Origin of the sequence: Liquorilactobacillus sucicola DSM 21376 = JCM 15457 (assembly GCF_000612445.1) — a bacterium.
Classification (GTDB): Bacteria; Bacillota; Bacilli; order Lactobacillales; family Lactobacillaceae; genus Liquorilactobacillus; species Liquorilactobacillus sucicola.
Window position 1 is genome coordinate 288,358 of the sequence record NZ_BALC01000001.1, and the last position, 57,671, is coordinate 346,028.

Genomic DNA, 57,671 nt, shown 5'->3' on the forward strand with positions numbered 1-57,671 from the left:
ATATTTATTTTGCAATGTTGAAAGAAGCTGAAGAAAAGTATCATATAGAGTATCATGACCAGTTGAACGATTATGTGGGTGAAAGTGCGGCGTATAAACATGAACATCCATTTCATGCGACCATTCTTGCCGTAACACAAGCTGGGTTAAAAAATCTTTTTAAATTAGCATCTTTATCAATGGTCAAATATTTTTACCGTATCCCGCGTATTCCGCGTTCAGAGTTAACTAAGTACCGTGAGGGTCTAATCATCGGGTCCGCGTGTTCCAGTGGTGAGGTTTTTACTGCAATGATGCAAAAGGGCTATAGTGAAGCTAAAGAAAAAGCGATGTTTTACGATTATCTTGAAATACAACCTAAACCATTGTATGCGCCTTTACTAGAACAGGAACTAGTCAAAGATTCACAGAATTTGGAAGAGATCATCAAAAACATGGTAGATTTAGGTAAAGAATTGAAAAAGCCGGTGGTTGCAACCGGAGATGTTCATTTTATGAATAAGGAAGATGCAATTTATCGCAAGATTCTGATTCACTCGCAGGGTGGAGCGAATCCGCTTAACCGGATCAAACAATTACCTGATGCTCATTTCAGAACAACCGATGAAATGCTGGCGGAGTTTTCCTTTTTAGGAGAAGAAGACGCAAAAAAAGTTGTTGTTACTGACCCTAACGCTGTAGTAGATATGGCGGATGAGATTACGCCAGTCAAGGATAAGCTATATACACCCAAGATGGATGGAGCGGAAGACCAGATCAAAGAGTTGACGATGGACAAGGCCCATGAGCTTTATGGCGATGAACTGCCAGAGATCGTACAAAAACGTTTAGACAAAGAACTCAAGAGTGTTATTGGAAATGGCTTTTCAGTTATATATCTAATTGCACAAAAGCTGGTGTTTAAGTCAAATAAAGATGGATATTTAGTTGGTTCGCGTGGTTCTGTCGGGTCAAGTCTGGTTGCTACAATGGCTGGAATTACTGAAGTAAATCCGCTCCCGCCGCATTACCGCTGTCCCAAGTGCAAATGGAGTCATTTTTATGAAAAAGGCGAATACGGTTCTGGATACGACTTACCTGAAAAAAAATGTCCTGAATGCAAAACAGAATTGGTGAAGGATGGTCATGATATCCCATTTGAAACCTTCCTTGGTTTTTATGGTAACAAAGTACCAGATATTGATTTGAACTTTTCGGGTGATTACCAGCCAATCGCGCATAATTATACGAAGGTCTTATTTGGAGAAAAGAATGTTTACCGTGCCGGAACAATCGGAACCGTTGCCGATAAAACAGCTTATGGGTATGTCAAAGCATATGAACGTGATACGGAACAGACACTCAGGAATGCAGAAATCGATCGTTTGGCGAAGGGTGCGACCGGAGTCAAGCGAACAACTGGGCAGCATCCTGCGGGGATTATCGTTGTACCTGATTACATGGATATTTATGATTTCACGCCAATCCAGTATCCGGCTGATGATTTATCCGCTGCATGGCAAACGACTCACTTTGATTTCCATTCAATCCACGATAATATTCTTAAACTAGATATTCTAGGTCATGATGATCCGACTATGATTAGAATGCTGCAAGATCTTTCTGGAATTGATCCTAAGACTATCCCTCCAACTGATCCTGGCATCATGCAGCTTTTCTCGGGCACTGAGATTTTAAATGTGACACCTGAACAGATCAACTCTAATACTGGAACGCTAGGTATTCCAGAATTTGGCACGCGCTTCGTGCGGGGAATGTTGGAAGAAACCGAACCTAAAACATTTTCTGAGTTGTTGAAGATTTCAGGATTGTCTCATGGGACTGATGTTTGGTTGGGAAATGCCGAGGAACTGATTAAAAATGGAACAGTTACAATGCCTGAGGTTATTGGTTGTCGTGATGATATTATGATGGATTTGATTCACATGGGTGTTGAAGCTGATCGTGCTTTCAAAATAATGGAGCATGTGCGAAAAGGCCGTGGAATACCGGACGATTGGCAAAAGGAAATGCGTGAGGCTAAGGTTCCTGAATGGTATATTGAGGCTTGTTTGAAGATCAAATACATGTTCCCTAAAGCTCATGCAGCAGCTTATGTCATGATGGCTCTGCGCATCGCCTACTTCAAAGTCTATTTTCCACTTCTTTATTACTCTGCATATTTCAGTGTTCGTGCGGATGATTTTGACTTGATAGCAATGTCACGTGGAAAAGATGGCGTTAAGGCTGCTATGAAGGAAATTACTGACAAGGGAATGGATGCCTCGACCAAAGAAAAAAATCTCTTGACAGTGCTGGAACTGGCCAATGAAATGCTGGAACGCGGTTTTAATTTTCAGATGGTCAACATTAAAAAATCTGAAGTTTCAACTTGGAAAATCGAGGGGAATAGTTTAATTGCACCGTTTGACGCTGTCCCAGGACTGGGAACTAATGTTGCCAAACAGGTCGTGGCAGCGCGGGAAGAGAAGCCGTTCTTGTCGAAAGAAGATCTTGCTAAAAGAGGAAAAGTTTCTAAAACATTAATTGATTTTATGACTGAAAACCATGTTTTAGATGATTTACCAGATGAGAATCAATTAAGCTTGTTTGATTCGATGTTCTAGTACTTCTTAAAAAGCGGACTTTTTCAGTAACCAGAGTTGTTTAAACAGTGTTTTTATGTTAATATTGAGGATGTAATTAGATAACTCGTTAAGAGTGAGCAGTGATGCTCGCTCTTTTTATTGCAACTACTGAAGTGAATAAGTAGAATCGGAAAAGTTATAGGGAGGTCAATGCGTGAGTACCGTAGTAAAGACAGTTACTGAGCTAGTTACACCTATTTTGGAAGCGAACAATTTCGAATTGGTCGATATTGAATTTGTGAAGGAAGGTAAAAGCTGGTATCTACGTGTTTTTATCGATAAAGAAAATGGGATTAACATAGAAGAATGTGCTTTGGTAAGTGATCAGCTAAGTGAAAAACTTGACTCTTGCGACCCTGATCCGATTCCCCAGGCATATTATCTTGAAGTTTCTTCGCCAGGGGCTGAACGTCCACTTAAAAAGCCACGTGACTTTGAGAGAGCACTGAATAAATATATTCATGTTTCGTTGTATCAACAGCTTGACGGAGAGAAAATCTATGAAGGAACATTGATTGCTTTGAGTGATGAGAATCTAACACTTGAATATATGGACAAGACACGTAAAAAAACAGTCAAATTAAAACGCAAACAGATTGCCCAAGCACGCTTGGCTATCAAATTCTAATTATTAATAAGGAGAAAAAGTAAGATGAGTAAGGAACTGTTGAATGCCTTAGATGCATTAGAGAAGGAAAAGGGCATAAAGAAACAAGTTGTGCTTGAAGCACTTGAAGCTGCATTGGTTTCGGCGTATAAGCGCAATTATGGACAGGCTCAGAATGTTGAAGTTGATTTTGACCAAAACGGCGGCGATATCCACGTTTATGCGGTTAAAGAAGTTGTTGACGAGGTGTTTGATTCGCGTCTGGAAGTCAGTCTAAAAGAGGCTCTTCAAATTAACAAGGCATACGAGGTCGGTGATACTATCCGTTTTGAAGTGACACCAAAGAACTTTGGACGGATTGCTGCGCAAACAGCTAAGCAGGTTATCATGCAACGGGTTCGTGAAGCGGAACGTGGAATTATTTATGATGAATATATCCAGTACGAGAATGAAATCGTTACTGGTGAAGTCGAACGACATGACCATCGTTATGTCTACGTAAACTTGGGACGTGTTGAAGCTGTGCTTTCGCATCAAGATCAGATTCCAGGTGAGGAGTATAAGCCACATGATCGAATTAAGGTTTATATCTATAAAGTCGAGAATACGTCAAAAGGTCCACAGGTTTTTGTAAGCCGCTCACATCCGGATCTGTTGAAGCGTCTCTTTGAACAGGAAATTCCAGAAATCTTCGATGGAACAGTTGAAATTGTGTCGATTGCCCGCGAAGCTGGAGACCGTGCTAAAGTTGCTGTACGTTCGAACAGTGAAGGGGTTGATCCCGTTGGAACCTGTGTGGGGCCACGCGGCGAACGTGTTCAGGTTATTGTTAACGAGTTAAAAGGCGAGAATATGGATATTGTTGAATGGCGTGATGACCCAGCCGAATTCATCAGCAATGCTTTAAATCCAGCTGAAGTGTTGAATGTGGTTTTTGATCCAGAAAATGAACGGGCCTGCACAGTAGTTGTGCCGGATGATCAACTTTCATTGGCTATCGGTAAAAAGGGACAGAATGCCCGCCTCGCTGCTAAATTAACCGGTTTTAAAATTGACATTAAATCTGAATCAGAATTTGACATAGTAGACAGCAATGAGGATGGTAGCGAGGAAATCGCGACAGATCAAGCGACAGACAATAACTGAGGAGGGTATGTAAATGGCTCGTAAGCGAAAGATACCAATGCGTAAAGATATTGTAACTGGTGAGATGAAACCTAAAAAAGAATTGGTACGTGTAGTAAAAAATAAGGAGAATGAAGTCAGCCTAGATCCAACTGGTAAAAAAGCTGGTCGAGGTGCTTATATCTGCTTGGATGTTGATATTGCTAAAAAGGCCCGCTCTGAGCGGACTTTCGATAAAGTTTTTGAGACTGAGATCCCTGCTGAATTTTATGATGAGTTAGTTGAATATGTTGACCATCAGGCGGCTCGACGCGAGTTGTTTGGAAATGAAAAATAAACAAAAAATACTCCAGTTATTAGGCCTTGCGCGACGTGCAAGCAAGCTTACAACTGGTGACGAAAATGTTTTAAAAAAAATTCGGACAAAAAAGACATACTTCGTTTTTGTAGCAAGCGATTGTTCAGATGCTACACTCAAAAAGTATACAGATAAATGTCAGAGTTATCAGATTACAATGGATAACAGCTTTACTCAAGCTGAACTCAGTAGTGCAATAGGAATGCAACGCAAGATTATTGCAGTCGATGATAGTGGCTTTAGTCGGAAATTTACTATACTATTAGAACGAGAGTAGAATTTGCGAGTTAACTTGTTATACTAAAATAACCAACTCTGAAAACGAATTTAATCAAGATTGGAGTGTGAATGTATGGGGAAAAAGCGGATTTATCAATTAGCTAAAGAATTAAAAGTCAACAGTAAGGCAGTGATTGAAATTGCACGAAAAAAAGGCTTTTCGGTCAGCAATCATATGTCAACTATAGGTGAAAATGAAGAACGACAATTGCGGGAAGCACTAACAAAGAAAGCACCGCAGGCTACGAACACTAATAAGGCGCATGCTAAAAACCAACAACAGTCAAAGCAATATAGCAGTGTTCCAAAAAAACCGGAAAATGTTCGACCAAATAATCATAAAAATGAGGTAAAGTCTATTTCTAAGAAAAACGATCAGACCCTAAAAAACAAAAAAACAGTAACGACTAATAATAAAAAGCAAGGCAACAATCAGCAAAATCGTACCAGTAATAGCAACAGCAGCAACCAACAGAATCGTAACAACAGTAGCAGTCAGAATCGGACTGCTACTAGCGGAGGTAATACACAAAGCCGCAGTAATAATAGTGGCCAACGCCAGACTCAGGGGAATCGTTCCAATAGTAACAATAGATTTGGAAATAACCGCTATAATCAATACGGTCAAAATAAATTCAGTAATAAAAAGAGACGTAAGAATAAAAAAGGTAACCGCCGTCAGGAAAACAAGAAACCAGCTGTTCCACCACGTAAGGATCGTCCGTTGCCAGAAACACTTGTTTACACAGTTGGGATGAACGTAGCAGATATCGCTAAGAAGATTCATCGCGAACCGGCTGAAATAATTAAGAAACTCTTCATGATGGGTGTTATGGTTAATCAGAATCAATCACTGGATAAAGATACGATCGAAATTTTAGCGGCTGATTACGGTATCAAGGCAGAAGAAAAAATAGAAGTTGATGTTGCTGATATCGATAAGTTCTTTGAAGAGGAACAGGAAAACAAAAAACATTTGGTACCACGTCCTCCAGTTGTTACGATCATGGGACATGTTGATCATGGTAAGACAACATTATTGGACAAGTTGCGCCATACACATGTTACTGAAGGAGAAGCCGGTGGAATTACACAGCATATTGGAGCATATCAGGTAAAACACGATAGCAAGACTATAACCTTCCTTGATACTCCTGGACATGCGGCATTTACGAATATGCGTGCACGTGGGGCTGATATCACTGATATTACTGTTTTAGTTGTAGCGGCTGATGATGGGGTTATGCCACAGACAATTGAAGCGATCAACCATGCCAAGGCGGCAGAAGTCCCAATAATTGTTGCAGTCAACAAGATTGATAAACCGGGTGCAAATCCGAACCATGTAATGGAACAGCTGGCTGAATATGAGCTGATCCCCGAAAACTGGGGCGGAGACACGATCTTTGTTGAAATTTCAGCTAAGTTCGGTAAAAATCTTGATGAGTTATTGGACATGATCCTACTGGAAGCTGAGGTTCTTGAACTTAGGGCCAATCCTAAGCAACACGGTGCGGGTTCTGTTATTGAAGCACGGCTTGATAAGGGTAAAGGAACAGTCGCATCATTATTAGTTCAGCAAGGAACTTTGCATGTTGGTGATCCAATCGTTGTTGGGAACGCCTTTGGACGTGTTCGGACAATGATCAATGATAAGGGACAACAAATCCAAAAGGCTTTGCCAGCAACACCAGTTGAAATTACCGGTTTGAACGATGTTCCAGATTCAGGTGATCGTTTTATTGTCTTTGAAGATGAAAAAACAGCGCGTGCTGCCGGTGAAGAGCGTGCAAAGCGGGCTTTGATGAAAGAACGTAGCAATACACACCATGTCACATTGGATAACTTGTTCGATTCTCTCAAAGAGGGCGAACTGAAAGAAGTTAATGTAATCATCAAGGCAGATGTTCAGGGCTCTGTTGAAGCTCTTGCAGGAAGTCTGAAAAAAATTGAAGTTGAAGGAGTGAGAGTGAATATCATTCATCAGGCAGCTGGTGCAATAAATGAAAGTGATGTTACTCTTGCTGAGGCTTCAAATGCGATTATTATAGGATTCAATGTACGACCAACACCACAGGCGAAATCGCAAGCAGATAGCGATAAAGTTGATATTCGTCTTCACCGCGTTATTTATCAAGCAATTGATGAGATTGAGACTGCTATGAAGGGAATGTTGGAACCTGTATACCAGGAAAAAGTTACTGGTCAGGTTGAGATTCGTGAGACCTACAAAGTATCCAAACTTGGTACTATTGGTGGCGGATATGTGACGGATGGCTATATTCAGCGTGATAGCGGCATTCGAATCATTCGTGATGGGATCGTTATCTACGAAGGCAAACTTGCAAGTTTGAAACGCTTTAAGGATGATGTTAAACAAGTCAAGCAGGGCTTTGAATGCGGTTTGATGATTGAAAAATATAATGACATAAAGGTCGGCGACCAAATTGAAGCTTTCATTATGGAAGAAGTTCCCGCTGATTAAAAACTTTGTCTTATAAGGGGGAAAACATAATGGCACAAAATTATCGTGTTGGGCGCTTGGCGCAAGAGATCCAAAAAGAAGTTAGTGATATTCTATTAAGACGAGTGCGCGATCCGCGTGTTCAAGGTGTTACGGTAACAGGGGTCGAAGTAACCGGTGATCTGCAGCAGGCAACGATTTACTACAGTATTTTATCTGAACTAGCATCTGATGGAGAAAAAACACAGATTGGTTTGGATAAAGCGACCGGGTTAATTCGTCGTGAATTAGGAGCTCGACTTAGCATTTATGTTACGCCTGAAATAAAATTTGAACGTGATGAATCGGTTCAGTATGGTGATAACATTGATCGCCTCTTAAATAAGCTTCGCCATTCAGAAGAATAAAGCTGTTTTGAGTGAACTGTGTCCCGTAATTTTGAATATGAAAAGGAGGGTGGATAGTTGATTCCACCTTCTTTTTTGTAGTAAATTTTGAATATTAATGTATTGTTTCTGGGAGGAAAAGTATGGACGGCATCTTACCACTGTATAAGGAACGTGGCATGACAAGCAATGATTGTGTTTTTAAATGCCGCAGAATTTTAAAAAGTAAACGTGTTGGGCATAGTGGCACGCTAGATCCAAATGTTGACGGAGTATTACCGATCTGTGTCGGAAAAGCTACCAAAGTCGTCAATTATCTGATGGACTCTGGAAAGATTTATATCGGCGAGATCACACTGGGTTTTGCCACTACGACCGAAGATCTTGAAGGCGATATCGTCGAAAAGAGGAAATTAGCACGCATGTTTACGGCCGAAGAGATCAACAAAGCAATGTTGGCATTAACAGGGAAACTAATTCAAATCCCACCGATGTATTCAGCGATCAAAGTCAAGGGACGACGACTATACGACTATGCACGAGCAGGTGAGACTGTTGAGCGTCCACAAAGAAAAATTGTTGTGGATTATTTTAAACAAGTCAATACTTCAACTTTTGATATGGAAAAAGGACAGCAGAAAATATATTTCGAGATTGGCTGCGGCAAAGGCACCTATGTTAGAACAATAGCGGTCGATCTAGGAAAGAAACTGGGAGTTCCTGCTGTCATGTCGGATCTTACTCGGCTAGCAAGCGGCGGTTTCACGATTGGTCAGGCCATTAAGCTGGACGATTTGAAAAAAGCAGCTGCAGATGGCAACCTTGAAGAGAAATTGTTTCCAGCAGATCATGCTTTAAAGAAGTTTCCCCACCATGTACTAACGGAAACACAGTGGAGAATAGTCCAAAATGGCGGCTTCTTACTTCCAAAGTATTTGCGTGGTGATGAGCGGCGACCTGTAATTGTGTTGATGTATAAAAATAAGGCTAGAGCGCTTTATCGGTTCAATCAAGAAAAGGAGCGTTATCAGCCTGAACAAATGATTGACCTAACTGAAGGAGAAAATTAACGTGCAAGTAATATACTTAGATGAGCCATTTAATAGAAAGATTGTTTATCCAGGTCCGATAGTGTTAGCATTAGGTTTCTTTGACGGCGTTCATCTAGGCCATCAGCGAGTAATAAAAAGAGCCAAGCAAGAAGCTGAAAAAAAGGGTGCAAAGCTGGCTGTAATGACTTTAGACCGCCATCCGTCAGTGGCATTCCAAGGCGTTTCACAAAGTAGTATCAGATATTTGACACCATTAAAGCGTAAGTTGGAACTTTTTGTCAGTTTAGGTGCTGACATAACTTATGTTGTCGCATTGAATAAAGAAATTGTGCCTATGGGTCCGCAGGAGTTTGTTGACAAATACATGGTCGGTTTGAATGCAATTACTGTAGTTGCTGGCGAGGATTACACTTATGGCAAGAAAGATATTGCTAATATGGAGACACTGGCCGAATACAGTAAAAAGAGGTTTGAAATTATTACCGTTCCGCATTTGAAGAAAGATGGTCACAAGGTTGGCTCGACAGCTATTCGTGAATATATTGATGAAGGAGATCTGAATAGTGCAAACTATCTGTTAGGCTATACTTACCAAACCAGCGGTACTGTTGTCCACGGGAAACAGCGCGGCCGAAAACTCGGGTTCCCCACGATCAATTTGGATATTCCTGATAATGAACGTATCCCAGGCGAAGGAATCTATGCAGTTGAAGTAATGATTGTTGGCAAAAAAGTTTTCGGTATGGCTTCAATTGGACGCAATGAAACCTTTGGCAAAGGGCAAAAACAGACTGTGGAAATAAATTTATTTGACTTTTCAAAAATGGTTTATGGTGAAAAAGTCACGGTGGCATGGTACTGCAAGTTACGCGAACAGCATAAATATCCTGATGCTACAAGCTTAATATCACAGTTAAAAAAAGACGAGCACAATACAAAGGAGTACTTTAAAAAAGTGTAAACTCGTATTTGTGCGTGATATTTGTTGACTATTCTTGACTTATTAGAAAACTTCTTGTATATTAATAATTGACTTAGCACTCAACAAGGCTAAGTGCTAAGTGGCAAACGAGGTGATTGTGATGCTAACAGAAAGGCAGTTATTAATTCTTGAAGCAATTATTCAAGATTACACCAATGTTGGTCGACCGATAGGCTCAAAGGCTTTAGAGCGTCAATTACCGATGCATGTCAGTTCAGCGACTATTCGAAATGAAATGTCAGTACTGGAGCGGCTCGGACTCGTTAACAAGGAACATTCATCCTCAGGCCGAGTTCCCTCGTTGAAGGGATACCGGTACTATGTTGATAATTTAGTCAAACCTGATGCAATCGATAAGCGGACGTTAGCAAGTATTCGAGCATCTTTTGGCAGTCAGTTTTTTAAAAGTGATGAGATCTTGGCTGAATCAGCTCAAATCTTATCTGAGATGACTAATTACACAGCAATTGCTTTCAAACCAGAAACGCAAGATGTTTTCCTTCAGGCTTTAAGATCATGCCAATGGGACAACAGCGGGTTATGGCAATTCTAGCTATGAGTGATGGAGCGGTTGAGAGTCAAATGTTCAACCTTCCTAAGCATATTAGTGGTGAAGAGCTTGAAGCGATGGTACGCGTTATCAATGATCAGGTTACTGGGGTGCCAATTACGCAAGTGGTCGATAAACTGCAGAAGAGCATTCCGTTGTTGTTGCACTATGTTCATCAGCCACGCGGCTTCTTGGATGTTTTCGGCAGAATTCTAGATAAGGCTGCGCAGGATCAATTTTTTATCGGCGGGAAGCTAAACTTGTTGAACTTTGTCGAGGATGGTGACATTGAACAGATCAAAACCTTGTATTCACTGATTGATCATTATGATGATATTAACGGATTGATCGGGAATTCTGGTGATAATATTCAAGTTAAGATCGGTAATGAGCTGATTAACAGTTCACTAGCAAATTATAGCTTGATCTCAGCAACTTATGATGTTGATCAGCATGGCAAGGGGTTAATTGCTTTACTAGGGCCGACTAATATGCCTTACTCGAAAATGATCGGATTGCTGGGTACATTACGCGAAGAATTAGCGAGCCGGTTGTTGGACTACTATAATTTATACGATGATTAAGGAAAAGGGGTGTTCACTTGTCCGAAAAGAATACGCAAGATTTTGAAAACTTGAGTAAAGAAACTTCAAAAGAAAAAGAGATAAAAGAAGAATCACCGAAGACTGGAAAAAACAAGCGATCGGACAAAGCTGCTTCTTCTTCAGAAAAGGTTGATCAAGAGACCAAAGCTTCTGAAGCAAAGTCCGAAGATCAAAGTGAAGACTTACTGAAAAAGGTAACAGAGTTGAAACAGAAGTACGACGAGGTAGAAGACAAGTATCTTCGTGCCGAAGCCGAGATGGCGAACATGAATACTCGGTTTAAGAAGGAGCAAGAGAAGTTGCTTAAGTATGACGGGCAGAATCTTGCTAAAGATGTCTTACCCGTAATTGACAACTTAGATCGCGCTTTGAAGATTGAAGTGGAAGATGAGGCTTCGAAGCAGATTAAGCGTGGAATTGAACTTGTTTACAAGGATATGGAGAAGGCTTTAAGTGCTAACCATATCATCAAAATCGAAGCACTGGGTCAAGCATTTGACCCAACAAAACATCAGGCTGTCAAGTCAGTTCAAGCTGAGAATGGACAGAAACCTGAAACTGTGGTTGAAGTGTTCCAAGATGGTTATATGCTAAAGGATCGCGTACTAAGGCCAGCGATGGTCGTAGTCGCTCAATAAAAAAATAAATTAAAAGAGGTTGAGATTATATGTCAAAGATTATTGGTATTGATTTGGGGACAACTAACTCTGCCGTCGCTGTTCTTGAAGGTAAGGAAGCCAAGATCATCACGAATCCTGAAGGAAACCGGACAACGCCTTCAGTTGTGTCATTCAAGAATGGGGAGACACAAGTAGGAGAAGTCGCAAAACGTCAGGCTATCACAAATCCTAACACGGTTGCTTCTATCAAACGTCATATGGGTGAAGCTGGCTATAAGGTAAAGGTTGAGGATAAAGAATATACACCTCAGGAAATTTCAGCTATGATATTGCAATATATCAAAGATTATGCTGAATCATATTTAGGTGAGTCAGTTTCTCAAGCCGTTATCACAGTCCCAGCTTATTTCAATGATGCACAGCGTCAAGCTACTAAGGATGCTGGTAAGATTGCTGGCTTGAAAGTCGAAAGAATTGTTAATGAACCAACGGCAGCTGCGTTAGCTTACGGATTGGATAAGACTGATAAGGATGAGAAGATTTTGGTCTTCGACCTTGGTGGTGGAACCTTTGATGTTTCGATCCTTGAATTAGGTGATGGAGTCTTTGAAGTACTTTCAACAAATGGTGATACACATCTTGGCGGTGATGACTTCGATAAGAAGATCATGAACTGGTTGATTGATGAGTTCAAGAAAGAAAACGGAATTGATCTTTCAAATGATAAGATGGCAATGCAACGTTTGAAGGATGCTGCTGAAAAAGCTAAGAAAGATCTTTCAGGTATTTCAAGTGCCCAGATCAGCTTGCCGTTTATTACTGCGGGCGAAAATGGACCTTTGCATTTAGAAAAGACGTTGACACGTGCCAAATTTGATGAATTAACATCAGATCTGGTTGAAAGAACTAAGATTCCTGTTCGTAATGCTTTGAAGGATGCAGACTTAGCAATGTCTGATATTGATGAAGTTATTTTAGTTGGTGGTTCAACGCGTATTCCGGCTGTTCAAGCGGCTGTTGAAGCTGAAACTAACCACAAGCCAAATCAATCAGTTAACCCTGATGAAGCTGTTGCACTTGGTGCTGCAGTTCAAGGCGGTGTAATCACAGGTGATGTTAAAGATGTTGTTCTACTTGATGTAACGCCATTATCATTGGGAATTGAAACAATGGGCGGTGTCTTCACAAAGCTGATCGACAGAAATACAACTATTCCAACAAGCAAATCGCAGGTTTTCTCAACGGCTGCAGATAATCAACCAGCTGTTGATATTCACGTTTTGCAAGGTGAACGTCCAATGGCTGCGGATAACAAGACACTGGGTCGTTTCCAATTAACAGATATTCCAGCTGCACCACGTGGGGTTCCTCAGATCGAAGTTAAGTTCGATATCGATAAAAATGGTATTGTCAATGTTTCTGCTAAAGATTTAGGAACAAACAAAGAACAAAAGATTACGATTAAGAGTTCATCCGGACTTTCTGATGAAGAGATCGAGCGTATGGTCAAGGAAGCAAAGGAAAACGAAGATAATGATAAGAAGCGTAAAGAAGAAGTTGATTTGAAGAACGAGGTTGATCAATTACTCTTTACAACTGATAAGACATTGAAAGACGTTAAGGGCAAGGTCTCTGACGAAGAGATCAAGAAAGCTGAAGAGGCTCGTGATGCTTTGAAGAAGGCTCAAGAAGACAATAACGTCGATGATATGAAGACGAAGAAAGATGATCTGAATAAGATCATTCAAGACCTATCAGTTAAACTCTATCAGCAGGCACAGGAAGCACAACAGGCTCAGGCTGGCAAAGACGGCGATGCCGCTGCTAAGGGTGACGACAAAAAAGATGATGATACCGTAGATGGTGACTTTAAAGAGGTCGACCCAGACGATAAGAAATAATCGCAGGGATAAATAAATAAAAAGTCAAAGGCCGGCACGGACTTTGACTTTTTATTTACCATCACGTATGGTACGCTAGTTCTAGTTAAACTTCTTAATTACTATTATTGGAGGAAAAAAATGGCAGAAAACAGAGATCCATATGAGGTTTTAGGCGTTTCAAAAGACGCCTCTGCTGCTGAAATCAAAAAAGCATATCGTAAATTGTCAAAGAAATACCATCCTGATTTAAATAAGGAACCAGGGGCAGAACAGAAATTCAAGGAAGTCAATGAAGCTTATGAGATCCTAAGCGATCCGCAAAAGAAGGCTCAGTATGACCAGTATGGTTCGACTGGCGGACAGCAAGGCTTTGGAGGCGGTGCTGGCGGTTTTGGTGGCTTTAATGATTTTGGTGGTGCTGGTGGTTTTGAAGATATCTTCAGTTCATTTTTCGGCGGTGGCTCTTCATCACGATCACGAAATGCTCCGCGCCAAGGACGAGATCTTCAGTATGAAATGACGCTTACATTCGAAGAAGCAGTCTTTGGCAAGAAAACAAGCATCGAATATACACGCAATGCAGTTTGTAAAACTTGTGGCGGAAGTGGCGCAAAGAAAGGGACCTCAGTTGACACCTGTTCCAAGTGTAACGGAACTGGTGTGATCCAAGTTGCTCGCCAAACGCCGTTGGGTCGTGTGATGACGCAGCAAGAGTGTGATGTTTGTCATGGTAAAGGAAAGATTATTAAAGAAAAGTGTGCTACTTGTGACGGAGAAGGAATCACGCGCGAGAAACATCAAGTCGAGGTCAGCATTCCTGCTGGTGTTGAAGATGGCAACCAGATGCGACTTCAAGGACAAGGAGAAGCTGGTGAAAATGGGGGGCCTTATGGTGATTTGTACATTGTCTTCAATGTTAAACCAAGTAAAATATTTGAACGCAAGGGCTCTGAGATTTACTTTGACTTGCCGATTACCTTTGTCCAAGCAACGCTAGGTGATGAAGTTAAGGTAAAAACCGTTCATGGTGATGTTGAAATGAAGATCCCAGCTGGTACGCAAACAGAAACGACTTTCCGTTTACGTGGTAAAGGGGCTCCTAAACTGCGCAGTGATGGAAATGGTGACCAGCATGTTACAGTGAAGGTTCAGACACCTAAGAATCTTAATCTGAAACAAAAGGAAGCTTTAAAGGCATTTGCAGAGGCTAGTGGTGAACATGTTACAGGTGAAGAATCTTTCTTCGAAAAATTAAAAAAACGCAAAAAACGGTAATTTGAGTTTGAAGTAAGGAGCCTTGAGGTATCCCATTATTTGGATATTTCAAGGCTCTTTATTAGGATAACAGAAAAGGGCAAAAGCTTAGCTTGATTGTATTTGGTGGAGCACGTTGGTATAATTGAGCGTAGCTTATGAATTATGTTTGGTTGAAAGAAAGTAGGAAATACGAATGGACATTGAAAAAATGAGAGAACGACAAAAACACATTCGCAATTTTTCCATTGTTGCACATATAGATCATGGTAAATCAACTTTAGCAGATCGAATACTTGAAATGACTGATACGGTTTCGAAACGTGAGATGCAGAATCAGCTTTTGGACTCAATGGATCTTGAAAGAGAACGTGGGATAACAATTAAATTAAATGCTGTTGAATTGCATTATCATGCTAAAGATGGAGAGACATACATTTTTCATCTAATTGATACACCAGGGCATGTTGACTTTTCATATGAGGTTTCAAGAAGTTTAGCTGCGTGTGAGGGTGCAATTTTAGTAGTGGATGCTGCCCAAGGTGTTGAGGCTCAGACATTAGCAAATGTTTATTTAGCAATTGATGATGATCTTGAAATCGTTCCGGTAATCAATAAAATAGATCTTCCGTCTGCTCGTCCGGAAGAGGTTCGCCAAGAGATTGAAGATGTGATCGGCTTAGATGCGTCCGATGCAGTTCTGTCAAGCGCTAAACAAGGTATTGGAATTGAGGAGATTCTGGAAAAAATCGTACATGATGTTCCGGCACCTACTGGCGAGTTGAAAGCACCTTTAAAGGCTTTGATTTTTGATTCGGTCTACGATGATTATCGTGGAGTAGTCTTGAGTATTCGAGTTTTTGAAGGTACAGTTCAACCAGGTGATCGCATCCGCTTGATGAACACGAAAACTGAGTATGAGGTAACAGAAGTTGGTGTTAATTCGCCCAAACCTTTAAAACGTGATATTTTAATGGCTGGGGATGTTGGCTATTTGACTGCCAGCATCAAAGATATTCAAGATACTCGCGTTGGTGATACGGTCACTGATGCAGCAAATCCAGCACAGAAACCGCTTGAGGGGTACCGCGAAATGTCACCAATGGTTTACTCAGGATTATATCCGACCGACAATGCTAAATACAATGACTTGCGCGAGGCACTTGAAAAGCTGCAACTTAATGATGCGGCGCTTGAATTTGAACCTGAAACATCCCAGGCTCTAGGATTCGGTTTTCGCTGCGGCTTTTTAGGGTTATTGCACATGGATGTAGTCCAAGAAAGGCTTGAACGCGAATTTAACATGGATTTGATTACAACGGCGCCATCTGTAACTTACGATGTGGAGCTGACCGATGGGACACACAAGAAGGTAGATAATCCAGCAGCAATGCCTGAGGTTTCGAGTATCAAGCAAATTAATGAACCCTTTGTCAAAGCCACAATCATGGTCCCCAACGACTATGTTGGTGCTGTGATGGAACTGTGTCAGCGCAAGCGGGGTAATTTCTTGACGATGGACTATCTTGATGAATATCGGGTGAATGTGATTTATGAAATGCCATTATCAGAAATTATTTTTGACTTTTTCGATAAATTGAAATCAAGTACGCGTGGATATGCATCGCTTGATTATGAAGTAGATGGAACGCGGCCGAGCGATCTTGTCAAAATTGATATTTTACTGAATGGGGATAAGGTTGATGCCCTAAGTTTTATCTCGCATCGTCAGTTTGCGGCCGAAAGAGGACGAACAATAGCTTCACGCTTAAAGAATATTATTCCGCGGCAAAACTTTGAGGTTCCGATTCAAGCAGCAATTGGAGCTAAGATTGTTGCACGTACTAATATTAAAGCTTACCGCAAAGATGTTACCGCCCGTATTCATACGGGTGATCCAGATAGGCGTGCTAAACTGCTTGAGAAACAAAAACGCGGTAAGAAACGGATGAAGGCCGTGGGAACTGTTGAAGTGCCGCAGGAAGCCTTTATGGCCGTTTTAAAGACCGATGAAGAGCAGTAAATCATGTAATTGGATGAATTACTCAGTAGAAATAGCTCTTTTGATTTTGATAATAATATATTTCAAAATTAAGCTTTTCAAGTAGGGAGCACACTTTCTTGATTTGCATTATTTCGGAGTTATATATACAATTTAGGATGTGTATTAGATAATGTTAGCCTGAGGAGGTTCTTTTTTTGGAGCAGGAAACTAAGTTTATTCGAATTTTAGGAAGGGTCGCAACAGTATTAGCAGTACTGATGTATGTTTCTTATATTCCACAGATTATGAACAATTTACAGGGTAATTATGGTAACCCTGTTCAGCCTTTAGTTGCTGCAGTCAACTGTACGTTCTGGTGTGTTTACGCATATTTCAAAAAGAATCGAGATTGGCCGGTATTTTGGGCTAACTTCCCAGGAATATTCTTTGGACTGATTGCGTTTATTACAGCTCTCCATTAAACATTAGGCAGGCAGTATTAATAGTTCAGTTCTAGCCATGGTAATAAAAGAAAGATAGAAACACTTTTAAGCCAGCACTTAGATAATAAGGTGCTGGCTTTTTGAATAGCTAAAAAATTCAAATCCCAGGGCACAAAAAAGGCAATGAGCAACCCACTCATAGCCTAGTGTTAGATAGCAATTAACTAACACTCAAAGTATAATATGTCGGTATACGAAATACAATACTAAAAATAAAAAAAGTTAAATACAAGAGCATTTTTGACGTAAGTTGTTATAATCACTCATAGTGCTTGTGTGAAGAGATAAAAGTATGAAAAAAGTTGATGAAATTTGTGAATTAAATGAAAATTATGTACCAACAATAATTTAAATAGGTAAACTCTGCGGCTGCATGGGAAAGATTGACTGGAAAATAGGTTTGTGTCAGTTTGAACAAGTGGCAAGTTATTCTACGATTTTATAATGTTTTTAATTGATATCCTGAAAAGAATTTTGTATGTATGCAGGCTCAACGACAGTAACAGCATTATTATGTCTTTGAACCAGATTTTTCTAGTCAAACAAATGTTCAATTGCGGGTTTGATTTTTAAAGGATCTGTAGTAGGTGCAAACCTTTTGATCACTTCACCGCGCTGGTTGATCAAGAATTTTGTAAAGTTCCATTTTATAGCTTTAGTGACCAAGCCGCTTTCTTGGGCGGTTAAGTATTTGAATAAAGGCAGGGCCTTGTCACCATTGACATCGCTAATTTGATGCATCGGAAAAGTAACACCGTAAGTCGTACGACAGGCTGTGGCTGCCTCCTGGCTATCTTTTACTTCTTGATGAAATTGATTTGAGGGGAAGCCTAAAACAACAAAACCTTTGTCACGATAGCTTTGATATAATTGTTCAAGTTTCTCGAATTGCGGTGCAAGACCACATTTAGTAGCAGTATTAACAATCAACAGTGGTCGTCCAGTGTAGCGTTTCAATTGGTAATTCTCACCGTTTTCTAAGGTTACTTCAAACTTATAAATCGACAAAATAACAGCATCTCCTTTAAAAGTTCCTAATGGTTGCTTGGAATAAATTCCTTATTTATTACTGATTTCAGTTAGAAAGGGGACAGACGGTTTTCTGCAACCGGACAAGAACAGTTAGAAAGAAAACCTCCCTCATCACTATAGCAGTGCACAACTGTTATGGGTTAAGGGAGCCAAGATTTTCTTTTTAATATTTTTTAATGAGTTGTAGCAGCAAGTTTATTCTTTATTACTATTCTCATCTTTTATTTCAGCTTGTGTCTTAACATCATTAATATGCAACTCAAACTCTACTAGAGTTAGACCTGTCATTTCTTTTAATGCTTGTTTTACTTTAGCTAGAACCTCTTTAAAAATTTGAGTAGCATTTTTGCCGTATTCAATTGTAGCTTCAAGCTTCAATGAAACTTGTTGCTCGCCAACATCTGCAGCGATGCCCTTAGTAGTGTCTGAGCCAGGTGTAAAACGATCCGTCAGTTCGCTAAAAACGTTGCCATCCAGCGAGATCACACCATCAACTTGATTTGCAGTGATACCGGCAATTTTTTTGATAACTTGGTCATCAAAAGTTAGTTTCGTTTTCAATTGTTCACCATCATTATTTACAGCCATTATTTTTTCCTCCTAAATTAATTGGTTAGTTTATCCAGCAGCTTAACAAGAGTTTTCTTTAAGGTTATACCCTGCAGATCCAACCATCCGCCTAGTGCCACACCAATCCCGACCGCTAACAGAATAAGCAGCATTCTCCAAAATCCAAAAGAGATCCAGCCGAGGCTGATTATTAGACCGATAAGTGCTCCTACGTATCTTAATTTCATTAAACCTCCCTCCTTCATATAACTGTTACTTTATCCCCATCACGGTAAGGGATAATTTCAAAGTAAGATGCTTGAGGTTAATATTCAATACTTGTTCTAAATTGGCTTGAACTGTTTGTGAGATTTTTCTTTCTAAAGTGCCAATATCAGATTCGTTGATCAATTTACCAGTAACTTTAACTTTGGCAGCTTGCTTGTTTTTCAAAAGCCTGATTTTGATATCGATGTTTGCAATTTCATATTCTTTCGAAAGGAGTAATATCAAATTTTTTTCGACTGCCGCCCGGTCAACTGTCAGTCTATTTGTATGGTCTTTGAAGATCACAAGTTGATTGGTGGAACGAGGACCAAAGAGACCAACACCTAGAAAAATGAATCCCATGAAAACAATGAAGATTTGGCTAAAGAGCAATAGAAGCTGGCCTTCTTCAGTATCTGATAACCATTGATTCCAAGAATATAAGTCACTTAAATTAGAATAATAGGTGTGCAGAATTACGAGAAAACCAATAAGAATCTGCAATAAACCTACAAGCATTGCGAGAACTTTCTTCCATGCAGGCACTTCATCACCTCCTATGCTGCAATTTCAACTACTAATGGTGAATAAGTTTTCTGAGTTTTTCACCTAGATTATCAATTCCCTTAGCAGCGAAAATTGTTCCCCCAACTAGCACACCGCCGACAATTAAAGTGCTGGCCAGCATAAATTTAAAAACTGATTTTAATGCATCCACTTTTTTCACCTCCTCAAGCCAAGGTATCTTTGAAAGCAACAGGATATGAACGCTGTTACCATCTCCGATTTCATCATAGGGTAAACTGTGTCAAAAATGCAACTAAACAGCCTTTTGCAAAATTTAAATGAGTTTTTCCAAAATATAAAGGCATAAATAAGCTATCTTTCATTTCGAATTATTGCATAGGCATTAAGAGATAGACAGAAAAATGCTTGACTTTAGTAGTGAGGGAGTGCTAATTGAGGTGCTAATATATGCAAAATTAGAGAAGAAATATTATTTGTTTGCACTGCGCAATATATTATTTGCACAACACAAAAAAAGGCCTAAGACTTACTAGAAGTCTGACCTTAATGAAAATTATGAATCATAAACTGAAAACAAAAATGCCGGAGATGCCAGAAACAACAAGCCCTAATAGAAGGACAGACATGGTAGGCAGTGGCCGACCAATGCGCACTCTAAGGTTATTTATGCATATTGCAATAATTACAATACCAGTAATTAAAAACAATAGATAAAGTGATTTAAGTGGTAGAAATAGTTCAACAATGAATAAAGCAATGAGTAAGGTAAGATTGCGAATATTGCGGTACCATGATAGGCTGCCAAAAAAAAGTCTTTTATATGAAAAGGAGGTTTTTTTCGGTATATTTGCGTAACGGAAAAGCAAGAGTAAAAGCCAAAAGACATATAAAAAAATTCCGATAAATTTCATTTTTCCCCCTTGATATTAATGCGCAGCGAATAAAGGTGTTAACCGATTCATAAATTTATCAAGAAAACGATCTTTATCAACGTTGACTGCCACATCTGTGGTAACAGTAGGATTGTTTAAACGTGTTTCATCGCCGATTGTTCGTCCTTCGTAAATATCTTTTACTTCGACTTTTAGATTCAGTGCTATTTTTTCAACTAAACTTGGGTCAATAGCGACACCGACCGCCAAAGGATCATGAAGAGCACAACCATGAAGATGCGGATTAGTTGTTTTATATGCATCGATATAATAATCAACTAAATCGGCGTATACAGTTGCAGCCTTAGTGCCTAATTTGCGCCAATGTTTTGTCTCGTGTCTTGTCAACAGCGTCCTTGTAGTAACATCAAGTCCAACCATCGTTAGTGGAAGCCGACTACTGAAGACCTCATTTGCTGCTTCAGGATCTTGATGAATATTGGCTTCAGCAACCGGACTGACATTTCCTGGTACTGTCAATGCGCCACCCATCAACGTAACATGACCAATCAAATCGATAATCGTGGGATCTTTTTCTATAGCAGCGGCTAGGTTAGTTAGAGGACCGGTTGGAACAAAAAGAAGCTGATCCTTGTATTTATGTGCAGCATCAATAAGAAAATCAACCCCACTCGTTTTCTCTGGAGTGCGTTTAGCCTTAGAGAGTTTGATGTTGGCGACACCATTTTTTCCATGTATCTGTGCACTGACAGGCAAAACGGAAAAAGAATCTGTGTATGATGCATGCTGTGCTCCTGAATAAACGGGAACATCATTAGCCCCTAGCAAAGCCAGAAGGTCAAGGCTATTTTGAACTCCTTGTTCAACATAGACATTGCCATATGATCCAATAATTCCGATCAAATCACAATCTGGATCGGCTAAAGCGTACGCCAGTGCAAGCGCATCATCGATTCCTGTGTCTAGGTCAAGGATCATTTTTTTCTTTGAAATTGACATTTAGCATCCTCCTCTGGTAGTGTAATACAACCTGATTTTAGCAAAAAAGAAACTATAAAACTAGTTAGACTGTGTTTTATGTTCAAGGAGATTGCTAGGATGAGCCAAAGTATGGTATATAATTATTATTGTTAATAATGGGTACAGCTGATGTAATTACCACAAATAATAGTATAATTGAAATCATGATAACTGAATGATGCAGAAAGGGTGGTAGTCAAGATGAAAAAAAATCTTTTGAACTTCATAGAAACGAATATGGAAAAACTTGATTTTGATGGAAATCTAGAAGTGTCTTGGCAAAAAAAGCAGCATACTTTTACTTTAGATCTGACCTTTTATGCTGAAAATAAGGCACAAGAAGTTATTTTAGATATGCAAGAAGTTGAATCTGATGAACCAATAATCAGTTTTGTCGATTCGATCTTGTTATATGATCGAACCAAGTTTGACCCTAAAAATGTTCAAAGTGATTATTTGGTTTGCTTGCCCTTTGAGGGGAAAAAGGGCTGGACACTCGCTCAAGGGAAAGCATTCTTTACATATCTGCAAATAGTGCTTGATAATGGTGAATCTGACCTGCTAGACTTTTTAAATAATAAAGAAGCTGATATTTTTGAACTAGAATGGTCTAATGAAGAGTATGAAAAAGTACTGAAGAGTATTGAAGATGGGCAGACAAAAAGGCTTTTATATCCGCAGTATTAATGCTGCAATTAAAAGATCATTGTAGGAGGAAAACAAGTGCAGTGGGAAGAATTAACTATCGTAACTTCTAATGAGGCGCAAGCTGCTGTTGAGGGACTTCTTATTGAAGAAGGTGCCGAAGGAATTATTGTAGATGATCAAGCTCTGCAAAAAGACGGCTCAGCTGTAATAAAACTAAGCAGCTTTTTTGCAAGTTATAAAGAAATATCTAAGCGCCTCTCGGTAATAAAAGGAAAAATTGAAAATCTACGTGAGTTTGGGCTTGATCCAGGTGAGGTCGAGGTAAAGTTGAGGGAAGTGACCGACCAGTGGTCTGATGAATGGGAAAAATATTACCATGCACGCAGAGTGACACGTTATCTTACGATTGTTCCTTCTTGGGAGAAGTATCGGTTGAGCCAGTCTAATGAAAATGTTATAAGACTCGATCCTGGTAAGGCTTTTGGAACAGGAACACATCCGACGACGGTTTTAGCAATGCGGGCACTTGAGGATACTATACGTGGTGCAGAGACAGTAATTGATGTTGGAACTGGTTCAGGGGTTTTGAGTATTGCAGCCAAAGCTTTGGGGGCGGGAAAGATTTACGCTTTTGATATTGAAAAAGATGCAGTAGTGTCTGCACGCAAGAATATTGCACTCAATCCCTTTGCTAAGAATATCGACATCGCTCAAAATAATCTTTTAACTGGAATATCAGTTAGTGCTGACTTGATCGTCGCTAATGTATTACCAGAGGTTTTGCTGCAGCTTTTACCGCAGCTTCCAGAGCGCCTCAAGCAAGGCGGTCGTTTCATTGCTTCTGGAATAATTTCAGCAAAAAAAGATGCAATGAAAGACGCAATTTTGAAACAGGGATTGTTCATTGAGCAGATCGCGACGGATGGTAAGTGGGTTTCGATTGTGGCACACAAAACCGCTGAGAAGGAGTAGAGCATGCAAAGATATTTTATAGAGCTGCCGGAAATAAACGACACTTTGGAACTGCCTGCGGCTATTTATCATCACGCGATTGTTGTCATGCGAATGAAAGTCGGCGATTATTTTGAGATAGTTGCCGCTGACAAGAAAGTCACCACAATGCAATTGACTAAAGTTACAAGTAATTCTGCTACTGCTAGGGTCGACTATAAATTCAAACATGCGGTTGAATTGCCCCTTCAGGTGACGATTGCCTGTGGGCTTTCGAAAAAGGATAAAGCTGATTGGATAGTTCAAAAAGCGACTGAACTTGGAGCACGTCGTTTTATTTTTTTTAGAGGAGATTACTCTATCGCAAAATGGGATAAAAAGAAGCAGGAAAAGAAGCTTACTAGATTAAAGAAAATAATTTGCGCGGCAGCAGAACAGGCACATCGGGTTGAAGTACCAACTGTCCACTATGCTGAAAGTATTAAAAATCTGCCGCTAAAAGAGTACTCGAATAAAATAGTGGCTTATGAAGAAGCTGCAAAGCAGGGCGAAAAGACGGCTTTGGCAAGTTTAATAAGTAAACTTCGAGAAGAAAAGGGTTCTGTTACAGATACTAGTTTGCTTGCTGTTTTTGGACCCGAGGGGGGTATTTCCACTGCTGAAGTACAGTATCTGAAAGACAATGGTTTTACCTTGACAGGACTAGGACCGCGTATTATGCGGGCAGAGACAGCACCGCTTTACTTGTTAGCAGCATTATCCTATGCTTTGGAACTTGCTTAAGGTTAGACTAAGTTTTTTAGTGTACAGTTCGATGGCATCGTGTTGACGTTGTATAAACAGTGGATTTAGGTTAAAATAAACATAATTATTAACGAAGTGGGGACATTAATGGCTATTAAAAGAATCTTTTCCATTACAGCATTATGGTATTTAGCAATTGCATTCGCTATTTCATTAGTAGTTCCAATTATTTTTGCGGAATTAGATTTCAGCGACGTTCAAAAAATTGGTTTTGTGCTCTTTGGAATTAACGTTGTTTATGCTATTTTGTCAGGTCTGATAGTTGGGATTAAAAAGGAACCGGCTATTTATCTTTTGTTTTTTCCGATTATTTATCTTTTAGGTGTTAAGTTGTTTTTCGAAAGTTATGCGTATTACTTTTCGCTCGTTTATGTGGTAATCACATATTTGGCATATGGCATTACCAGAGAATAACCGAACATCTTGTAAGGCACGTTTGGTCTTTTGAGCACGTGCTTTTATTTTACATATTTATTTCTTAGGAGCTGATAAGATGGAGAAGGAGACTAACTGGAGTGCGGATGACGTCATTCATATGGTCGAGGACTATATGAATGAGAAACATGTTGCTCTGGTAAGGAAGGCATATGCTTTTGCAATGTATGTACACAAGGAACAATACCGTCAATCGGGTGAACCATATATTATTCATCCTATCCAAGTTGCCGGTATTCTTGCGGACTTGAAGATGGATCCGGCAACTGTCTGTGCCGGCTTTTTACATGATGTTGTCGAAGACACACCGGTTACGCTTGGCGATGTTGGTGAATTATTTGGGCAAGATGTTCAAATAATCGTTGATGGCGTGACTAAGCTGAGCAAAATTCGCTACAAGTCCCATCAACAGCAGCTTGCCGAGAATCACCGCAAGTTATTGTTGGCAATGTCGAAGGATTTACGGGTAATTATCGTCAAGCTTGCGGATCGGCTACATAATATGCGGACACTGAGTCATTTACGTCCGGATAAACAGCGACGAATTGCTAATGAAACACTTGAAATTTATGCTCCTCTTGCAGACCGTTTAGGAATTAGTACGATCAAATGGGAACTTGAAGATATTTCTCTGCGGTACTTGAACCCGCAGCAGTATTATAGAATCGTCCATTTGATGAATTCTAAGCGAACGGAGCGCGTGCATTATATTGAAAAAGCTATTGAAGAGATCAGGGAAGCAATCGCTGACTTGAACTTGAGCTGCGAAATATATGGACGTCCAAAACATATTTATTCCATTTACCGTAAAATGAAGGATCAGCATAAGCAATTCAGTCAAATCTATGACTTGTTAGCTGTCCGTGTTATTGTGCGTTCTATCAAAGATTGCTATGCCGTTTTAGGGGCTATCCATACTAAATGGAAACCTATGCCTGGCCGCTTCAAGGATTATATTGCGATGCCCAAGGCTAACATGTACCAATCACTGCATACTACAGTTATTGGGCCAGATGGGAAGCCATTTGAGGTTCAAATCAGAACGGATGAGATGCATCGGGTCGCTGAATATGGGATTGCTGCTCATTGGGCTTACAAAGAAGGCAAAAAAGAAGCGATCCAGCAGGATAACACTGGCAATAAGCTAAATTGGTTCAAAGAAATTATCGAATTACAGGATGAAACAAGCGACGCTGCCGAATTTGTCGAAAGTGTTAAAGGGGACCTTTTTGGTGACCGTGTCTATGTTTTCACTCCGAAAGGCGATGTTTTAGAATTACCTAAGGGAGCTGGACCACTTGATATGGCGTACTCAATTCACACTGAGATTGGTAATAGAACGGTAGGTGCCAAGGTAAACGGCAAGATTGTCCCGCTGGATTATCAAGTTAAAAATGGCGATATTGTAGATATTCTCACATCCGCTAATTCAGCCGGGCCAAGTCGTGACTGGCTGAAATTAGTTCATACAAGCAAGGCTCGCAATAAGATCAAACGCTTTTTTAAACAGCAAGATCGAGTTGAAAACATTGATAAAGGAAAAGAGATTATTGATGAAAATTTGTTGGAGATGGGGTTTGAACCAAAAAAAGTTTTGACACCCGATAATATCAATAAAGTTCTGCACAGACGCAAATTCTCATCAGTGGACGATCTCTATGCTTCAATCGGTTTTGGCGAGCTTGCACCTCTGGGAATCATCAACATTCTGACGGAGAAGATCCGTGAAGAAAAAGAAGCTGATCGCAAACTGCAAGAAGAAAAAGCCCTGCTAGAGGAACATCAAGAAATCTCAAATGAGAATACTCCGCCAAGTAAACATCATAAAAGCGAAGAGGGTGTGACCATCGCAGGTGTTGATAACCTGCTAGTACGCCTTAGTCATTGCTGTAACCCAATTCCCGGTGACGAGATCGTTGGTTATATTACAAAGGGACGTGGAGTATCAATTCATCGAGTTGACTGTCCTAACGTTAAGAATGCCCAAAACTCAGGGACCCGACTAATTGAGGTTTCATGGAATGTGATTCCCGACGATAAAACATATTACAATACAGATTTACAAGTTCAGGGATACAATCGTTCGGGTCTGTTAAATGATATTTTACAGGCGCTGAATAATAGTACTAGACATTTGAGCTCTGTAAATGGTCGTGTAGACAGCAACAAGATGGCTACGATGGATGTGACGGTTGGTGTACGTGATCGGATTCACTTGCAGAGGATAATTGATAATATCAAACGTGTTCCAGATGTTTATGTGGTAAAGAGAATAATTCACTAGCAAAAGGAGAGTAGTTATGCGGGTTGTTTTGCAGAGAGTTAAGCGTGCGTCGGTGAGCATAGACGGTCAAAAGACAGGCGAGATAGGAAACGGTCTACTATTGCTGGTCGGATTCAAGGAGGGCGATGGGCAAAAAGAGATTGCTTATTTAGCACATAAAGTGGCTAATGTCCGCATTTTTTCCGATAATGCTGGAAAGATGAATTTAAGTGTTAAGCAGGTGGCAGGTGGGGTCTTGTCAATTTCGCAATTTACACTTTATGCCGCTACACGCAAGGGTAACCGACCAAGCTTTACAGAGGCACAGGATCCTAAAGTAGCGGCAAAGAATTATCAACTTTTTGATGCAGCTTTGCGGACTGAAGGCTTGGATGTTGCAGAGGGTGTTTTTGGAGCCAACATGCAGGTTGAGCTAGTAAATGACGGGCCCGTAACTATTATTTACGATACTGAGAATAATCATTAGTTTGACGAGGAGTGGGTTCAATGCAGTTGATATCGCTAGAACGTGCAGCACGTGAACTGTGCGAACAGAGAAGCAACGTATTCGTACCGACCACAATTGGGGTCAGAGTCGTCCGGGAACGCCTTGAACTGGAACAAAGTGCGCCTGTGTATCAGCATGATGTTGTTCAAAAAGCAGAGCAGCTTTCTTTAGATGCTTCTCTGCCAGATATACCTTTTAAGGTCGTTTACCCTGTGGGATTGCAGGCAGACGAAAAAGTACCCGTTGTTTTTTACATTCATGGAGGGCAATTTTTGACGGGAAATATCCAAACACATCGCAAACTGATTGATGAACTTGTCAACCGAACTAGGGTCGCGGTGGTTTTTCCTGAATATGCGTTAGCACCTGAAAAAAAAGCCCCAACGCAGCTCAAGCAACTTGAAGGGCTTTTTAAACAATTACCAGCCGTTGCAAAAAAATATCCACTTGATCTTTCCCGTCTGATTTTGGCGGGTGACGATGTAGGTGGGGGAATGGCTATTTCACTGGCGCTCTTGATGCATGAAAAACAACAACTACCAGTGTACAAAATAGTTTTGTTTTGTCCTGTTGTCAATGCCAACTTTGATAATTTCTCTTATCATCAATATGCAGGGGGATATGACTTGACACGGGAACAGATGAAATGGTCTTGGCAGCAGTACTTGGGGATGCAAGAAGACCCGTTAAATTATCTTTATTCCCCACTGCAAGCCTCATTGGAACAACTCGCCACGCTACCAGAAATTCTTATAATGACCGCTGAGGCTGATGTTGTTCGTGATGAGGGAGAAGCAATTGCACGTAAGATAAGAGATGCTGGTGGGGACGTTGTTCAGATAAGGTTTCAAGGCATTACGCATGATTTTATAGTGAAAAATATGCTGGATCAAACGAACGCTTGCCGGCTCGCAATGAACGTAGCAGTTGATTGGATTATGAAAAGAAGAAAAAGGTGAAGGCAGGTTTTGTTAGGTGGCGGATTATTTTTGGGACTTTGATGGCACATTATATGATACATATCGTGGGATGGTAAAGGCATTCGTTGAAGCATGTGCAGCTTGTAAGTGTGAAAGTGTTGATCCTCTTCAAGTGTACAGAGCGATGCGCAGAACTTCGCTACATCAAACATTCAATGTCTTTTTGAAAACTGCTGATGCTAAAATGACAAAAATGATAATAGCTAAATATGAGAGTCTTGAGCATATTGAACGAGCTGATGCACTTCCCTTCGATGGAGCAGTTGAGGTATGCCGCTGGGTCATCGAACAGGGGGGAAGAAATTTCTTAGTAACACACCGTGATAGAAGCGCCTGTGATTTACTTGAACGTGATCAGCTTGCGGACTACTTTGCGGGCTATGTGACATCTGAAGACAAATTTCCGCGTAAGCCGGATCCGACTTCCTTGAATTTCTTATGTGGACAGTATCATGTTGATAGAGAAGATGCTTTTATGGTGGGGGACAGAACGCTAGATATTGAAGCGGCACATCGTGCAGGAATGCGAGGAATTTTATTTGACCCAGATGATACAATCAGAACTGCAATAGTGCCTGACAAACGTATTAAAAGTCTTCGAGAAATAGTGAAGGCAGACTAGTAAATTTTTTATCTTAAAGGCGAATAAAAAGGATTCTAGCTTACTGAAGAGCAAGCTGGAATCCTTTTGTTTTGAATTGCTAAAAAGAAATTAGGAATGAGAAAAATACTTTTCTAGGCCCGAGAACACATCAGCTGCGACCTTGTTCTGGTAGGTCCGCGAACGAATTTGCTCAAAGTCACGCTCTGAGTTAATATAACCCATCTCCAACAAGAGAGCTGGAAAATTATTGTTGCGCAACACATAAAAATCACCAAAAGCAATTCCTCTGTTAGTTAAGGGCAAGTTGTTAAGCTGAGTGTTGACGCTCCTTGCAAGCCTGCTTGAGAGTTTGCGGTGGTAGTAGTAAGTTGTGAATCCTGAAGCCCCATTTTCCTGAGGCGAAGAATCAAAATGAAAACTGATGAAGGCATCAGCATGAACAGCATTAGCTAAGTCAGAACGTGATTTTAGTGTGGCGTAGACATCCTTTTGACGTGTTAAATAAACTTTTGCACCACGTTCGCGCAAGTGATGTGCAACTTTTTTAGCAACGATCAATGTGTAAGTTTTCTCCATTTTACCTGTACTTGAAAGTGCACCGGAGTCACTACCTCCGTGACCTGGATCGAGTACGATCGTTGCATTCGCTAGAGAAGCAACTTTATGTGGTTTTTGTGGATCGATCATCCAGTCAGCTATCCAGCCTAGATGGTTATCTGCTGTTTTTACATATGACCAATGATATTTTGTACGTATAACGGTGACGCGTTCTTTTTCTTTGACACGGGCAATTGTTTTATACTCAATGCCAGGGCCCTTTTTTAATTCAGCATTCGTTGTTTCGATAACAATTTGTTTAAAGTATCCAGTCGTGCGATATAGCAGAATCAGTGTCAACAACAGTATCAGAAAACCTAAAACATAGTTGCTGTACTTCTTTTTTTTAGTGTGCATACAATTAAGACCCCGTTTGCTTTTACTGTCTCCTATTATAGCAAAAAGAAGATAATAACAAAGAGCAAAGTTCAAAACTCTTATTTTTATTTTTTGCAGTGGCAAGTGTCTCTTGACTTTGAGACGTAATTCTAGTATGTTTATGTCAGTATAATTTGAGCCGTACGAGAGAAGAGTAGCTTGTCAGGTTTGCCGAGAGAGTGGAATTTTGGTGCAATTTCCATCTGACCAAACAAGTGAATGACACTTTCGAGTGCATACCAGTGTATGCCGTTTGTAGCGTTATCCCTTGAAGTAAAAGTAAAGGTGGTACCGTGCATGATTGCGCCCTTGTCGAGCATTAGCGACAAGGGCTTTTTTGTATTGGCATACTCTTTTATATAAAAGAGGAGGAAATAAAAGATGAAGTACCAACGACCAAAGGGAACGACTGATATTATTCCAGGCGAGTCCGCAAAGTGGCAATACATTGAACAAACAGCGCGGCAGCTGTTTCAAAAGTATCGTTACAGTGAGATAAGGACACCAATTTTTGAGAACTTCGAAGTGTTTTCACGAACTTCCGGTGAGACATCCGATATAGTAACTAAAGAAATGTATGATTTCTTTGATAAGGGTGACCGGCACATCACACTGCGTCCTGAAGGAACAGCGGGGGTGGTACGTGCTTACGTCGAGAATAAGTTATATGGACCGGAGATACAGCGTCCGTTCAAAACCTTCTATATGGGACCGATGTTTCGATATGAGCGCCCACAATCTGGACGTCAACGACAATTTCATCAAATTGGAGTAGAGGCATTTGGAGTTGATAATCCGACGCTTGATGTTGAAGTGATGGCAATGGCTGTCAATTTGTTACGTCAGTGCGGATTACAAGATCTAAAGTTAGTAATTAATACTTTAGGCGATGCTGAATCACGAGCGGCTTATCATGCAGCTTTGATGCAGTATTTGGAGCCACTTGAGAATGAGTTGAGTGATGACTCGAAAGAAAGATTGCATAAGAATCCTTTACGTATTCTTGACAGTAAAGATAAAGAAGATCAAAAAATTGTTGACGCGGCACCTTCTATCTTGGATTATTTGACGCCAGAGGCAGCTGAACATTTTAGTACAGTCAAGAAGTTGCTTCAGGCTTTAGATATTCCTTTTGAAATCGAAACAAATATGGTTCGTGGCTTGGATTATTACAATCACACAATTTTTGAAATAATGAGTAATTCTAAGGCTTTTGGAGGCCACTGGACAACTGTTTGTGCAGGAGGGCGCTACAATGGTTTGGTCGAACAACTTGGGGGACCCGAAGTTCCAGGCATAGGTTTTGGACTTGGAGTGGAACGCCTGCTGTTAGTTTTGGAGGCGGAAGAAATTGAATTACCTATTGCTGACGACTTGGATATTTATGTTGTCGGAATCGGGGAAGCTACGAATGAAGAGACACTGAAATTGGTGCAAGCATTGCGTCATGCAGGCTACAGTGCTGAACGTGATTATCTGGGGCGTAAACCCAAAGGGCAATTCAAAGCGGCCAATCGAATGAGTGCGCATCTGACTTTGACGATTGGCGAAGAGGAATTGCGAGACGGCAAGGCTAACTTGAAGAATATGCAAACAGGTAATGAAGTTTCAGTTGCGCTAAGGGACATTTATACCGGATTTGATAAAGTTTATCAAAACATAGTTGAAAGTGAAGAGGAGTAGAAGAAATGAACCGAACAATATATTGTGGTCTTGTTAATGAAGCTTATTTTGGTCAAGAAGTATGTTTAAAGGGTTGGGTTCAAAAACGGCGTGATCTTGGAAATTTGATTTTTATTGATTTGCGCGATCGTGAAGGCATTGTACAACTGGTTTTCAGTCAGGAATTCGGATCTGAAGCCTTGAAAGTGGCGGACAGTTTGAGGAATGAATATGTAATCGAAGCTAAAGGAAAAGTGGTTCCTCGTGCTGATGATGCGATCAACCCTAAAATGAAAACAGGAAAAGTTGAGGTTGAAATTCACGAGGTAAAACTCCTGAATAAGGCTAAAACACCGCCTTTTTATATCGAAGATGGAATCAATGTTTCGGATGATTTGCGCCTGAAGTATCGTTATTTGGATCTGCGTCGTCCTGAAATGCAGAAAGCTCTGATTACCAGAAGCAAGATTACACAGGCAATCCATCGTTACCTTGACGAAAATAAATTCATTGACATTGAAACACCTTACTTAACGAAATCTACTCCTGAAGGTGCAAGAGATTATTTAGTACCTTCACGTGTTTACCCTGGACACTTTTACGCATTACCGCAATCTCCGCAGTTGTTTAAGCAATTGCTGATGGGGGCTGGTTTCGACCGGTATTATCAAGTTGCGCGCTGTTTCCGCGATGAAGATCTGCGTGGCGATCGTCAGCCTGAATTCACACAGATTGATATGGAGACTTCGTTTATGACAGCTGAGGAGATTCAGGACCTGACTGAAGGCTTACTGCAACGCGTAATGAAGGAAACATTGGGGGTTGAAATAACATTGCCTCTTCCACGAATAACTTGGAATGAAGCAATGGATCGCTTTGGGTCAGACAAGCCTGATGTTCGCTTTGGAATGGAATTGACAGATATGGCAGATGCTGTTAAGAATGTCGATTTCAAAGTTTTCAAGACGATCCTTGAAAAGGGCGGACAAGTCAAAGCTATTACTGTTCCGAACGGTGCTGATAAGTACTCACGCAAAGATATTGAAAGTAAGCAGGAATATATCAAACGCTTTGGTGCAAGAGGTTTAGCATGGTTGAAGGTTACGGAGGAAGGATTCTCAGGCCCAATTGCAAAATTCTTTAAAAACGATGTTGATAACATTAAAAAAGCCGCTAGTGCTAACATCGGTGACTTGATCTTATTTGTTGCGGATAAACGCAAAGTAGTCGCGGATGCTCTGGGCTACCTGCGGACAAGTATCGCAAAAGAACTTGATCTGATTGATCAAACTAAATATGCTTTCTTGTGGGTTGTGGATTGGCCTTTATTCGAATATAGTGAAGACTTTCATCGCTATATAGCAGCTCACCACCCATTCACAATGCCAAATGAAGAAGATATTGATCTGCTGACTACAGATCCGCATAAAGCACATGCACAGAGTTACGATATTGTCTTGAACGGGTACGAACTCGGAGGCGGATCAATCCGTATCCATCAGCGCGATATTCAAGAGAAGATGTTCAAGCACTCGGTTTCACAAAAGAAAAAGCTGAGGAACAATTCGGTTTCTTTATGGATGCCTTAGATTACGGTTTCCCACCACATGGCGGTTTAGCAATCGGGTTGGATCGTTTTGCGATGCTGCTTACCGGTAAAGATAATATTCGTGAAGTTATTGCTTTCCCTAAGAACTCGAAAGCGTCTGAACCATTAACTGATGCACCAAGTACTGTTGCACAAAAACAGTTGGACGAACTTCACCTTGATATAACTGAAGATTAATTCTGTTTCAATTTACGACAGGTATCTTAAGGCAAATGACTGCGAACGACTTGTATTTTACAGCAGCACCGTAAAGTTAGAGTTAGACGGAGCACTTTGACTTATGGAACACGTTTATGTTTATACTGAATAAAACAGAGGAGCTAGGTTAAATTTAATTTTGGGGGGATACCTCATTTTGACCCAGCTCCTTTGGTGCACACAAAATTATTCGTGGCTTTCTTTTATGGTTGTGAATTGCCCATCTTGCTGAATAGATTAATTTGGGTTATCTTATAAAGTAATCACAGTAGAAGAATTATAGGGGATGTTAAATTTGAGTTCGAAAGAGGAAACGGCAATTTTTGCAGGTGGGTGTTTTTGGTGTATGGTAAAACCTTTTGATGAACAGCCAGGCATTATCAAAGTTATTTCCGGATACACGGGCGGGCATGTTCCCAATCCCACCTATGAGGAAGTGTGTTCACATCGTACCGGACACACTGAGGCTGTTAAAATAGTTTTTGATCCTACAATAATTTCGTATGAACAGCTTGTTCAAATATACTGGCAGCAGACTGATCCGACTGATGCGATGGGGCAGTTTCAAGATCGCGGTGATAATTACCGCCCCGTTATTTTTACAAATAATGAAAAGCAGCGCCAAACTGCGCTTGCTTCTAAAAAGTCTTTGGAAGAGAGCGGACGTTTCACAACTCCAATTGTAACTCAGATTGAGGATGCAAAGCCGTTTTATCCGGCTGAGGACTATCATCAGGATTTTTATAAGAAAAATCCGGCTCGGTTTGAATTGGAAGAAAAGCAGCGGCAATCTTTTAAGCAAAATAATTGGCCGGAAAAACGCAGCTGAGAAAATTAAGGAGATAAAAATAATTTTATGGATGAAATTCAACAGATTTGGAAAAGGCATCAGTATGTTGCTCGTGCTTCGGCATCTTTCATCTATGGCATTCTGGTTTCAGTGGCAATGAACTTTTTTTGGGTGCCTGGAAATATTTACTCATCTGGGATAACCGGACTTGCCCAGTTGATAGCAACATTAGTCAAAAGGTATATGCCTTTTGAACTCTCCACTGCCGCGTTGTTGTTTATACTGAATGTTCCTTGTTTTTCTTGGCATGGAAACAGATTGGACATCGTTTTACTTTTTTTACTTTTCTATCAGTTGTTTTTTCAAGTATTATGATTAAGTCGATCTCGGTAGTTACGTTAACAAAGGATCCAATTATTTGTGCAATTTTTGGAGCGGCTATCAATGGTTTTGGGACAGGGTTGGCTTTGAAAAATGGTATTTCAACGGGAGGCTTGGATATTATTGGCCTGACGTTACGAAAACGTACAGGCAAGAGTATCGGAACTATCAATGTTACTTTCAATATCTTTATCATTATTGCTGCCGGAGCAGTTTACGGCTGGCCATATGCATTTTATTCAGCACTCGGGATCTTTGTTAATGCACGAGTGATGGATATTGTTTATACACGCCAACAGAAGATGCAAGTCATGATCGTGACCAATAAGCCTAAAAGTGTAGTCGATTGTATTCAAACTCATATGCGCCGCGGAATTACAATTGTTCATGGCGCAGAGGGAGCTTATCGCCATGATCAGAAAACGATCCTTTTTACGGTTATCTCACGGTATGAACAGCTGGATCTTAAAAATGCGATGGAAGAGTCAGATCCGTATGCTTTTGTCAGTATTTCAGATAACGTGAAAATTATGGGGCGTTTTTACGAGCCTGAGCCTTAGGCTGACTGCTTATTCAGAGCTAACTGTCTAAATTGTTTTTAAGGGAAGAATGTTGAATAATGAAAAAGGTTTTTTATATCTGGCTAGTGCACTTATTTTCAATTTTTTTTCGAACTAGAAAGCCTAATCTGGTTGTCTATTTAATGAGTTTCGGAAATAATAATGATTTCATCCGTAGTTTATCAAATGAGTGCCTAGCTCAAAAAAGGCATTTAGTTGTGCTGTACTATCCTAGCTGCAAAGGGGCGGCACAGGAACTAACTGCTGCAGGAATAAATACGGTCTGTTTTACAGAGGGAATTCATTTTTTGCTTTATGAGTTGCGTATTATTATGGCCGCCGACCTTTTATTTTGTGATAATTACTATGCTTTTTTAGCAGGTTGTCAGTTAAATCATGAAAAAACTAAAGTTGTTCAGGTCTGGCACGCTAACGGAGCAGTCAAGTCATTTGGATGGCAAGAACCAAAAACTAAGATGAGAAGTTCCGCGGACAAAAAAAGGTTTCAACAAGTTTATGAGCAATTTGATGATTATGTTGTAGCTTCAACTAAGATGGCAGCGATTTTTGCTGAAAGCTACCATGTTGCTGACAGTAAGATGCTTGTCTTGGGTTATCCACGCTCAGATAAATTTTCCGACCAGGCATGGGTATCGCAAAAAAGAAATTTTTTTTATCAGGAAAATCCAGCCTTAAGGAATAAAGAAATTATTTTATACGCCCCAACTTATCGTGAAAGTGATGAAGGCGTAAAACTGGACTTGCCAGATTCCTTCTTTCAGTTGGCAGATCAGCTGCACGAAGATCAAGTATTGATAATTAAGCTCCATCCGCATTTGAATAACTATAGCCGCGTTATTAAGAAACGATTTGCTGGCAGTAAAAAAATAGCGTGGGTAGAAGGTTTTACGACTGAAGATCTCTTGCCGGTAACGGATAGACTGGTAACCGATTATTCATCAGTTATTTTTGATTACTCACTTTTGGACAATGCTAAAGAGATCTTATTTTATTGCTATGATTTGAAGAAGTATCGGAGTCAGATTGGGATACAAAACGACTTTGAAGAATGGTTGCCCGGTCCGCTGTTATTAAGAACAGATGCCTTAATCACAGCTTTGAAGAAACCGATAGGTAAGCAAGATTTCCAGGAATTCAATCGACTGTGGAATACCAAAAACGATGGACACGCGGCGGAGCGAATCATAAAGCATTACTTGGCTTGAATTCTGACTCGTAGTGTAAATAGTGCAGTAAAAAGGAGAATGATAAAATGTTACTTGGATCACATGTTGGAATGAAAGGTCGTCAAATGCTTCTCGGCTCAGCCGAAGAAGCAGCTGCGTATGGGGCGACAACTTTTATGGTATATACAGGTGCTCCTCAAAATACGAGGCGTAAAAAAATAGCTGATATGAATATTGAAGCGGGTCAAGCTTTTATGCAGGAGCATAATCTTAGCAATATTGTTGTCCATGCACCGTATATTATTAATTTAGGCAATACAAAAAAACCAGAAAATTTTGCTTTTGCTGTTTCTTTTTTGAGGGATGAAGTTAAACGTGCTGAAGCACTTGGTGCTAAGCAGATGACTTTTCATCCGGGAGCCCATGTCGGTGCTGGAGCTGCGGCTGCGATAGCAAACATAATTAAGGGGCTTAATGAGGTAATCGAGCCTGAACAAAAACTGCAGATCGCAATTGAGACAATGGCAGGCAAAGGAACTGAGGTGGGGCGGACCTTCGAAGAAATTGCACAAATTATTTCTGGGGTAACGTACAATGAGAAGCTTTCAGTCACCTTGGACACATGCCATACCAACGATGCGGGCTATAATGTCAAAAGTGATTTTGATGGCGTGCTTAATGAGTTCGATCATATTGTTGGTTTGGAAAAGCTCAAGGTCGTTCATATCAATGATTCTAAAAATGAACTTGGCAGTCACAAAGACCGACATGCCAATATCGGTTTTGGAACAATTGGTTTTGAAGCCCTAAATTACATTGTCCATCATGATAAATTGAAAGAAGTTCCCAAAATTATGGAGACCCCTTATGTTGGACCAGATAAGAAGAATTCATTTCCACCATATGCTTACGAGATTAAAATGTTTAAAGAACAGGAATTTGATTCTGAAATGCTGACTGAAATAGTCGCCAACAAAGGGAAAATCCTGTTTTAAAAATAAGCTTAGCCCTAAGTTACAGAGTATTTGGCTATGAAATATAGATAAGGAGTTAGGTCAAAAGTTACATTTAACCTAGCTCCTCTTTTTATTTTGTATAAACATGTCCTGTAGCTCAAAATTCTTCGTCTATCTCGAATTACTCATAGTATGTGACATATGTGCAATAGTGCGTTAACATCTAAATTTTGCCAACTTATGCTGTCAGACTTCCTTGTTTTCTTTATTTATAGATTTTAGACTATTTGATCAAGCTTTCAGTAATTAAGGTGGCAGTTTCCTCGATCGATTTATTCGAAACGTTGATTACAAGGCAGCCAAGCTTTTTATAGAGATCATTTGCGTATTCTAGTTCTGCCTCAATATTGTTAACATTTGAGTATTTGGTATCTGGATCCAACCCATAGGTCAGCATACGTTCACGTCTAATATTATTAAGAATCTTGGGATCATTTGTCAGTCCAATAATTTTTTGGCGATCGACTTGCCAGATCTCATCAGGAATTTTGGCTTTAGGAACGAGTGGAAGATTAGCGACAAGAAAATTTTTGTTCGCGAGATAAAGAGATAATGGTGTCTTAGATGTACGCGAAACGCCTAAAAGTACAATGTCTGCTTTTAAATATCCCGATGGATCTTTGCCATCGTCATAGGTGACAGCAAATTCAAGTGCTTTGATACGGTGAAAGTAGGTTTCGTTAAGGTTGTGATTCAAACCTGCTTGACGTACAGGCTGAGCACCAGTTTTTTGCTGGATTGTCTCAAGCAAAGAAGAGAGTGCATCCAAGCTGCAGAGGGAGTTGGCAGTGCAAAAAGAAGAAACGTACTCTGAAAGCTTCTGATCCACAAAAGTGTAAATAATAAATGCATCTGCACGTTTAGCTTGTGTAAGTATACCTCCCAGAAGCGAAGTGGTTTTAGTTAAAGGGAAACGATGGAGCTTAAAATCAATATTAGGGAACTGGACAGCGGCTGCTTGTGCAAGGTTATACCCAGTTTCTCCTAAAGAGTCAGAGATTATGAAGAGAGATATTTTTTTAGTATTGGACATATTTTTCCTCCACCTGCTTTAAAATTAAAAGCGTTTTATGAACTACACCTATAGTATAATGAATAGAGTTACAAAACAATCAGCATGCGTTATTTATATACAGCGTAAATTGCTGAATACAAGTAAAGTTTTATTGACGATTGAGCGCGGTTTAGTTATAATAATATAGAACTGTTAAAAGTTTGTGTGTTTATGCAGAATATAACGGTTACATTTTAAGCTCGGAGGGAGGGAAACAAAATGTCAAAGACAGTCGTTCGTAAAAACGAATCTCTTGATGACGCTCTTCGTCGCTTCAAACGTACCGTTTCAAAAACAGGTACTTTACAAGAATATCGTAAACGTGAATTTTACGAGAAGCCTAGTGTGAAACGCAAGAAAAAATCTGAAGCAGCAAGAAAACGTAAGAACAAGCGTCGTTTCTAATTCCTAAGGAGGGATAGAACTGATGAGCTTACTTGATTCATTGAATAATGATTTGAAAGCTGCAATGAAGGCTCACGATAAGAAGACTTTGAGTACGGTTCGCATGCTGAAGTCTGCTGCAACAAATGAGCAGATAAAAGTAGGTCATACGCTGACTTCTGACGAGGAGATAGCTGTTTTGTCACGCGAGTTAAAGCAACGTAAGGATTCTGTTGCGGAGTTTTCGGCAGCTGGACGTGAGGATTTGGTTCCCGGACTTGAGAAGGAAATCGAAGTTGTTCAGCGTTACTTGCCAAAGCAGCTCGGTGAAGATGAGGTAAAGACTATTGTTCGCGAAACTATTCAACGAGTTGGAGCAACATCAAAAGCCGATTTCGGTAAAGTGATGGGCGCAGTTATGCCTCAAGTAAAGGGACAGGCTGATGGCAAATTAGTGAATTCGGTTGTAAAATCATTGTTGAGCTGATTCCCTTTGCTTAGCGAGGGGATTAAGTTGAATTATAGATAGGAGAACGAATTGTCTGTGAAGGCAATTCGTTTTTTTAATTTCTTAAGAAGTGCATCAGGGGCTTAGCTTTTGTTAAGAAAGCTTTTATGCTATGATTTAATCATATAATGCTTAATTGAAGGAGCAAGTGGATTGACGGAAAAACAGTTGGTTGAAAAAGAGTTCAAATTAACTGATTCGCAACAAGGTGTTACTTTGTTGGGAACTCATGACAAGCATGTTGAATTACTTGAAGAAAGTGAAAATGTTGTCGTTCGCCCTTTTGGAGATACGATACGAATCACGGGGGAAGAAGGCGCTGTCGCACGAGTGCTGGATATTCTCCAACAGTTATCTAATTTGATTGCCCAGAATATTACAATTGGCAGCGCTGATGTTTTATCTGCGATCAAGATGGCGGATAAGGGAACCTTGGATTATTTTCTAGATTTATATACAGACGTCCTGCTCAAGGATCAAAAAGGCAGACCAATTCGGGTGAAAAACTTTGGTCAGAGACAGTATGTTCAAGCAATTAAGAATAGTGATCTTGTTTTTGGAATTGGGCCTGCTGGAACTGGTAAGACGTTTTTAGCGGTCGTGATGGCAGTAGCAGCATTGAAAAAAAATCTAGTAGAACGAATAATTCTTACTAGACCAGCGGTCGAAGCTGGAGAATCATTGGGATTTTTGCCGGGAGATCTAAAGGAAAAAGTGGATCCTTACTTACGTCCAGTGTATGATGCTTTGTACACTGTTTTAGGCAAAGAACATACGGAACGCTTATTGGATCGCGGTATAATAGAAATTGCGCCACTGGCGTACATGCGCGGAAGGACGCTGGATAATGCTTTTGTAATCTTGGATGAGGCTCAAAACACGACCAGAGCCCAGATGAAGATGTTTCTGACACGGTTGGGTTTTGGTTCTAAGATGGTAGTTAACGGTGATAAGACACAAATAGACTTGCCACGTGGACATAGGCAAAGCGGTCTAATTGATGCAGAAAACATTCTAAGTAATCTGTCTCATGTGGAATTTGTTAATTTTGACGCGGCAGATGTTGTGCGTCACCCTGTTGTTGCCGAGATTATTCAAGCCTATGCAAATGAAATTGAAAAAGAGGGGCAGAAGTAGTGGATTTAGAAATTTATGATGAAACCAAGCAAGTCAAGGAAGAATGGATTGAATTAATCAAGAAATTGCTGGAGTTTGCAGGGAACTACATTAAATTACCTGAGAACACAGAAATGTCTGTGACACTGATGAATAACGAAAAAATTCATGAAATTAATAAAAAATATCGCGGAGTTGATAAGCCAACTGATGTTATCAGCTTCGCAATTGAGGAACAAGCCGACGATGATATGCCGATTATCATGCCTGAGGATAGCACTTTTTCATTTCCTAAAAATATTGGTGACATTATGGTGTCAATTGACAAGGTTAAAGAGCAAGCTGCATATCTGGAACATTCAGAGGAGCGGGAACTTGGTTTTTTGGTAGTTCATGGCTTTTTGCACCTCAATGGCTATGATCATATGCGCCACGAAGATGAAACGGTAATGTTTAACTTACAACGTGAGATTTTGGATGCTTATGGACTTAAAAAATAAAAAAAACAAGTGGAAACACACTAAATTCAAACAATCATTTTATCATGCGTGTCAGGGACTCAAGACAGTCATGGGCGAAGAGCGCAATTTGCGTTTTCATTTGCTTGCAGCTGCTATGGCTCTTATTTTGGGCTGGATTTTGAAACTAGCATCAACGGAATGGCTCTGGCTATGTCTGAGTATTGCTCTGGTACTTATTAATGAAATATGGAATACAGTTGCTGAAAACATAGTAGACCTAGTGACTGGATACCAGTATAATATTCTTGCAAAAAAAGCAAAAGATATGGCTGCAGGTGCGGTGTTGCTCTCAGCTCTTTTCGCATTAATCGTTGCGCTCATTATCTTTGTTCCCAAAATATGGCACTTATTCTAAGTTAAGAGGGTAGAAAATGGATATAAAAAAACATTCGGGTTTTGTTGCAATTATTGGCCGTCCTAATGTCGGAAAATCAACTTTTTTAAACAGAGCTGTTGGTCAAAAAGTTGCTATTATGAGTGACAAGGCACAGACAACGCGAAATAAAATTCAAGGAATTTACACCACAGAAGAGACACAGATTGTATTCATTGACACACCTGGAATTCACAAACCACATAGTCGACTTGGGGACTTTATGGTCAAGGCAGCATTATCAACATTAAATGAAGTAGATGCTGTTTTATTTATGGTTAATGCAACCCAAAAAAGAGGACGAGGTGATGACTTTATCATCAAGCGTCTTAAAGAGGTCAAAAAACCTATCTTTTTGGTAATTAATAAAATTGACCAGATACATCCAGATCACCTGTTAGAGATTGTCGATGATTATCGTAAAGAGTTGAACTTTCAGGAGGTTTATCCGATTTCTGCGCTTCAAGGGAATAACTGTGAAGAATTGATAACGGCAGTCAGTGCAATTTTACCAGAAGGTCCTCAGTTTTATCCAGAAGATCAGGTAACAGATCACCCAGAACGTTTCATTGCAGGTGAATTAATTCGAGAAAAAGTACTGGAACTGACGCGTGAGGAAGTTCCTCATTCGGTTGCAGTGATCGTTGAACGCGTACAAAGGGAAGATGAGGAAAAGATCCTTGTTCAAGCCACTATTATCGTTGAGCGCTCTTCACAAAAGGGAATCTTGATTGGTAAAGGCGGTCAGATGTTAAAAACGATTGGAACAAAGGCTCGTAAAGATATAGAGCTGCTTTTAGGTGATAAGGTCTATCTGGAATTATGGGTCAAGGTTCAAAGTAATTGGCGCGATAAGCAGACAGATCTGAAAGCTTTAGGTTATAGACAAGATGATTACTAGAGAAAAGTGAGTTTGAAAGAAAGATGATCTTGGTAATTGTTACTCGCAGTTGGAAAAGACTAGCAAAGGAGTGGTCATTTTGGGAACAACGAAAATGGCTGAGTTTTCTGGAATCGTTGTGTATCGCAAAGACTATCGTGAGCGGGATATGCTAGTTAAGATTTTAACAGATCGTTTCGGTTTTAAGATGTTTTTTGTCCGTGGCGCGCGCAAGAAGGGGTTCCGTTTGAGTGCAGCTATTCTGCCCTTTACGAAAGCTACCTATGTCGGAACGATTAACGATGAGGGCTTGTCATTTATTAATGCAGTCAAAGAAGCTGGACAGTATCAGGCTATTTGTCAAGATATTGTCCTAAATGCTTATGCGTCCTATATTTTGGGGCTTGCTGAAGCCGCATTTAATGATAATCATCCTTTAAATGAGTGGTATGCCAAGATAGCAAAAACGCTCTCTCTGGTTGATGCTGGAGTTGACGCTGCAATTTTAACTAACATTGTTGAAGTTCAACTGCTGGGATACTTTGGTGTAAAGCCCAACCTGAAGGATTGTGTTATTTGTCATCGGAGAAATAGTGTCTATGATTTTTCAGAGAGCTATGGTGGACTTTTATGTCAAAAGCATTGGCATTTGGATCCACACCGTCTTCATTTGGATCGCCGGACAATCTATTTTCTGAGCTTTTTTTCGCAGGTTGATATCATGCGTCTCGGGTCGATTAAAGTCAAGAATGAAACTAAAGACAAACTACGTCTTACTTTGAACCAAATTTATAACAATGATGTTGGTATTAATATCAAAGCAAAAAAGTTCCTTGATGACATAAAAAATTGGCCGCATGCTGTTTTAAATGATGATGAGTAATTGACAAATGGCTTTATCTCGCTTATCCTTAATTTGATAAGATAGACGTTGAGGAAAAAGGGTATACCTCTACAGTTATAGCGAGTCTGGTAGTGGTGGGAGCAGACACTGGGAAAGGATGTATTGGCGTTTTCGGAGTCTAGATCAATTAAGTAGCTAGTTATACATACTAGAAGTAGGGTGGAACCGCGGTTATACCAAAATCGTCCCTATGTGACTGTTCGTTTGTGGTCGCATAGGCTTTTTTATGCTTTCATGGATGAATAATCTTGGGTTAATTATAAGGAGGAAAACAATGTCAGAAAAATTGTCTCTACAAGATATTATCTTGACGCTACAGCATTTCTGGTCTAAACAAGGTTGTATGCTGATGCAAGCTTATGATACTGAAAAAGGTGCTGGGACGATGAGTCCTTATACTTTTTTGCGTGCAATCGGGCCAGAGCCTTGGAATGCAGCTTACGTTGAACCATCAAGGCGACCGGCGGATGGGCGGTATGGTGAGAACCCTAACCGTCTTTACCAACATCATCAATTTCAAGTTATCATGAAACCATCACCGGCTAATATCCAAGATTTGTACTTGGATAGTTTGCGTGCTTTGGGTATTGATCCGAGTGAACATGATATTAGATTCGTTGAAGATAACTGGGAGAATCCATCGATGGGTTGTGCCGGTGTTGGTTGGGAAGTTTGGTTGGATGGAATGGAGATCACCCAGTTTACTTATTTTCAGCAAGTCGGCGGCTTAGAAGTCAAACCAGTTGCTTCAGAGGTTACTTATGGACTTGAACGGTTGTCTTCCTACATTCAAGATGTTAATTCTGTCTTTGATTTAGAATGGGCTGCAGGGGTCAAGTATGGCGATATTTTTGGTGAACCAGAGTATGAACATTCGAAATACTCTTTCGAAGAAAGTAATCAAGACATGCTATTCAAATTGTTTGATACATTTGAGACGGAAGCGAAGAAACAGATCAAGAACGGACTAGTTCACCCTGCATATGATTACGTTTTAAAATGCAGCCATACATTTAATCTGTTGGATGCTCGCGGTGCAGTTTCAGTTACTGAAAGGGCTGGCTATTTGGCTAGGATTCGCAATATGGCTAAGTCCATTGCCAAGGTTTTTGTGGCCGAAAGAAAGAAATTAGGTTTTCCTTTGTTAAAAGACGAGGAACTGCGGAACAAGTTATTGAAGGAGGACAAATAGGTATGAGTCATACATTCTTACTTGAAGTAGGGTTAGAAGAGATCCCTGCACATGTTGTAACTCCGAGCGTTCAGCAACTAAAGGAGCGTGTCGCTGCTTTTTTGAAAGAACAGCGTTTAGAATTTGAAAAAATAGCGACATTTTCTACTCCGCGCAGATTGGCGATTAAAATCACGGGTGTAGCCGATAAACAAAAGGATGTTGAGGAAGAAGCGAAGGGGCCTGCTAAGAAGATAGCCGTTGGCAAAGATGGAAATTGGTCTAAAGCAGCAATCGGTTTTTCACGTGGGCAAGGAATGCAACCAGATGATATTTTCTTCAAGGAACTTAAAGGCACAGAGTACGCATATGTTAAAAAATTCATCGCTGGTAAAACGGCAGCGGAAATCCTTACAGGGATCAAAGATGCGGTTACTTCAATGATTTTTCCAACGATGATGCGCTGGGGAAATAACGATTTTAAGTATGTCCGGCCTATTCGCTGGTTGGTAGCACTTTTGGATGAGCAGATCGTACCGTTTAGTATTTTAAATGTTCAAACAGATCGTGTTACACAAGGACACCGTTTTTGGGGCACCCAGATTGAGCTGAAAAACGCTGCGGATTATCCGCAAGCACTGCTTGCACAGCATGTTATTGCTGATGCAACCGAACGTAAAAAAATGATCGAACAGCAAATCAAGAAGTTGGCACAGCAGAATCATTGGAAAATTGTGGTCGATCCCTCGTTGCTTGAAGAAGTTAACAATTTGGTTGAATTCCCAACGGTATTTGCTGGAAATTTTGCTGAAAAGTATCTGGACATTCCAGATGAAGTTTTGATAACCTCAATGAAGGATCATCAGCGCTTCTTCTACGTCTTAGATCAAGCTGACAAACTCCTTCCACATTTTGTTTCAGTGCGCAATGGGGATGGCGAACATTTAGAAAAGGTCATAGCTGGTAACGAAAAGGTTTTGACGGCAAGACTTGAAGATGCAGCTTTCTTCTATCATGAAGACCAGCAGAAAACGATTGCAGACTACGTTGACCGCCTAAAAAAAGTTATGTTTCATGATAAAATTGGAACAGTGTATGAGAAAATGCAGAGAGTTCAATCTTTAAGCAAACTTCTAGCAGCAAGTTTAGATGAAGAAAATAAATTGACTGAAGCAGAAGAAAGAGCACTTGACCGCGCTGCAGAAATCTATAAATTCGACTTAGTTACAGGCATGGTTGGTGAATTTTCTGAACTTCAAGGTGTGATGGGGGAAAAATATGCCTTGCTGATGGGTGAAAGCCCCGCAGTTGCAACGGCCATTAGGGAGCATTATCTTCCTAACTCTTCAAACGGAGAATTGCCTGAATCAAAGGTAGGAGCATTGTTAGCAATAGCTGATAAGATTGACAGCATCGGTGCATTTTTTGCAGCTGGAATTATCCCTACTGGTTCAAACGATCCATACGCTTTGAGGAGACAGGCTTTGGGTATTGTGCGTATAGCGCGCACACGTAATTGGGCATTTTCTGCGGTTTCGCTGCAAAAAATGATTGAGCAAAATTACCAGAATGCGCCAGAACTATATAGCAATATCAAGCCGACAAAGAATGCTGCGGAGGCTGTTTCTTTCATAGTCGAGCGCCTTAAGAAGCTACTCGGTGAGCATGAGTTCAGCTTTGATATCATCGAAACCGTTTCTGGTGTTGAAACTAATTCTTTTGTTAAAATGAGTCAATCTGCGAAAATATTGAAAAAACATCAAGCAGACGCTGATTTTAAAGAAAATATCGAAGCCCTCACGCGTGTGTTGCGTTTAGCAAAAAAAGCTTCAAGTGATAAGTTAGAAAGAGTTGAACCATCTTTATTTGAAAACCAAGCGGAAAAGGATTTGTTTGAGGCAGTATCCCAGATAGAAGGGAAAGATAGCTCACTTGAACAATTATATGCAGCATTGAGTTCACTGCGTCCGTTGATCGATAACTATTTTGATGAAACAATGGTGATGGTCGATGATGAAAGAGTGCGAGCTAATCGTTTAACACAGCTTTTGAGTATTGCATCCTTAACTCGTGAATTTGGAGCGCTGGATAAGTTGAATGTTAAGTAATTTGAGAATGATCTTGATTGAAACTGCTGAGAAATCGTAAAGTAGTTCAGGCTTGTTGCGGCTGGAGGAATTCTGGTTATCAACAAAGCCTTTTTTGATTGAAAAATGGGCTTGTCGTGCTAAACTAACTGTAGCGGTTGTTGCAAATGGAACGTAATTTAATTATTTGCTTTTTGAAGGGCATTATTGTACTATAAATACGATTGTAATTTTTTTGAAAAGTCGCACATTAACGTGCGGCTTTTATAAACACAACAACTGTCAGACAAGATGGGGTGAGATGGTTTGAGTCGACGAATTCCAGAAGAAGTTATCGAGACTGTACGCTCTAGTGTCAATATTGTTGAGATAGTTGGACAATATGTTCAGCTGCGAAAATCGGGGAAAAATTATTTTGGACTTTGTCCTTTTCATGAAGAAAAAACACCATCTTTCTCTGTGACTGAAGAAAAGCAAATTTTTCATTGCTTTTCATGCCACCGTGGGGGCAATGTTTTCAAGTTTATCATGGAAATTGAAAATCTTTCATTTCCAGATGCTGTTGTGCGTGTTGCTGAGTTAGGAAATGTTAAGCTATCAAAGGAGATTACAGATAATTTAAGTAATGATAATGTTTCTGAGTCATCAGAAACAACGCGAATGAAAACAATGTATAACGATGCTGCTCATCTATTCAATCATATTCTTGTGAATACAGCGATGGGTGAAAAGGCATTAACGTACTTGCACGAACGTGGACTAGATGATGCAATGATTCAAGAGTTTAATTTGGGCTTTGCCCCAGCTAAGGAGTTATTAGAAGCTTTTTTCAAAGAAAAGGGTTTAGAGCATCAGCTTTTACGTAAATCTGGGCTTTTTGTTGAGTTGCAAGATGGCTCCTTGAAGGAACGATTTCAAAACAGAGTTCTTTTTCCCATTCGAGATCCCCGAGGAGAAACGATAGCTTTTTCTGGGAGGCTTTTAATTAAGGATGATAAGCAACCTAAGTATTTGAATAGTCCTGAAACATTGATTTTTAATAAGCGTAAAGTGCTTTTTAATTTTGACAAAGCAAAAAGTAAGATTCGTCAGCAAAAGTCAGCCATTTTGTTCGAAGGGTTTATGGATGTTTTGGCTGCTTATCGAGCAGGAGTTGAAAACGGCGTGGCTTCGATGGGGACAAGCTTGACGAATGAGCAAGTCTATCTGCTTGAAAGGATAACGGATCATCTGGATATTTGTTATGATGGAGACGATCCAGGGCAGCATGCGACAGCTCGGGCAATAAATCTTTTAGAACCGCTGACTAAAATGGAGTTAGGGGTTCTGCATATTCCTGAAAAGATGGATCCTGATGAATATGTGAAAAAGTATGGTTCAGAAAAGTTTCATGAACTCGCACATAGTTCGCGTGAAACGACTATCGCTTTTTATATGCGATACTATGAACAGGATCGCAACCTAGCGAATGAGGCGGATCAGCTAGCTTATTTGGCAGATGTATTGCAGCGCTTAGCAAAGATTAAGTCGCCGGTTGAGAGAGATATTTACTTGAATCAGCTTGGTAAACGGTTTGGAATTGAAAAATCTAATCTTGAAGCGCAGTTACAGACCTATGCGACGAAAGACAGTCGAAACCGCGAGTTTGCTAAACAAGAAGATAGGCAGCCAGGAGTGCTGCGCAAGGACCGGATTGTTAAAGCGAGAAACGAGCAAAGACACCTTGACCGGGTTGAAAAAGCTGAACGTCTATTGTTGTATCGATTGCTGCACGATCATAATGTCTGGTTGAAGGTAAGAGAGATTAGCAATTTTTCTTTTGTGCACGATCCGTACCAGACGATCTATCTGATAGCTGAAGGGTACTTTAACGTCTACAGCGAGTACGACACGGCGCGTTTTCTTGATTATTTAGAGGACGAGTCGCTGCGTCAATTGTTGATAGAATTAGCGATGAGTGTTTATGCGGAAGATACCAGTGAAGAGGAGGTCGATGATTGCGTTGACTTAATCATGAAACAATCTCCGCTTGAAGATAAAATAAGGGATACCAAGAAACAACTTTCTGATGCTAAGAGAATGAATAATAACGATTTAGTAACGAGTTTGACAATTAAATTAGTCAATCTATTAAGGCAGCAACAGATAGAGAAGTCGACATCATTATAAGGAGGACCTCCCATGGCAGAAAACAAAAAAGGTAATGCATTGAATGAGGTAGCATATACAAAGGCTTTGCGCGAGCTTATAAGGGGTTATAAGCCTAAGAAACAGATTAATTATGATGATTTGACGAAAAAATTAGTAACACCATTCGGCTTAGATGCAAAGCAGATGGAAAAGATGATTCAAAAAGTAGAAGATGCAGGGATTTCGGTAGTTGATGAAAAAGGCGAACCCAGTGAACATAGCTTGAAGGCAGCTTCCAGCGAGGCAGAAAAGGCAACCAAGGACAGAGATGTATCTGCTCCTGCCGGTGTCAAGATCAATGATCCGGTTAGAATGTATTTAAAAGAAATTGGACGTGTGAACTTGCTGACAGCCGATGAAGAGGTTGCACTTGCTCTGCGAATTGAGGAAGGAGACGATGAAGCTAAACAAAGGCTGGCTGAGGCCAACCTGCGGTTAGTTGTATCAATTGCTAAACGATATGTGGGCCGCGGAATGTCTTTCCTTGATTTAATTCAAGAGGGTAATATGGGGCTGATGAAGGCTGTTGAAAAATTTGATTATCGCAAAGGGTTCAAATTTTCAACTTATGCTACTTGGTGGATCAGACAGGCTATCACGCGTGCGATAGCTGATCAAGCTCGGACGATTCGGATACCTGTGCACATGGTTGAAACGATTAACAAGCTGATCAGAATTCAGCGACAGATGTTGCAGGATTTGGGTAGAGAGCCGATGCCGGAAGAAATTGGGGCTGAGATGGATATGCCCACAGACAAGGTACGTGAGATCTTAAAGATTGCTCAGGAACCAGTATCGCTTGAAACACCTATTGGCGAAGAGGATGATTCACATTTGGGTGATTTTATTGAGGATCACGACGCAACCAGCCCAGCTGATCATGCAGCATATGAATTGTTGAAGGAACAGTTGGAAAGTGTACTTGATACGTTGACAGACCGGGAAGAAAATGTGTTGCGGTTGCGCTTTGGTCTTGACGATGGGCGCACTAGAACGCTGGAAGAAGTCGGTAAAGTTTTCGGAGTCACGCGTGAACGAATCCGACAAATTGAGGCTAAGGCACTTCGAAAACTGCGGCATCCATCACGTTCTAAGCAGCTTAAAGATTTTTTGGAATAAGGAACTCAAGGATAAACTGATAATTCTTCTAATTAGTTGCTTGCTTTCTGCAATTGATTGGGGTATTCTATTTGTAAAGAAGAGGGGGATAACAATGGCTGATTATAACATGGAAATTTTGCATAGCTCATGTTGTTGTCGTATTTCGCGTTTTGACGTTGGAAATACGGCTGCTTTGAGATGCATAGATTCTATGTTGCAATTCTGCTGAGTATGGAATTGTTAGATCCAGCTGTTTGATTTCCTACGTACAGGGCGTGAATCTTTTAAGATTCGCGCCCTTTTTCTTTTTCTAGAGGAGGTAATAACGGATGATATATAAAACTGTAGAGGAATTGGTTGGGAACACACCTTTGATTCAGTTAAAGATTGCTGCACCAAACAATACGCACATATTTGCCAAATTAGAAATGTTTAATCCTGGCGGCAGTATCAAGGACCGTTTAGGAAAGTACATGTTGCGGCAAGCTCAAGATGAAGGTTTAGTTAAGAAAGGGACAACGATAATTGAGCAACTGCAGGCAATACGGGAATTGGACTTGCATTGGCTGCAGGTCAGCTGGGGCTTAAGTCAATTTTAGTTGTTCCTGAAAAATTTAGCCAAGAAAAACAGACGCTGATGCAGGCTTTAGGAGCAAAATTAGTACACACTCCTAGCGCTGAAGGTATTGTGGGGGCGATAAGAAAAGCACGTGCATTGGCAGCTGAAATACCAAATAGTTATGTTCCCATGCAATTTGACAATTTGGACAACCCAGATGCATATTATCATTCGATCGCTCCTGAGATTGAAGAAGAAATGCAGGCCAATGGGTTAGCAATTGATGGATTTGTTGCAGGTGTTGGAAGCGGAGGGACATTCGTTGGGATGGCCCGTTACTTCAAAGAACGTCTTCCACAGATTGAAACGGCAATTGTCGAACCGGAGGGCTCTATTCTGAATGGGGGGGCAGAGCATTCTCATCGAATCGAGGGAATAGGAGTCGAATTTGTTCCTCCGTTCCTAGATAAGAAAAATGTTGACCAGATTTACACAATTAGCGATGAAGCAGCTTTTTCTTTAGTTAAAAAAATGGCTCAAGAAGAAGGGCTGTTAATCGGCAGTTCCAGTGGTGCAGCGCTGGCAGCCAGTCTAAAACTAGCTGAAAAGTTAGAACCAAATAGCAATATTGTCACTGTTTTTCCAGATAGTAGCGAACGCTATCTCAGTCAGAATATTTACTTATAAAAAGGGGATTTTAATAATGAAGTTTAATACAAAATTAATTCATGCAGGAATCAGTCAAGACAAAGCTACCGGTGCAGTTAACGTACCTATTTATCAGACATCAACATATGCGCAGACCGAACTTGGAGGTCAGCCTGAATATGAATACTCACGAACGGGAAATCCGACACGACAAGCAGTAGAGGACCTGATTAGAGATCTTGAAAATGGTGTTGCAGGCTTTGCCTTTGCCTCCGGATCGGCAGCAATTCACAATGTCTTCTCCTTATTTTCAGCAGGTGATCATATTATTGTCGGAAATGATGTCTACGGTGGAACGTTCCGTTTGATCAACACTGTGTTGAAGCGTCAAGGATTAGAATTCACAGTTGTCGATACGCGTGATTTGGATGAGGTCAAGAATGCGATCAAGAACAACACCAAGGCTGTATATCTTGAAACACCAACCAATCCTCTGATGCGGATCACAGATATTGCGGCTATAGCTGAAGTGGGGCACGAAAATGATCTTCTAACAATTGTTGATAATACCTTCGCGACACCTTATATTCAACAGCCGCTTAACTTGGGAGCAGATATCGTGCTGCATAGTGCTTCTAAATACCTTGGTGGACATAGTGACTTGGTTGCAGGATTGGTTGTGGTAAAGGATAAGGATTTAGGTGAGAAGATCGGTTACCTTCAAAATGCGATTGGCGGCATTTTAGGACCGCAAGACAGCTGGTTGCTGCAAAGGGGAATCAAGACTCTGGCGGTTAGAATGCAGGCACATGAGAAGAATGCACAGAAAATTTTTGAATTTCTGAATAACAATCAAAGTATCGCTAAAATTTACTATCCAGGTGATCGAGAGGCAGAGGACTTCAAGGTTGTCCAAAAACAGATGAATGGTTTTGGCGGAATGCTCTCATTTGAACTGAAGAAAGGACTTTCGGTCAAAAAGTTCATTGAAGCATTGAAGGTCATTACCCTGGCGGAAAGTTTAGGCTCAGTCGAAAGTTTAGTTGAAGTTCCTGCAATCATGACACACGGTTCTATTCCTGAGAAAATAAGATTGAAAAACGGAATCTCAAACGAATTGATTCGTTTGTCAGTCGGAATTGAGCAGAGCGAGGATCTGATTGAGGATTTGAAGCAGGCTCTGGATAAGGCACAAAATTAGTTTGGAAGCCCCAAATAAGAATAACGGCAGATATTTCTTTGGAAAATACTGCTCAGCTTTTCTTGGAAACACATTAGTGCACATATTTTGATAAGGAGGAGCTGTGCCAAAAGTTAACTTTTGGCACAGCTCCTCCTTTTATTCCGTATAAACGTGTTCCATAAGCCAAAAATTTCCGTCTATCTCGAATTACTTATAGTACGTGATAGGCCTCTGGAGTGACTAAGAAAGCCTTTTTGCCTTATTTAATAGAATAAGCCGTAGTTTCGCTACCGATAGCCTATTTTTGAGCTCTTAGGCTTTTTTTGTCTTTCAGAGTTAGTTATACTTAAATGTGTCCTATATTGATAAGGAGTTGTTGTACTTTAATGGATGCAAAACATTTATCGACACGTTTATTAGCAGTAGCTGAACATGTTCCACTAGGAGCCCGGCTTGCAGATATCGGCTCTGACCATGCTTATCTCCCTGCATATTTAGGAATTAATAACAGGGTTAGCTATGCAGTTGCTGGCGAAGTTGTGGAGGGACCATACTTGAACGCTCTCCATGAAATACAAAAAGAAGGTCTTGCTCAAAAAGTTGCAGTTCGCTTGGCCGATGGATTGGCAGCAATTACACAAGAAGACGAGATTGACACAATCACGATCTGTGGCATGGGAGGTCCCTTGATTTGCCATATCCTTAATGAGGGTAAAGACAAGTTAGCAAGAAAGCCTAGATTGATTTTGCAGCCTAACATTGGTGAACGACAGGTCAGAGAATGGTTAAAGGAACACAGTTATCAAATCATAACTGAAGAGATTATTGAAGAAGACAAGCATATCTATGAAATTATTGTTGCGGAATGGAAGGAAAAGACAACGGAACTGACTGATGATGACTATTTGTTTGGGCCTTTTTTGAGAAAAGAAAAAAGTCCGATTTTTGTAAAAAAATGGCAAAAAGAGCGAGAAAAATTACTTCATGTCCTGAATGAAATCAAAAAGGCTCGTCAGGTTCCATTGGAGCAAATAAAAATGTTAGAAATTAAAATAAAAAAGATCGGAGATGTATTGAATGGCTAAGGTCCGAGATATCGTCGAACGTTTTGCTGATTTTGCACCGGCTTTTATGGCTGAAAAGGGCGATCCAATTGGGTTACAATTGGGGAGCTTGACGCTGAAGTTAACAAACTTATGGTAACGCTTGATGTGCGTCCAGAGGTCGTTCAGGAGGCTATTGCAAATGATGTTGATTTTATTTTTGCACATCATCCGGCAATGTTTAGACCCGTCAAGAAATTTGATTTAGCAAATCCGCAAAACAGGATGTACGCAGAACTTTTGAGACATAATATTACAGTTTTTGCCGCGCATACTAACTTGGATAATGCAAATGGCGGAATGAATGATTGGCTGGCGGAAAAAATAGGTCTCAAAAAAACTTCCATTCTTTTACCCAAACGAAGTGAAGCGATGTTTAAATTAGCTGTTTTTATTCCACAGGATGCCGCCGCTAGATTGCGTAGAGACCTAGCTGCTGCTGGAGCCGGTAAAGTTGGAGATTATGATGCTTGTTCTTACTCATACGAAGGGATTGGGCGTTTTCGTCCAAATCAGCAGGCACATCCTGCAATCGGGATAAAGGGTGAATTAACAGAAGTTAAGGAAGAAAAGGTCGAAGTTATTTTTCCGGCACGCAAAAAAGATAGTGTTTTCAAGGCAATGTATGCGGCTCATCCGTATGAAGAACCTGTTTTTGATTTGTTACGAATTGAAGGAATGGGACAAACGTATGGAATGGGGCGTATAGGAACGTTAAAACAGCCGCAAACTGTTAAGCAACTAGCAGAGTTTTGTAAAGAGGCTTTTCAAATACCCGCTTTACGCATGGTTTCGAGAGAACCAGGCAAAAAAATTGAACGTGTCGCTATTTTAGGCGGAAGTGGTGGTCAATTTTACACTTATGCTAAGCGCCAAGGAGCGCAATTATATATAACGGGAGATATTTCTTATCATACCGGACACGATATTTTGGCAGCTGGATTGTCAGCTCTTGATCCAGGTCACCATATTGAGAGTGTCTGTAAGGGGAAGCTGCGGCAGTTGTTTATGACATGGAATGTTGAAAATAACTGGCAGCTGAAGATAATTGAGTCACAGCTTAACACGGATCCGTTTAGTTTTATCTAATAAAAATTAGGGGAGTTTGCAAATGACTAAATACACAAATCTATTACCGCGTTTTATCAATTACGTAAAAAAGGACACGCGTTCAGATGAAAAATCTATTGCAATACCTTCAACTGAGAGCCAAGTCGCATTCGCTACGGAATTAGTCGGGGAGTTGAAAAAGCTGAAACTACAAGATGTGCATACATCTTCCAAGAGCGGGTATGTTTTGGCAACCCTGCCCGGAAATTTACCGGAGGACAAGGAAGGCAAGACTATCGGTTTCATAGCTCATATGGATACAGCTGACTTTAATGCGCAAAACATTAAGCCACAAATTATCAAAAATTATGACGGCGAGTCTGACATCACATTGGGAGATGGACATTATAGATTGTCACCAAAGGAGTTTTCTAATTTAAAAAACTATGCGGGGCACGATCTTGTTACAACAGATGGAACAACACTCTTAGGCGCAGATGATAAAGCGGGAATTGCTGAAATTATCACGGCTGTGGAGTATCTTAACGATCATCCAGAAATAAAACATGGTGAGATAAAGATCGGAATCGGACCAGATGAAGAGATAGGAACTGGAGCTGATAATTTTGATGTTACTGAATTTGGGGCCGACATTGCCTACACAGTTGATGGTGGACCATTAGGTGAACTTGAGTATGAGACCTTTAATGCAGCCCAAGCAAAACTGAAGATGATTGGTAAAAATGTTCATCCTGCTACAGCTAAGGGTGTTATGATAAACGCGCTTCAACTAGCCTTTGATTTTCATGCGCAGCTTCCACAACGAGAAGTACCTGAAAAGACAGATGGAAGGCAAGGATTCTTTCACTTGGTAGAATTGAATGGGACGGTCGACGAAGCTGAGATGAGCTATATCATCCGTGACCATGATCGCCAAAAATTCGAAGCACGTAAAAGGTTGTTTAAAGAAATTGTTGCGGAGATGAATGCAGGATTCGACACTAAGCGAATAATACTTGAGTTGAAGGATCAATATTATAATATGCGTGAAGTGATTGAAAAAGATATGACCGTCGTTGAGTTGGCTAAAAAGGCAATGGAAAATTTGAAAATCAAACCAATTATTTATCCAGTTCGCGGTGGAACAGATGGTTCAAAAATATCATTTATGGGTCTTCCGACACCTAACTTGTTCGCAGGCGGCGAGAATATGCACTCACGCTTTGAATATATTTCAGTTCAGGTAATGGAACAGGCGACATCTGTCATTTTGGAGATTGTCACTGAAGTTGCGAAACAAAATAGTTAACACAAACGTATGTTCATATTACAATTGAAGTGCTGAGGAAGGTATCTATTGTATGTCTTTAACTGAGAATTAACTCAACTATCGTTAATAAGATGTACTACCAGCATTATTCTTAAGTTGAAGTTAGTGAAAAAATAAACTAATCAGATGATAAGGGAGATAAAAATGCAGGAAGATAAATTAACGAGTGCGGCTCAAGCTGCGCTGGCAGAAGCACAACAGATTGCAGTGACACGACACCAGCAGGAAATAGATATTCCGCAACTCTTCAAGTTTTTGCTTCAACCAGGAGAGTTTGGCGCTGAAATTTTTAAAAAAGCCGGTTTGAATGTTGCAGAGATTGAGAAGGAAGTTGACAAGGAACTTGACCAACTGTCTGTAGTGGAAGGCCAGGTAAACTACGGACAAACTTTGAGTCGAAATCTTTTTCAACTGTTGCAAGAAGCAGACAAGCTGCGCGAGAATTTCAAAGATGAGTATATAGCAGTCGAAACATTAATTCTGGCCTTATTCAAGTTAAAGTATCATCCGCTGACCAGTTATTTAGGATCAAAGGGACTCACAGAAAAGAAAATGAAGAAAATAATCGAAGATCTTCGGGGGGGAGAGCGTGTGACATCCAAGAATCAAGAAGAACAGTATAAAGCTTTGGAGAAGTATGGAATTGACTTGATCAAGCAGGTTCGCAGCGGGAAACAGGACCCCGTGATTGGTCGTGATGAAGAGATACGGGATGTAATAAGAATCCTTTCGCGTAAAACCAAAAACAACCCCGTTTTAATAGGTGAACCTGGGGTTGGGAAAACAGCGATTGTTGAAGGTTTAGCCCAGCGGATAGTACGCAAAGATGTTCCCGATAACTTGAAAGATAAAACACTTTTTTCATTAGATATGGGTTCCTTGATCGCAGGCGCGAAATACCGTGGCGAATTCGAAGAGAGGCTTAAGGCCGTATTGAAGGAAGTTACAAAAAGCGAAGGAAAGATTATTCTTTTTATTGATGAGATCCATAATATTGTCGGAGCCGGAAAAACAGAAGGCAGTATGGATGCGGGAAATATTTTGAAGCCAATGCTTGCTCGTGGCGAACTGCATTTGATAGGGGCAACTACTCTAGATGAATATCGTGAGTATATGGAGAAAGACAAAGCGCTTGAACGGCGCTTCCAGCGAGTCCTTGTTCAGGAACCAAGTGTTGAGGATACGATTTCAATTTTGCGCGGGTTGAAGGAACGTTTTGAGATCCATCATGGTGTTAGGATCCATGATAATGCGATTGTTGCAGCAGCAACACTGTCCAATCGTTATATCACTGATCGTTTCTTACCAGATAAAGCGATTGATTTGATCGATGAGGCGTGCGCAACAATCAGGGTCGAGATGAATTCAATGCCAACCGAATTGGATCAGATTACACGCCAGCTTATGCGGCAAGAGGTCGAAGAGGCAGCTTTGAAAAAAGAAAGCGATCCAGCTTCTAAAAAGAGGCTTAGTGAATTACAAGCAGAATTAGCCGAATCGCGACAGAAGACTAATGCACTTAAAATGCGTTGGGAAAATGAGAAAGCAGATATTCAGAAATTAAGTTCTAAGAAAGCAGAACTTGATCAAGCTAAACATAATTTAGAAGAAGCAGAAAACAATTACGATCTCGAAAAGGCAGCAAGGCTGCAACATGCAACAATTCCGGAGCTGGAAAAAGAACTCGCACAGCTTGAGCATGCGGAACGGCCTGATAATTGGCTGGTAGAAGAGTCAGTTACTGAGAATGAAATTGCGGAAGTTGTTAGTCGCTCTACCGGAATTCCGGTGGCAAAATTAGTGCAGGGTGAACGTGAAAAACTGCTGCATTTACCAGAGAGTCTGCATAGGCGTGTTATTGGTCAAGATGAGGCAGTGGATGCTGTCGCGAACGCAGTAATCAGAGCACGCGCAGGTTTGCAGGATCCGAACCAGCCTTTAGGAACTTTCTTGTTTCTCGGGCCGACCGGGGTCGGAAAAACAGAATTAGCCAAAGCCCTAGCTGAAAACCTCTTTGATTCAGAAAGGCATATGGTTCGAATTGATATGAGTGAATATATGGAAAAACAATCTGTCTCACGGTTGGTGGGAGCAGCTCCAGGATATGTCGGTTATGAAGAAGGTGGGCAGTTAACAGAAGCAGTTAGACGTAATCCCTACACTATTGTTTTGCTAGATGAGGTCGAGAAAGCGCACCCTGATGTCTTTAACATCTTGCTGCAGGTTTTTGATGATGGTCGTTTGACAGATGGTCAAGGACGGACAGTTGATTTTAAAAACACAATTATAATTATGACCTCTAACTTGGGTTCAAGTATTCTTTTAGATAATGTTGCGGATAGCGGGAAGATTGCTCCCGCAACACGTTCG

50 protein-coding genes and 5 pseudogenes (2 of these 55 only partly in view) are annotated in these 57,671 nt (G+C 40.4%); 46 read left to right on the forward strand and 9 right to left on the reverse strand.

Annotated features, from left to right (window positions below):
• The 15 genes and pseudogenes from JCM15457_RS01480 to JCM15457_RS01550 all read left to right on the forward strand — a co-directional run.
• Positions 1-2,606, forward strand: the 3' portion of a protein-coding gene (locus tag JCM15457_RS01480; protein WP_034986833.1) for a PolC-type DNA polymerase III. The gene continues 1,738 nt to the left of window position 1, outside the view; only the last 2,606 of its 4,344 coding nucleotides appear in the window; the start codon falls outside the window, past its left edge; its stop codon occupies positions 2,604-2,606.
• 175 nt (positions 2,607-2,781) lie between these two features.
• Positions 2,782-3,255, forward strand: coding sequence for a ribosome maturation factor RimP (gene rimP, locus JCM15457_RS01485; RefSeq protein WP_034986834.1), 474 nt, complete (start codon positions 2,782-2,784; stop codon positions 3,253-3,255).
• Positions 3,256-3,279: 24 nt separating this feature from the next.
• The gene (gene nusA, locus JCM15457_RS01490; protein WP_034986835.1) at positions 3,280-4,380 is read left to right on the forward strand and encodes a transcription termination factor NusA; all 1,101 of its coding nucleotides are present in this window, start codon (positions 3,280-3,282) and stop codon (positions 4,378-4,380) included.
• Positions 4,381-4,393: 13 nt separating this feature from the next.
• Positions 4,394-4,696 (forward strand): RNase P modulator RnpM, encoded by a 303-nt coding sequence (gene rnpM / locus JCM15457_RS01495; protein ID WP_034986837.1) that lies wholly within the window; start codon positions 4,394-4,396, stop codon positions 4,694-4,696.
• Positions 4,686-4,994, forward strand: a complete 309-nt coding sequence (locus tag JCM15457_RS01500; protein ID WP_034986839.1) for a L7Ae/L30e/S12e/Gadd45 family ribosomal protein — start codon at positions 4,686-4,688, stop codon at positions 4,992-4,994. Before rnpM ends, JCM15457_RS01500 begins: the two co-directional genes overlap by 11 nt.
• Positions 4,995-5,069: 75 nt before the next feature.
• Positions 5,070-7,481: a translation initiation factor IF-2 gene (infB, locus tag JCM15457_RS01505; RefSeq protein WP_034986841.1), complete on the forward strand. Its 2,412-nt coding sequence runs from the start codon at positions 5,070-5,072 to the stop codon at positions 7,479-7,481.
• 29 nt (positions 7,482-7,510) lie between these two features.
• Positions 7,511-7,867 carry a 30S ribosome-binding factor RbfA gene (rbfA, locus tag JCM15457_RS01510; RefSeq protein ID WP_034986843.1) on the forward strand — a complete coding sequence of 119 codons (357 nt, stop codon included), beginning with the start codon at positions 7,511-7,513 and terminating at the stop codon, positions 7,865-7,867.
• Positions 7,868-7,989: 122 nt separating this feature from the next.
• A complete protein-coding gene (gene truB / locus JCM15457_RS01515) occupies positions 7,990-8,916 on the forward strand; it encodes a tRNA pseudouridine(55) synthase TruB (protein WP_034986845.1) in 927 nt (308 codons plus the stop codon).
• A 1-nt stretch (position 8,917) separates the two neighbouring features.
• Complete coding sequence (ribF, locus tag JCM15457_RS01520; RefSeq protein ID WP_034986847.1) at positions 8,918-9,859, forward strand: riboflavin biosynthesis protein RibF; 942 nt, start codon at positions 8,918-8,920, stop codon at positions 9,857-9,859.
• Between the two features lie 121 nt (positions 9,860-9,980).
• Positions 9,981-11,014, forward strand: a pseudogene (gene hrcA / locus JCM15457_RS01525) (heat-inducible transcriptional repressor HrcA).
• Positions 11,015-11,064: 50 nt separating this feature from the next.
• Positions 11,065-11,673: a nucleotide exchange factor GrpE gene (grpE, locus tag JCM15457_RS01530; protein WP_268870099.1), complete on the forward strand. Its 609-nt coding sequence runs from the start codon at positions 11,065-11,067 to the stop codon at positions 11,671-11,673.
• Between the two features lie 29 nt (positions 11,674-11,702).
• Positions 11,703-13,556 (forward strand): molecular chaperone DnaK, encoded by a 1,854-nt coding sequence (gene dnaK, locus JCM15457_RS01535; RefSeq protein ID WP_034986853.1) that lies wholly within the window; start codon positions 11,703-11,705, stop codon positions 13,554-13,556.
• 120 nt (positions 13,557-13,676) lie between these two features.
• Positions 13,677-14,813 carry a molecular chaperone DnaJ gene (gene dnaJ, locus JCM15457_RS01540; protein WP_034986855.1) on the forward strand — a complete coding sequence of 379 codons (1,137 nt, stop codon included), beginning with the start codon at positions 13,677-13,679 and terminating at the stop codon, positions 14,811-14,813.
• Positions 14,814-14,988: 175 nt separating this feature from the next.
• On the forward strand, positions 14,989-16,815 hold the full coding sequence (gene lepA, locus JCM15457_RS01545) for a translation elongation factor 4 (protein ID WP_034986858.1): 1,827 nt from the start codon (positions 14,989-14,991) through the stop codon (positions 16,813-16,815).
• Positions 16,816-16,991: 176 nt separating this feature from the next.
• A complete protein-coding gene (locus JCM15457_RS01550; protein ID WP_034986860.1) occupies positions 16,992-17,258 on the forward strand; it encodes a SemiSWEET family transporter in 267 nt (88 codons plus the stop codon).
• 555 nt (positions 17,259-17,813) lie between these two features.
• Here the strand turns inward: JCM15457_RS01550 and JCM15457_RS01555 are convergent.
• The 7 genes from JCM15457_RS01555 to JCM15457_RS01580 all read right to left on the reverse strand — a co-directional run bounded on the left by JCM15457_RS01555 (position 17,814) and on the right by JCM15457_RS01580 (position 21,541).
• Positions 17,814-18,287, reverse strand: coding sequence for a glutathione peroxidase (locus JCM15457_RS01555; protein ID WP_034986863.1), 474 nt, complete (start codon positions 18,285-18,287; stop codon positions 17,814-17,816).
• Between the two features lie 219 nt (positions 18,288-18,506).
• On the reverse strand, positions 18,507-18,899 hold the full coding sequence (locus JCM15457_RS01560; protein WP_034986865.1) for an Asp23/Gls24 family envelope stress response protein: 393 nt from the start codon (positions 18,897-18,899) through the stop codon (positions 18,507-18,509).
• A 17-nt stretch (positions 18,900-18,916) separates the two neighbouring features.
• Complete coding sequence (locus tag JCM15457_RS01565) at positions 18,917-19,108, reverse strand: DUF2273 domain-containing protein (RefSeq protein WP_034986868.1); 192 nt, start codon at positions 19,106-19,108, stop codon at positions 18,917-18,919.
• 25 nt (positions 19,109-19,133) lie between these two features.
• On the reverse strand, positions 19,134-19,673 hold the full coding sequence (amaP, locus tag JCM15457_RS01570) for an alkaline shock response membrane anchor protein AmaP (RefSeq protein WP_034986869.1): 540 nt from the start codon (positions 19,671-19,673) through the stop codon (positions 19,134-19,136).
• Positions 19,674-19,704: 31 nt separating this feature from the next.
• A complete protein-coding gene (locus tag JCM15457_RS12205; protein WP_152537254.1) occupies positions 19,705-19,845 on the reverse strand; it encodes a hypothetical protein in 141 nt (46 codons plus the stop codon).
• Positions 19,846-20,215: 370 nt separating this feature from the next.
• Positions 20,216-20,566 carry a hypothetical protein gene (locus tag JCM15457_RS01575; protein ID WP_034986871.1) on the reverse strand — a complete coding sequence of 117 codons (351 nt, stop codon included), beginning with the start codon at positions 20,564-20,566 and terminating at the stop codon, positions 20,216-20,218.
• Positions 20,567-20,581: 15 nt separating this feature from the next.
• Complete coding sequence (locus JCM15457_RS01580) at positions 20,582-21,541, reverse strand: nucleoside hydrolase (RefSeq protein WP_034987458.1); 960 nt, start codon at positions 21,539-21,541, stop codon at positions 20,582-20,584.
• Positions 21,542-21,769: 228 nt separating this feature from the next.
• Here JCM15457_RS01580 and JCM15457_RS01585 point away from each other — a divergent pair, with 228 nt between their 5' ends.
• The 8 genes from JCM15457_RS01585 (at position 21,770) to JCM15457_RS01620 (ending at position 28,779) form a co-directional block, all read left to right on the forward strand.
• Complete coding sequence (locus JCM15457_RS01585; RefSeq protein WP_034986872.1) at positions 21,770-22,255, forward strand: DUF3013 family protein; 486 nt, start codon at positions 21,770-21,772, stop codon at positions 22,253-22,255.
• Positions 22,256-22,291: 36 nt separating this feature from the next.
• Positions 22,292-23,188 (forward strand): 50S ribosomal protein L11 methyltransferase, encoded by an 897-nt coding sequence (gene prmA, locus JCM15457_RS01590; protein ID WP_034986875.1) that lies wholly within the window; start codon positions 22,292-22,294, stop codon positions 23,186-23,188.
• Positions 23,189-23,191: 3 nt separating this feature from the next.
• Positions 23,192-23,950 (forward strand): 16S rRNA (uracil(1498)-N(3))-methyltransferase, encoded by a 759-nt coding sequence (locus JCM15457_RS01595; RefSeq protein WP_034986878.1) that lies wholly within the window; start codon positions 23,192-23,194, stop codon positions 23,948-23,950.
• Positions 23,951-24,058: 108 nt separating this feature from the next.
• On the forward strand, positions 24,059-24,385 hold the full coding sequence (locus JCM15457_RS01600) for a hypothetical protein (RefSeq protein WP_034986880.1): 327 nt from the start codon (positions 24,059-24,061) through the stop codon (positions 24,383-24,385).
• Positions 24,386-24,464: 79 nt separating this feature from the next.
• Positions 24,465-26,690 (forward strand): RelA/SpoT family protein, encoded by a 2,226-nt coding sequence (locus JCM15457_RS01605; RefSeq protein WP_034986884.1) that lies wholly within the window; start codon positions 24,465-24,467, stop codon positions 26,688-26,690.
• 16 nt (positions 26,691-26,706) lie between these two features.
• Positions 26,707-27,156 (forward strand): D-aminoacyl-tRNA deacylase, encoded by a 450-nt coding sequence (gene dtd, locus JCM15457_RS01610; RefSeq protein WP_034986886.1) that lies wholly within the window; start codon positions 26,707-26,709, stop codon positions 27,154-27,156.
• A 20-nt stretch (positions 27,157-27,176) separates the two neighbouring features.
• The gene (locus JCM15457_RS01615; protein WP_034986890.1) at positions 27,177-28,136 is read left to right on the forward strand and encodes an alpha/beta hydrolase; all 960 of its coding nucleotides are present in this window, start codon (positions 27,177-27,179) and stop codon (positions 28,134-28,136) included.
• 16 nt (positions 28,137-28,152) lie between these two features.
• Positions 28,153-28,779, forward strand: a complete 627-nt coding sequence (locus JCM15457_RS01620) for an HAD-IA family hydrolase (protein WP_034986892.1) — start codon at positions 28,153-28,155, stop codon at positions 28,777-28,779.
• A gap of 90 nt (positions 28,780-28,869) precedes the next feature.
• Here the strand turns inward: JCM15457_RS01620 and JCM15457_RS01625 are convergent, their stop codons facing one another.
• Positions 28,870-29,715: an N-acetylmuramoyl-L-alanine amidase family protein gene (locus JCM15457_RS01625; RefSeq protein WP_034986893.1), complete on the reverse strand. Its 846-nt coding sequence runs from the start codon at positions 29,713-29,715 to the stop codon at positions 28,870-28,872.
• A gap of 402 nt (positions 29,716-30,117) precedes the next feature.
• Between JCM15457_RS01625 and hisS the strand changes: the two genes are divergently transcribed.
• From hisS to JCM15457_RS01655, 6 genes and pseudogenes are all read left to right on the forward strand, one after another.
• On the forward strand, positions 30,118-31,419 hold the full coding sequence (hisS, locus tag JCM15457_RS01630; RefSeq protein WP_034986897.1) for a histidine--tRNA ligase: 1,302 nt from the start codon (positions 30,118-30,120) through the stop codon (positions 31,417-31,419).
• A 5-nt stretch (positions 31,420-31,424) separates the two neighbouring features.
• Positions 31,425-33,184, forward strand: a pseudogene (gene aspS / locus JCM15457_RS01635) (aspartate--tRNA ligase).
• Between the two features lie 316 nt (positions 33,185-33,500).
• Positions 33,501-34,034, forward strand: a complete 534-nt coding sequence (gene msrA, locus JCM15457_RS01640) for a peptide-methionine (S)-S-oxide reductase MsrA (RefSeq protein ID WP_034986900.1) — start codon at positions 33,501-33,503, stop codon at positions 34,032-34,034.
• Positions 34,035-34,061: 27 nt separating this feature from the next.
• A pseudogene (locus JCM15457_RS01645) lies at positions 34,062-34,936 on the forward strand (YitT family protein).
• Positions 34,937-35,079: 143 nt separating this feature from the next.
• Complete coding sequence (locus JCM15457_RS01650; RefSeq protein WP_161633651.1) at positions 35,080-36,162, forward strand: CDP-glycerol glycerophosphotransferase family protein; 1,083 nt, start codon at positions 35,080-35,082, stop codon at positions 36,160-36,162.
• 47 nt (positions 36,163-36,209) lie between these two features.
• Positions 36,210-37,118 (forward strand): deoxyribonuclease IV, encoded by a 909-nt coding sequence (locus tag JCM15457_RS01655; RefSeq protein WP_034986903.1) that lies wholly within the window; start codon positions 36,210-36,212, stop codon positions 37,116-37,118.
• 244 nt (positions 37,119-37,362) lie between these two features.
• Here the strand turns inward: JCM15457_RS01655 and JCM15457_RS01660 are convergent, their stop codons facing one another.
• On the reverse strand, positions 37,363-38,172 hold the full coding sequence (locus JCM15457_RS01660; RefSeq protein WP_034986905.1) for a pyruvate, water dikinase regulatory protein: 810 nt from the start codon (positions 38,170-38,172) through the stop codon (positions 37,363-37,365).
• A 240-nt stretch (positions 38,173-38,412) separates the two neighbouring features.
• Between JCM15457_RS01660 and rpsU the strand changes: the two genes are divergently transcribed.
• From rpsU to clpB, 17 genes and pseudogenes are all read left to right on the forward strand, one after another.
• On the forward strand, positions 38,413-38,598 hold the full coding sequence (gene rpsU / locus JCM15457_RS01665; RefSeq protein ID WP_003690207.1) for a 30S ribosomal protein S21: 186 nt from the start codon (positions 38,413-38,415) through the stop codon (positions 38,596-38,598).
• A gap of 22 nt (positions 38,599-38,620) precedes the next feature.
• Entirely contained in the window at positions 38,621-39,064 is a 444-nt protein-coding gene (locus JCM15457_RS01670; RefSeq protein WP_034986906.1) for a GatB/YqeY domain-containing protein, read from the forward strand.
• A 174-nt stretch (positions 39,065-39,238) separates the two neighbouring features.
• Positions 39,239-40,222, forward strand: coding sequence for a PhoH family protein (locus JCM15457_RS01675; protein WP_034986907.1), 984 nt, complete (start codon positions 39,239-39,241; stop codon positions 40,220-40,222).
• Complete coding sequence (gene ybeY, locus JCM15457_RS01680; RefSeq protein WP_034986909.1) at positions 40,222-40,701, forward strand: rRNA maturation RNase YbeY; 480 nt, start codon at positions 40,222-40,224, stop codon at positions 40,699-40,701. The genes JCM15457_RS01675 and ybeY overlap by 1 nt, the downstream gene beginning before the upstream one ends.
• Positions 40,685-41,077 (forward strand): diacylglycerol kinase family protein, encoded by a 393-nt coding sequence (locus JCM15457_RS01685; protein WP_034987462.1) that lies wholly within the window; start codon positions 40,685-40,687, stop codon positions 41,075-41,077. Before ybeY ends, JCM15457_RS01685 begins: the two co-directional genes overlap by 17 nt.
• A 16-nt stretch (positions 41,078-41,093) precedes the next feature.
• Positions 41,094-41,996, forward strand: a complete 903-nt coding sequence (gene era / locus JCM15457_RS01690; RefSeq protein ID WP_034986910.1) for a GTPase Era — start codon at positions 41,094-41,096, stop codon at positions 41,994-41,996.
• 79 nt (positions 41,997-42,075) lie between these two features.
• The gene (gene recO, locus JCM15457_RS01695) at positions 42,076-42,858 is read left to right on the forward strand and encodes a DNA repair protein RecO (RefSeq protein WP_081778154.1); all 783 of its coding nucleotides are present in this window, start codon (positions 42,076-42,078) and stop codon (positions 42,856-42,858) included.
• Between the two features lie 295 nt (positions 42,859-43,153).
• A complete protein-coding gene (gene glyQ, locus JCM15457_RS01700; RefSeq protein ID WP_034986913.1) occupies positions 43,154-44,071 on the forward strand; it encodes a glycine--tRNA ligase subunit alpha in 918 nt (305 codons plus the stop codon).
• Positions 44,072-44,073: 2 nt separating this feature from the next.
• Complete coding sequence (gene glyS / locus JCM15457_RS01705) at positions 44,074-46,158, forward strand: glycine--tRNA ligase subunit beta (protein ID WP_034986915.1); 2,085 nt, start codon at positions 44,074-44,076, stop codon at positions 46,156-46,158.
• A 285-nt stretch (positions 46,159-46,443) separates the two neighbouring features.
• The gene (gene dnaG, locus JCM15457_RS01710; RefSeq protein ID WP_034986916.1) at positions 46,444-48,306 is read left to right on the forward strand and encodes a DNA primase; all 1,863 of its coding nucleotides are present in this window, start codon (positions 46,444-46,446) and stop codon (positions 48,304-48,306) included.
• A 12-nt stretch (positions 48,307-48,318) separates the two neighbouring features.
• Positions 48,319-49,446, forward strand: a complete 1,128-nt coding sequence (gene rpoD / locus JCM15457_RS01715; RefSeq protein WP_034986919.1) for an RNA polymerase sigma factor RpoD — start codon at positions 48,319-48,321, stop codon at positions 49,444-49,446.
• A 311-nt stretch (positions 49,447-49,757) separates the two neighbouring features.
• Positions 49,758-50,674, forward strand: a pseudogene (locus JCM15457_RS01720) (PLP-dependent cysteine synthase family protein).
• Positions 50,675-50,690: 16 nt separating this feature from the next.
• Entirely contained in the window at positions 50,691-51,836 is a 1,146-nt protein-coding gene (locus tag JCM15457_RS01725; protein ID WP_034986921.1) for a trans-sulfuration enzyme family protein, read from the forward strand.
• A 368-nt stretch (positions 51,837-52,204) separates the two neighbouring features.
• Positions 52,205-52,903: a tRNA (adenine(22)-N(1))-methyltransferase gene (locus JCM15457_RS01730; RefSeq protein ID WP_034986923.1), complete on the forward strand. Its 699-nt coding sequence runs from the start codon at positions 52,205-52,207 to the stop codon at positions 52,901-52,903.
• Positions 52,896-54,010: pseudogene (locus tag JCM15457_RS01735) on the forward strand (Nif3-like dinuclear metal center hexameric protein). The gene JCM15457_RS01730 and the pseudogene JCM15457_RS01735 overlap by 8 nt, the downstream one beginning before the upstream one ends.
• A gap of 22 nt (positions 54,011-54,032) precedes the next feature.
• A complete protein-coding gene (gene pepT / locus JCM15457_RS01740) occupies positions 54,033-55,280 on the forward strand; it encodes a peptidase T (RefSeq protein ID WP_034986925.1) in 1,248 nt (415 codons plus the stop codon).
• Between the two features lie 165 nt (positions 55,281-55,445).
• On the forward strand, positions 55,446-57,671 hold the 5' portion of the coding sequence (gene clpB, locus JCM15457_RS01745; protein ID WP_034986928.1) for an ATP-dependent chaperone ClpB. Its footprint extends 381 nt past the window's final position; 2,226 of the gene's 2,607 nt are visible here — the first part of the coding sequence; its start codon is at positions 55,446-55,448; its stop codon lies beyond the right edge, outside the window.

Bases quoted from the DNA above. Each gene is read 5' to 3' on its own strand.
- nusA (WP_034986835.1), top strand. From the start codon at position 3,280: ATGAGTAAGGAACTGTTGAATGCCTTAGATGCATTAGAGAAGGAAAAG.
- rnpM (WP_034986837.1), top strand. From the start codon at position 4,394: ATGGCTCGTAAGCGAAAGATACCAATGCGTAAAGATATTGTAACTGGT.
- JCM15457_RS01500 (WP_034986839.1), top strand. From the start codon at position 4,686: ATGAAAAATAAACAAAAAATACTCCAGTTATTAGGCCTTGCGCGACGT.
- infB (WP_034986841.1), top strand. From the start codon at position 5,070: ATGGGGAAAAAGCGGATTTATCAATTAGCTAAAGAATTAAAAGTCAAC.
- rbfA (WP_034986843.1), top strand. From the start codon at position 7,511: ATGGCACAAAATTATCGTGTTGGGCGCTTGGCGCAAGAGATCCAAAAA.
- truB (WP_034986845.1), top strand. From the start codon at position 7,990: ATGGACGGCATCTTACCACTGTATAAGGAACGTGGCATGACAAGCAAT.
- dnaK (WP_034986853.1), top strand. From the start codon at position 11,703: ATGTCAAAGATTATTGGTATTGATTTGGGGACAACTAACTCTGCCGTC.
- dnaJ (WP_034986855.1), top strand. From the start codon at position 13,677: ATGGCAGAAAACAGAGATCCATATGAGGTTTTAGGCGTTTCAAAAGAC.
- lepA (WP_034986858.1), top strand. From the start codon at position 14,989: ATGGACATTGAAAAAATGAGAGAACGACAAAAACACATTCGCAATTTT.
- JCM15457_RS01560 (WP_034986865.1), bottom strand. From the start codon at position 18,899: ATGGCTGTAAATAATGATGGTGAACAATTGAAAACGAAACTAACTTTT.
- JCM15457_RS01565 (WP_034986868.1), bottom strand. From the start codon at position 19,108: ATGAAATTAAGATACGTAGGAGCACTTATCGGTCTAATAATCAGCCTC.
- JCM15457_RS01575 (WP_034986871.1), bottom strand. From the start codon at position 20,566: ATGAAATTTATCGGAATTTTTTTATATGTCTTTTGGCTTTTACTCTTG.
- JCM15457_RS01585 (WP_034986872.1), top strand. From the start codon at position 21,770: ATGAAAAAAAATCTTTTGAACTTCATAGAAACGAATATGGAAAAACTT.
- JCM15457_RS01595 (WP_034986878.1), top strand. From the start codon at position 23,192: ATGCAAAGATATTTTATAGAGCTGCCGGAAATAAACGACACTTTGGAA.
- JCM15457_RS01600 (WP_034986880.1), top strand. From the start codon at position 24,059: ATGGCTATTAAAAGAATCTTTTCCATTACAGCATTATGGTATTTAGCA.
- JCM15457_RS01605 (WP_034986884.1), top strand. From the start codon at position 24,465: ATGGAGAAGGAGACTAACTGGAGTGCGGATGACGTCATTCATATGGTC.
- dtd (WP_034986886.1), top strand. From the start codon at position 26,707: ATGCGGGTTGTTTTGCAGAGAGTTAAGCGTGCGTCGGTGAGCATAGAC.
- JCM15457_RS01615 (WP_034986890.1), top strand. From the start codon at position 27,177: ATGCAGTTGATATCGCTAGAACGTGCAGCACGTGAACTGTGCGAACAG.
- JCM15457_RS01625 (WP_034986893.1), bottom strand. From the start codon at position 29,715: ATGCACACTAAAAAAAAGAAGTACAGCAACTATGTTTTAGGTTTTCTG.
- hisS (WP_034986897.1), top strand. From the start codon at position 30,118: ATGAAGTACCAACGACCAAAGGGAACGACTGATATTATTCCAGGCGAG.
- JCM15457_RS01650 (WP_161633651.1), top strand. From the start codon at position 35,080: ATGAGTTTCGGAAATAATAATGATTTCATCCGTAGTTTATCAAATGAG.
- JCM15457_RS01655 (WP_034986903.1), top strand. From the start codon at position 36,210: ATGTTACTTGGATCACATGTTGGAATGAAAGGTCGTCAAATGCTTCTC.
- JCM15457_RS01660 (WP_034986905.1), bottom strand. From the start codon at position 38,172: ATGTCCAATACTAAAAAAATATCTCTCTTCATAATCTCTGACTCTTTA.
- rpsU (WP_003690207.1), top strand. From the start codon at position 38,413: ATGTCAAAGACAGTCGTTCGTAAAAACGAATCTCTTGATGACGCTCTT.
- JCM15457_RS01670 (WP_034986906.1), top strand. From the start codon at position 38,621: ATGAGCTTACTTGATTCATTGAATAATGATTTGAAAGCTGCAATGAAG.
- JCM15457_RS01685 (WP_034987462.1), top strand. From the start codon at position 40,685: ATGGACTTAAAAAATAAAAAAAACAAGTGGAAACACACTAAATTCAAA.
- era (WP_034986910.1), top strand. From the start codon at position 41,094: ATGGATATAAAAAAACATTCGGGTTTTGTTGCAATTATTGGCCGTCCT.
- glyQ (WP_034986913.1), top strand. From the start codon at position 43,154: ATGTCAGAAAAATTGTCTCTACAAGATATTATCTTGACGCTACAGCAT.
- glyS (WP_034986915.1), top strand. From the start codon at position 44,074: ATGAGTCATACATTCTTACTTGAAGTAGGGTTAGAAGAGATCCCTGCA.
- rpoD (WP_034986919.1), top strand. From the start codon at position 48,319: ATGGCAGAAAACAAAAAAGGTAATGCATTGAATGAGGTAGCATATACA.
- JCM15457_RS01725 (WP_034986921.1), top strand. From the start codon at position 50,691: ATGAAGTTTAATACAAAATTAATTCATGCAGGAATCAGTCAAGACAAA.
- JCM15457_RS01730 (WP_034986923.1), top strand. From the start codon at position 52,205: ATGGATGCAAAACATTTATCGACACGTTTATTAGCAGTAGCTGAACAT.
- pepT (WP_034986925.1), top strand. From the start codon at position 54,033: ATGACTAAATACACAAATCTATTACCGCGTTTTATCAATTACGTAAAA.